Source organism: Parabacteroides sp. AF17-3 (assembly GCF_003635445.1).
Classification (GTDB): domain Bacteria; phylum Bacteroidota; class Bacteroidia; order Bacteroidales; family Tannerellaceae; genus Parabacteroides; species Parabacteroides goldsteinii.
On sequence record NZ_QTMM01000008.1, the window covers coordinates 223,553 to 281,223 of the forward strand.

General features: G+C 43.8%; 41 protein-coding genes, 4 tRNA genes and 1 riboswitch (1 of these 46 cut by a window edge). Of the genes, 41 read left to right on the plus strand and 4 right to left on the minus strand.

The window, feature by feature from the left end; genetic code table 11:
- Positions 1-223 precede the first annotated feature (223 nt).
- The 13 genes from DWW91_RS12870 (at position 224) to DWW91_RS12930 (ending at position 25,400) form a co-directional block, all read left to right on the plus strand.
- Positions 224-3,454, plus strand: a complete 3,231-nt coding sequence (locus DWW91_RS12870; protein WP_122327954.1) for a TonB-dependent receptor — start codon at positions 224-226, stop codon at positions 3,452-3,454.
- A gap of 20 nt (positions 3,455-3,474) precedes the next feature.
- Positions 3,475-5,379 carry a RagB/SusD family nutrient uptake outer membrane protein gene (locus tag DWW91_RS12875; protein WP_122327955.1) on the plus strand — a complete coding sequence of 635 codons (1,905 nt, stop codon included), beginning with the start codon at positions 3,475-3,477 and terminating at the stop codon, positions 5,377-5,379.
- A 30-nt stretch (positions 5,380-5,409) separates the two neighbouring features.
- A complete protein-coding gene (locus DWW91_RS12880) occupies positions 5,410-6,591 on the plus strand; it encodes a DUF4959 domain-containing protein (protein ID WP_122327956.1) in 1,182 nt (393 codons plus the stop codon).
- Positions 6,592-6,622: 31 nt separating this feature from the next.
- Positions 6,623-7,753 (plus strand): DUF4998 domain-containing protein, encoded by a 1,131-nt coding sequence (locus DWW91_RS12885; RefSeq protein WP_122327957.1) that lies wholly within the window; start codon positions 6,623-6,625, stop codon positions 7,751-7,753.
- Between the two features lie 237 nt (positions 7,754-7,990).
- Entirely contained in the window at positions 7,991-10,897 is a 2,907-nt protein-coding gene (locus DWW91_RS12890) for a glycoside hydrolase family 2 TIM barrel-domain containing protein (RefSeq protein ID WP_122327958.1), read from the plus strand.
- Positions 10,898-11,870: 973 nt separating this feature from the next.
- Positions 11,871-14,093 (plus strand): alpha-N-acetylglucosaminidase, encoded by a 2,223-nt coding sequence (locus DWW91_RS12895; RefSeq protein WP_122327959.1) that lies wholly within the window; start codon positions 11,871-11,873, stop codon positions 14,091-14,093.
- Positions 14,074-16,761: a glycoside hydrolase domain-containing protein gene (locus DWW91_RS12900; RefSeq protein ID WP_122327960.1), complete on the plus strand. Its 2,688-nt coding sequence runs from the start codon at positions 14,074-14,076 to the stop codon at positions 16,759-16,761. The genes DWW91_RS12895 and DWW91_RS12900 overlap by 20 nt, the downstream gene beginning before the upstream one ends.
- 139 nt (positions 16,762-16,900) lie before the next feature.
- Positions 16,901-17,767 (plus strand): AraC family transcriptional regulator, encoded by an 867-nt coding sequence (locus DWW91_RS12905; protein WP_007653369.1) that lies wholly within the window; start codon positions 16,901-16,903, stop codon positions 17,765-17,767.
- Positions 17,768-17,909: 142 nt separating this feature from the next.
- Positions 17,910-18,602 (plus strand): RraA family protein, encoded by a 693-nt coding sequence (locus tag DWW91_RS12910; RefSeq protein ID WP_010803519.1) that lies wholly within the window; start codon positions 17,910-17,912, stop codon positions 18,600-18,602.
- Between the two features lie 17 nt (positions 18,603-18,619).
- A complete protein-coding gene (locus DWW91_RS12915) occupies positions 18,620-19,789 on the plus strand; it encodes a mandelate racemase/muconate lactonizing enzyme family protein (RefSeq protein ID WP_046146846.1) in 1,170 nt (389 codons plus the stop codon).
- Between the two features lie 4 nt (positions 19,790-19,793).
- The gene (locus DWW91_RS12920) at positions 19,794-20,588 is read left to right on the plus strand and encodes an SDR family NAD(P)-dependent oxidoreductase (RefSeq protein WP_010803517.1); all 795 of its coding nucleotides are present in this window, start codon (positions 19,794-19,796) and stop codon (positions 20,586-20,588) included.
- A 250-nt stretch (positions 20,589-20,838) separates the two neighbouring features.
- Complete coding sequence (locus tag DWW91_RS12925) at positions 20,839-22,392, plus strand: sodium/sugar symporter (RefSeq protein ID WP_122327961.1); 1,554 nt, start codon at positions 20,839-20,841, stop codon at positions 22,390-22,392.
- Positions 22,393-22,421: 29 nt separating this feature from the next.
- Entirely contained in the window at positions 22,422-25,400 is a 2,979-nt protein-coding gene (locus DWW91_RS12930) for a glycoside hydrolase family 2 TIM barrel-domain containing protein (protein WP_122327962.1), read from the plus strand.
- A 44-nt stretch (positions 25,401-25,444) separates the two neighbouring features.
- Here the strand turns inward: DWW91_RS12930 and DWW91_RS12935 are convergent, their stop codons facing one another.
- Positions 25,445-25,912: a GAF domain-containing protein gene (locus DWW91_RS12935; protein WP_010803514.1), complete on the minus strand. Its 468-nt coding sequence runs from the start codon at positions 25,910-25,912 to the stop codon at positions 25,445-25,447.
- Positions 25,913-25,987: 75 nt separating this feature from the next.
- Here DWW91_RS12935 and DWW91_RS12940 point away from each other — a divergent pair, with 75 nt between their 5' ends.
- The 3 genes from DWW91_RS12940 to DWW91_RS12950 all read left to right on the plus strand — a co-directional run bounded on the left by DWW91_RS12940 (position 25,988) and on the right by DWW91_RS12950 (position 28,976).
- Positions 25,988-27,343, plus strand: coding sequence for an MATE family efflux transporter (locus DWW91_RS12940; RefSeq protein ID WP_122327963.1), 1,356 nt, complete (start codon positions 25,988-25,990; stop codon positions 27,341-27,343).
- Between the two features lie 46 nt (positions 27,344-27,389).
- Positions 27,390-28,031: an AAA family ATPase gene (locus DWW91_RS12945; protein WP_007653382.1), complete on the plus strand. Its 642-nt coding sequence runs from the start codon at positions 27,390-27,392 to the stop codon at positions 28,029-28,031.
- An 18-nt stretch (positions 28,032-28,049) separates the two neighbouring features.
- Positions 28,050-28,145, plus strand: a riboswitch (TPP riboswitch).
- A 60-nt stretch (positions 28,146-28,205) separates the two neighbouring features.
- Positions 28,206-28,976: a sulfide-dependent adenosine diphosphate thiazole synthase gene (locus tag DWW91_RS12950; protein WP_010803511.1), complete on the plus strand. Its 771-nt coding sequence runs from the start codon at positions 28,206-28,208 to the stop codon at positions 28,974-28,976.
- A 93-nt stretch (positions 28,977-29,069) separates the two neighbouring features.
- Here the strand turns inward: DWW91_RS12950 and DWW91_RS12955 are convergent, their stop codons facing one another.
- Positions 29,070-30,032 (minus strand): hypothetical protein, encoded by a 963-nt coding sequence (locus DWW91_RS12955; RefSeq protein ID WP_007653387.1) that lies wholly within the window; start codon positions 30,030-30,032, stop codon positions 29,070-29,072.
- A gap of 528 nt (positions 30,033-30,560) precedes the next feature.
- On the opposite strand from DWW91_RS12955, the gene DWW91_RS12960 reads away from it, so the two are divergent.
- The 15 genes from DWW91_RS12960 to DWW91_RS13035 all read left to right on the plus strand — a co-directional run bounded on the left by DWW91_RS12960 (position 30,561) and on the right by DWW91_RS13035 (position 48,106).
- Positions 30,561-30,950, plus strand: a complete 390-nt coding sequence (locus DWW91_RS12960) for a DUF6769 family protein (RefSeq protein WP_228100026.1) — start codon at positions 30,561-30,563, stop codon at positions 30,948-30,950.
- Positions 30,951-31,043: 93 nt separating this feature from the next.
- A complete protein-coding gene (locus tag DWW91_RS12965) occupies positions 31,044-32,282 on the plus strand; it encodes an efflux RND transporter periplasmic adaptor subunit (RefSeq protein ID WP_010803509.1) in 1,239 nt (412 codons plus the stop codon).
- Between the two features lie 100 nt (positions 32,283-32,382).
- Complete coding sequence (locus tag DWW91_RS12970; RefSeq protein WP_122327964.1) at positions 32,383-35,463, plus strand: efflux RND transporter permease subunit; 3,081 nt, start codon at positions 32,383-32,385, stop codon at positions 35,461-35,463.
- Positions 35,460-36,641 (plus strand): TolC family protein, encoded by a 1,182-nt coding sequence (locus DWW91_RS12975; RefSeq protein ID WP_010803507.1) that lies wholly within the window; start codon positions 35,460-35,462, stop codon positions 36,639-36,641. Before DWW91_RS12970 ends, DWW91_RS12975 begins: the two co-directional genes overlap by 4 nt.
- Before the next feature lie 308 nt (positions 36,642-36,949).
- Positions 36,950-38,386, plus strand: a complete 1,437-nt coding sequence (gene aldA, locus DWW91_RS12985) for an aldehyde dehydrogenase (protein ID WP_122327965.1) — start codon at positions 36,950-36,952, stop codon at positions 38,384-38,386.
- Positions 38,387-38,567: 181 nt separating this feature from the next.
- A complete protein-coding gene (locus DWW91_RS12990; protein ID WP_122327966.1) occupies positions 38,568-40,577 on the plus strand; it encodes an SUMF1/EgtB/PvdO family nonheme iron enzyme in 2,010 nt (669 codons plus the stop codon).
- A 193-nt stretch (positions 40,578-40,770) separates the two neighbouring features.
- Positions 40,771-41,289, plus strand: coding sequence for a methylated-DNA--[protein]-cysteine S-methyltransferase (locus DWW91_RS12995; protein ID WP_007653406.1), 519 nt, complete (start codon positions 40,771-40,773; stop codon positions 41,287-41,289).
- A gap of 107 nt (positions 41,290-41,396) precedes the next feature.
- The gene (locus DWW91_RS13000) at positions 41,397-42,557 is read left to right on the plus strand and encodes a carboxymuconolactone decarboxylase family protein (protein WP_122327967.1); all 1,161 of its coding nucleotides are present in this window, start codon (positions 41,397-41,399) and stop codon (positions 42,555-42,557) included.
- Positions 42,558-42,699: 142 nt separating this feature from the next.
- On the plus strand, positions 42,700-44,055 hold the full coding sequence (locus tag DWW91_RS13005; protein WP_010803502.1) for a dipeptidase: 1,356 nt from the start codon (positions 42,700-42,702) through the stop codon (positions 44,053-44,055).
- Positions 44,052-45,362, plus strand: a complete 1,311-nt coding sequence (locus DWW91_RS13010) for a DEAD/DEAH box helicase (RefSeq protein ID WP_122327968.1) — start codon at positions 44,052-44,054, stop codon at positions 45,360-45,362. Before DWW91_RS13005 ends, DWW91_RS13010 begins: the two co-directional genes overlap by 4 nt.
- The gene (locus tag DWW91_RS13015) at positions 45,359-46,615 is read left to right on the plus strand and encodes an amidohydrolase (RefSeq protein WP_122327969.1); all 1,257 of its coding nucleotides are present in this window, start codon (positions 45,359-45,361) and stop codon (positions 46,613-46,615) included. The genes DWW91_RS13010 and DWW91_RS13015 overlap by 4 nt, the downstream gene beginning before the upstream one ends.
- 233 nt (positions 46,616-46,848) lie before the next feature.
- Positions 46,849-47,676: a purine nucleoside phosphorylase I, inosine and guanosine-specific gene (locus tag DWW91_RS13020; RefSeq protein WP_007653414.1), complete on the plus strand. Its 828-nt coding sequence runs from the start codon at positions 46,849-46,851 to the stop codon at positions 47,674-47,676.
- 135 nt (positions 47,677-47,811) lie between these two features.
- Positions 47,812-47,884: transfer RNA gene (locus DWW91_RS13025), tRNA-Gly, on the plus strand.
- 50 nt (positions 47,885-47,934) lie between these two features.
- Positions 47,935-48,019, plus strand: a tRNA-Leu gene (locus DWW91_RS13030).
- A gap of 3 nt (positions 48,020-48,022) precedes the next feature.
- Positions 48,023-48,106, plus strand: a tRNA-Leu gene (locus DWW91_RS13035).
- A 392-nt stretch (positions 48,107-48,498) separates the two neighbouring features.
- Here DWW91_RS13035 and DWW91_RS13040 read toward each other — a convergent pair.
- Positions 48,499-49,017 carry a TlpA disulfide reductase family protein gene (locus DWW91_RS13040; RefSeq protein ID WP_122327970.1) on the minus strand — a complete coding sequence of 173 codons (519 nt, stop codon included), beginning with the start codon at positions 49,015-49,017 and terminating at the stop codon, positions 48,499-48,501.
- A gap of 682 nt (positions 49,018-49,699) precedes the next feature.
- On the opposite strand from DWW91_RS13040, the gene DWW91_RS13045 reads away from it, so the two are divergent.
- The 10 genes from DWW91_RS13045 to DWW91_RS13095 all read left to right on the plus strand — a co-directional run bounded on the left by DWW91_RS13045 (position 49,700) and on the right by DWW91_RS13095 (position 56,897).
- The gene (locus tag DWW91_RS13045) at positions 49,700-50,665 is read left to right on the plus strand and encodes a helix-turn-helix domain-containing protein (RefSeq protein WP_122327971.1); all 966 of its coding nucleotides are present in this window, start codon (positions 49,700-49,702) and stop codon (positions 50,663-50,665) included.
- A 207-nt stretch (positions 50,666-50,872) separates the two neighbouring features.
- A complete protein-coding gene (locus DWW91_RS13050; protein WP_010803497.1) occupies positions 50,873-51,838 on the plus strand; it encodes a helix-turn-helix domain-containing protein in 966 nt (321 codons plus the stop codon).
- 201 nt (positions 51,839-52,039) lie between these two features.
- Positions 52,040-52,124, plus strand: a tRNA-Ser gene (locus DWW91_RS13055).
- Positions 52,125-52,399: 275 nt separating this feature from the next.
- Entirely contained in the window at positions 52,400-53,632 is a 1,233-nt protein-coding gene (locus DWW91_RS13060; RefSeq protein WP_122327972.1) for a site-specific integrase, read from the plus strand.
- A gap of 76 nt (positions 53,633-53,708) precedes the next feature.
- Entirely contained in the window at positions 53,709-54,251 is a 543-nt protein-coding gene (locus DWW91_RS13065; RefSeq protein WP_005841798.1) for an ORF6N domain-containing protein, read from the plus strand.
- 258 nt (positions 54,252-54,509) lie between these two features.
- The gene (locus tag DWW91_RS13070) at positions 54,510-54,962 is read left to right on the plus strand and encodes a RadC family protein (RefSeq protein ID WP_122327973.1); all 453 of its coding nucleotides are present in this window, start codon (positions 54,510-54,512) and stop codon (positions 54,960-54,962) included.
- Between the two features lie 406 nt (positions 54,963-55,368).
- Positions 55,369-55,902: an antirestriction protein ArdA gene (locus tag DWW91_RS13080; RefSeq protein ID WP_122327988.1), complete on the plus strand. Its 534-nt coding sequence runs from the start codon at positions 55,369-55,371 to the stop codon at positions 55,900-55,902.
- Positions 55,903-55,945: 43 nt separating this feature from the next.
- The gene (locus DWW91_RS13085; RefSeq protein ID WP_122327974.1) at positions 55,946-56,158 is read left to right on the plus strand and encodes a hypothetical protein; all 213 of its coding nucleotides are present in this window, start codon (positions 55,946-55,948) and stop codon (positions 56,156-56,158) included.
- 24 nt (positions 56,159-56,182) lie between these two features.
- Positions 56,183-56,398: a DUF3873 domain-containing protein gene (locus DWW91_RS13090; RefSeq protein WP_009000822.1), complete on the plus strand. Its 216-nt coding sequence runs from the start codon at positions 56,183-56,185 to the stop codon at positions 56,396-56,398.
- 19 nt (positions 56,399-56,417) lie between these two features.
- Positions 56,418-56,897 (plus strand): hypothetical protein, encoded by a 480-nt coding sequence (locus tag DWW91_RS13095; RefSeq protein WP_122327975.1) that lies wholly within the window; start codon positions 56,418-56,420, stop codon positions 56,895-56,897.
- An 88-nt stretch (positions 56,898-56,985) separates the two neighbouring features.
- On the opposite strand, the gene DWW91_RS13100 is transcribed toward DWW91_RS13095, so the two are convergent.
- Positions 56,986-57,671, minus strand: partial view of a hypothetical protein gene (locus DWW91_RS13100; protein ID WP_122327976.1) — the 3' end only. It continues 997 nt past the right edge of the window; 686 of the gene's 1,683 nt are visible here — the last part of the coding sequence; the start codon falls outside the window, past its right edge; it ends in the stop codon at positions 56,986-56,988.

Consider the following 57,671-nt stretch of genomic DNA (forward strand, 5'->3'; position numbering starts at 1 on the left):
TAGTTCTACTAAGACTATGGTTGACTGGTTTTATACAATTTTTGAAACAATATTATAAACCTGAAAGGCAAGTGCCATTCATAAATTTAACTATTATGCAAAACAAACTAAAGAAATGGGTCGTTCCCGACGGGATGGAATTAGTAGTAGGGAAGAGACGGAATGTATTTAAATTGATCAGAAAATCAAATGACATTTTTTATTTATCGTAAAATTATACATTATGAAAACAAAGACACTGTTAGGTCTTTTTGTTCCTCTGTCATTGGTTTGCACACCATCGTTGCTTGCAGCAGATGAGGCGCTAGGCATTGAAAGAGAGAATACTGAAATTAACCTTCATTCTGGTGTAAAAAGTGAAACAAGGCCATTCGTTGGAGGTGTTTTGCAGAGTTCAAAATTTAAAGGTAAGATCTCAGATACCGGAGGTGACCCTTTGCCCGGTGCTACGGTTCAGATTAAGGGGAGTACAAAAGGAGTGATTGCCGATGTAGATGGAAATTTTGAATTTGATGGTCTCAAGGTGAACGATATACTGATCGTTTCCTTTATTGGTATGGAACCCCAGGAAATTACGTATAAGGGGGAAAAGTTTTTAAACATCGTCTTGGAACCGAAAGCAGATGTTTTAGATGAAGTAACGGTTGTCGCTTTTGCAAAACAGAAAAAAGAGAGTGTGGTTTCTGCCATCACAACAGTAAAACCGGCAGAACTCAAAATTCCGAGTAGCAACCTGACCACAGCCTTTGCAGGTCGTGTAGCCGGTTTGATTTCTTACCAGACAAGCGGTGAACCGGGAAAGGATAATGCAAACTTCTTCATCCGAGGTATCACGACATTCGGAGCGGAAGCTAAAAAAGACCCGCTGATTTTGATTGATGGTATCGAATTGGGAACAGAAGACTTGTCTCGTCTGAATACTGACGATATTGCCAGCTTTACGATCATGAAGGATGCCACAGCTACGGCATTATATGGAGCACGTGGTGCCAATGGTGTAATCTCTGTAACAACTAAAGAAGGACGTGAGGGGAAGGTCTCTGTTAATGTTCGTGTGGAAAACTCGTTTTCAACTCCTACCGAGAAGATAAAATTGGCAGATCCGGTCACTTATATGCGTATGCATAATGAAGCGATCAAAACACGTGATCCGATGGGTTTGGCATTGTATACCCAAGAAAAAATAACCATGACCGAACGTGGCCTTTATCCGAATCTGTTCCCAGCCACAGATTGGTATGATACCATGTTCCGTGATTTGACGATGAACCAACGTGCAAATATTAGTGTAAGCGGTGGTGGTAAGGTAGCCCGTTATTATGTAGCGGCCAATATGACACGCGACAACGGTAATATGAAGGTTGACAAGCGTAACAACTTTAACTCAAATATCAATTTGATGAAATATACGATCCGTTCGAACGTGAATGTGAACTTGACAAAGACTACCGAGTTGGTTTTACGTATGAGTGCGGCATTCGATGATTATTCCGGACCAATAGGTGGCGGTAGTACCATGTATAATCATGTGATGCAGGCCAATCCGGTATTATTCAAACCCTATTATGAACCGGACGAGCAGTATTCTTATGCGAACCATATTTTGTTTGGTAACTACGGAGATGCCAATTATATCAATCCCTATGCCCAGTCATTAAGAGGATATAACGAATACAGTAAAAATACCATGCTGACTCAGTTTGTTGTGAATCAGGACCTGGATATGATAACCGAAGGTTTAACGGCCAGCGTACTTGTCAATATGGATCGTTATTCGGAATATACCGTGGATCGTGCATATACTCCTTTCTATTATAGCATCAGCTCTTTCGATATGCAGGATCAGTCTTACAAGTTGAGCCGTTTGAACCCGACAACCGGAACAGAATGGATCAATTATCAACCGGGGCAACGCAAAATCAACAGCAGTGTTTATTTGGAAGCGAAAGCAGAATATACCCGCTTGTTTAATGATAAACATACTGTGAATGCTTTGTTTGTTTACACGATGCGTAATCAGAAATCTGGTATTGCGGATAATCTTCAATTGTCATTACCTTATAGAAATATTGGTTTAGCCGGTCGTATGGCTTACAACTTCGACTCTCGTTATTTCGGGGAATTTACTTTCGGTTACAACGGATCGGAACGTTTTTCGAAGAATAACCGTTGGGGATTCTTCCCTTCCGGTGCATTGGGGTGGATGGTTTCCAATGAAGAGTTTTTCGAACCATTAACCGATGTGTTTTCACAATTTAAACTGAAAGGATCTTACGGTATGGCCGGTCAGGACCAGATCGGTAGTGGAAATGATCGTTTCTACTATCTTTCGGATGTGAACATGGGTGCAGGTTCTTCCGTTCATTGGGGTACTTTGATGGATTATAATCCTGGCGGAGTAAAGTTTAATCGTTATGCCAATGATGAAATCGGTTGGGAAACATCTTATAAGATGAATGTCGGCTTTGAAGCAACAACCATTTTCGGGCTATCTGCTAATGTGGAATATTTTACCGAACGAAGAAAAAACATCCTTTTGAACCGTATCATTCCGGGAACAATGGGTATTGTACCGGATGTAAAAGCCAATTTGGGTAAAGCGAAAGGGCATGGTGTCGATATGGAATTCAATTATGAAAAGAGTTTCAATAAAGATTTATGGATGACCGGACGTGCAACCTTTACATATGCGACCAGCGAAGCTGTAGAATGGGAAGAGCCGGACTACAGCGCTACTCCCTGGTTATCGAAAGTTGGCAAATCATTAGGACAGGAATGGGGATATATAGCCGAACGTTTGTTTATTGACGATGAAGAGGTAAAAAATTCACCGACACAATTCGGAGAATATAAGGCCGGCGATATTAAATACCGGGATGTGAACGGGGATGGAAAAATATCAGAATTAGATAAAGTACCTATCGGTTTCCCGACAACTCCGGAAATCAACTATGGTTTCGGTCTTTCTGCCGGCTATAAAGGAATTGACGCCTCTTTCTTTTTCCAGGGTTCCGGACGCCAGTCGTTCTGGTTGGATCAAAAGAAGGTATCTCCTTTTATCGATGGAAATTCGGGGACAGACCATGACGATGGTATGACCGGGCAAAATCAGGTATTACAAGTTATCGCTGATAATTATTGGTCTGAGAGCAACCGTAATCCGTATGCTTTCTGGCCCAGATTGTCTAGTCAAACCATATCTAACAATAATCAAACCAGTACCTGGTTCATGCAGGACGCGACATTCCTTCGGTTGAAGTCGGTTGAAGTCGGTTATACGCTTCCTAGAGACTTGCTCAAGAAGATCAAAGTACAGAACTTCCGCGTGTATGTCAGTGGAACGAACCTCTTGTGCTGGAGTAAATTCAAGCTATGGGATCCGGAAATGGCTGGTAACGGCTTTGGATATCCGATTCAGCGTGTTTTTAATGTCGGCATTAACTTAGGATTCTAAAACAATAAAAACGAAAGAAAATGAAATCAATATTTAAATATATTTTATGCACCTGTGTGGCTGTCACTGCAACATCCTGCGACTTTTTGGATGTCGTTCCGGACAACATTGCAACGGAAGAGCATGCTTTTGCAGATCGTTATACGGTCGAAAAATATTTGGCAACCTGTTATTCAAAGTTTCCGGCTACAATGAACAGAAATGCAAACCCTGCTATTTTCGGCGCTTTGGAAATGATTTTAAATACGGAATATAATACGGAAAAAGGAATGCAATTCGGATTAGGCCTCGATAGTTCGACGAGTGCCCTTATCAATTATTGGGGTACTGGAGGATTGTATGCAGGGATTCGTGAGTGCAACACTTTTATGAAAGGAATTGTCAACGTTGAAGATCTGGACGAATACGAAAAACAACGTATGATTGCCGAGGTTAAACTGATAAAAGCCTATCTGCACTTCTATTTGTTGTCGTATTACGGTCCTATTTGCCCGCTGCGTGAAAGTCCTCCTGTGACAGAATCGACTCAGGGAGTTCGTGTTTATCGTGAGAAAGTAGACGACTGCTTTCAATACGTTATGGATTTGATCAACGAAGTGATAGATAGTGAAAGTTTACCGTTAGTACTTACCAACCCGTCATCGGAACTAGGTCGTTTTACACAACCGGCAGCTCACATGCTAAAAGCTAAAGTGCTATTGTATTGGGCCAGCCCTTTGTTTAATGGAAACACAGACTATAATAGTTTTCTGGATCATAATGGTGAACCGTTCTTTAATCAGGTTTATGACCCTACCCGTTGGACGGCTGCGGCAGAAGCATGTAAAAAAGCAGTAGAAGTGAGTGAAGCGGCTGGTATCCGTTTGTATCAAACATCAGATTATGTGGCAACAAAACCCTTGTCCGATCAAACGTTGTTGGTACAAACATTAAGAGGTGTGATTAGTCACAGATGGAATCCCGAAGTTATTTGGAGTAATACGGCTTCGATTGTCGACGGTGGTTTCCAAATGGAATGTTTTACTTATTTTGAAACTTCTACTTCATTAAATAATGTATGGCAAAAAATGAGTGTGCCTTTATCGACAGTAGAACGATTTTATTCAAAAAACGGTGTTCCTATTGAAGAAGATAATACGTATGATTATGCCAGTCGTTATAGTTTACGTGTCAGTGATGCGGAACATCGCTATTATATTCAGCGAGGAGAACAAACAGCAGCTTTGAATTTTGACCGTGAACCGCGCTTTTATTCTACTTTAGGATTTGACAGAGGTAAGTGGTATGGAAATTCTTATAAAAACATGCCGGATGATGATGCAGAATGCTTGTATCCTAAAAATCGTTTCGGAGAAGTTTCTTCCGTTGGAAACCCGGGGCACTATAACGCAACCGGTTATTGGCCTAAAAAACTGGTTTCCATCAATAGCTCTTTCCGGGATGCCAACAGTATCACTTGGGAATCTTATCCTTTCCCCGATATGCGTTATGCCGATTTGTTATTAATGTGCGCGGAGGCTTTGAATGAATCGAAAGATGCACCGGATGCCGAAGTGTACAAATATATCGATATGGTACGCGAACGTGCCGGCCTTAAAGGTGTTGTTGAGTCTTGGAGTAAATATTCCAAACAACCGAACAAACCGACCACCAAAGAAGGAATGCGTGATATAATCCGACAGGAACGTAAAATAGAATTAACATGTGAGGGTTCTTATTACTGGGATAGCCATCGTTGGAAAACTGCTTTGGCTGAGCAAAATCGTATCATTGAAGGTTGGAATATCAATGCTTCAGATGTTAAAAACTATTATACGCCAACAGCCATTTACGAGCAATCTTTTGAATTTAAAAACTATTTTGCTCCTATACCTGAGTCAGAAATAGTAAAAAACCCACTGTTACGTCAGAATATGGGATGGTAATTATTAATCTATATTATTTATGACATACATATGAATACCAGATATTTAAAGTTTACATTATTACTTCCGTTTCTTTTTTCTTGTTCAGAAAAAGAGCAGTTACCGATCAGTGAAAGCTTAGGTAAACCGGGAGTTGTTACCAATGTTGTAGTTGAACCCACAGCCGGTGGGGCTGTTGTCTCTTATAAAATTCCCAATACGGAAGATTTATTGGCGGTAAAATGTTTATATACTACGACTAATGGTAAGGAGTATGAAGTGACAGCTTCATATTACGAAGATAAATTGGCAATCCAGGGTTATAATGACACTTCGGAGCATACAGCAACTCTTTATGCAGTGAATCGTGCTCAGGAGTTGTCAGATCCGATAGAAGTGAAGTTTACCCCATTGGAATCAGCTTTGGCTAAAGCTATCAAATCAGTAGCAATTGAGCAAGACTTTGGCGGTGCCCGCTTCAGCTGGAGGAATCCGGAAAAGGCGCCTCTTAACATTGAATTTCTAGCTCCGGATTCCACTGGGGAAATGTCAACCATGAATATTATGATGAGTGATATTGACGAAAATGTTTACAACATCAGAGGTTATGCTCCGGAACCTAAAAATTTCTCCATGATAATAAACGATAATTTTGATAATTATTCCGACACTCTCACTGCAGAAGTTATTCCTTTGTTCGAAGAAAAATTGAACAAAAAGAATATGCGTGTAATGAATTTGGCAAACGATAAAAGTTTGACGAATTGGGAAGGAAAAGACGCTTATATATTAGACGATGACCATAATACTTTTGGATGTTTTATTACAAATGCTTTACCGGGTGCTCCGGCTACTTTCGATTTAGGAACTGTTGCTAAACTGAGTCGATTGGTTGTACACCAACGTATTTATAACTTTGGTGCAAACATTGCTTATGGTCATGGTAATCCAAAAACATTTGAGGTATATGTATGTGACCATGAACCCAGCCAAAGTGGAGATTGGAGCGAATGGACAAAAGTGATGGACTGTGAAATTGTGAAACCTTCCGGATCTCCTGGTTCTACCGTGACGGATTTGGACATGGATGTTGCTAATAACGGACATGAGTTTTCATTTGACGTATCCCTGACTTCGGTACGATATGTCCGTATAGTCTTTATGTCTGCTTTCGGAGGAGCGACCTTCTCGAATATTGCAGATGTTGACTTTTATGGCCAAATCGAAAAATAATGTATAGTATCAACAAATTAACAAGAAAATTATGAAAAGAATATATAGTTTAGCGATACTGGCTGCTTCCATTTTATCTTTCACTTCTTGTGAAGATTTCATGGATATACATGAAGAGTATATAGAAGGTGGTGAGATTATTTATGCTCCTAAACCGGATTCCGTAAGCTTTATTGCAGGTAAAGGACGAGTTTTATTTAATTGTCGTACCTATAATGCCCCGAATGTCCGTTCTATAGATGTATATTGGAATGACGGACTTGACTCTTTGATTATTCCTGTTGAACTGAAGACCGGTTACGATAGTATTTCTGTCATATTGGATAATTTGGAAGAAAAATCTTATACATTCAATATACAGACAACTGATAATTTCGGACATAAATCGTTGTTTATGACAGATTTTGGTACTTCTTATGGGGATACTTACCAAGCAACATTGAATGATCGTCTGATAGAAAGTTTGTCACTGTCGGATCAGGAAGGAACAATCAAGTGGTATTATGCACCTCAATATTTGGTTCGTAGTGAAGTACGTTATGTGAAAAAAGATGGTTCACAAGCAATAGCAAAAGTCCCTTCTACAGATGATTTAGTTCTATTACCGGATGTAAAGTCGGGTTCAACCTTTGAATACAGGTCTTTGTATATTCCGGAAGCAGCAGCGATCGATACATTTGCCACTGCATGGAAAGAATATGAAACACCTTTCCCGACAGAATATAAATATGACTGTAGTTCGTGGAAGGTTTTGTCCGTTTCCGATGTATCGACCTCCGAAGGTGGTGGAATGGATGCATTGATAGACGATGATTTGAGTACCTATTGGCAGTCGGCCTACGAAGGCGGGGATGCACCTCTGCCTCATTGGGCCGTAATAGATATGCAGACACCGAAAATGATTTCCAGGGTTGAATTGTATCGCCGGTCAGGTAACACTGATACCAAAAGTGTTGAGTTATATGTATCCGATCAACCGGATGCCAATACAGGTAACTGGACAAAAATAGGAACTGCCGTGTTTGACGAAGGAGACAGTTCATCAATTACATTACCGGAGACTAGCGGGACAGGCAAGGGACGCTACCTGAAATTATTACTTCCGGATAGTAACCGTGAACCCTATACAAATGTTGCTGAAGTATATGTTTATGGTAAATAGGAAAACGGAATACTAAATACTATCATCCGTCTGAAGAGCCATTTTTCAACTTAATAAATAAGTGAAGAATGGCTCTTTTTGCTTTTTATGCCTGTAGTTCCGTATTTGAAGCATTTCTTATAAATTAGTTCCGAATTAAAGTCTTTTGTTTTATTTATTGTATGGGCCGAAAAGAATAAATGTCGTTAATTTGCCTGTGGAAATTGTATTAATATCATTAAAACACAAAATACGTATATGAATGTAAGGAAACTATTCTACTTGCTGGTTTCGGTTTTATGCCTGCAATCGGTCAGTGCAACAGATTTTACGGTTCCGCGTCTTTCCCCTTTGCCCGTAAAGGTGGAGAAGCAAAAGATCCCTTTGGGAGGGAACTGGCAGTTCAATCCATTTCCGGAAAAAGAATTCTGGAAGCAAGGAAATGTTACCAACTGGAAAAGTATCGAAGTGCCCGGCGAATGGGTAATGCAAGGCTTTGAAGTGGAAAAAGGAAAGGCGGCCGGTTATTTCCGTACGTTTTCCGTCCCTTCTTCCTGGAACGGCCAACGGATCAAACTACGCTGCAACGGTATATATAGCGATAGCCATATTTATATAAATGGTAAGGAAGCCGGAGCCCATCTGGGCGGCTTTACCGCCTTTGAACTGGATGTAACGGAGCTGGTACAGACAGGAAAAGAGAACAGAATTGCTGTGTCGGTGAGATCGGAAAGCCTTGCCGATTCGACTTCCAGCGGTTCCCAGTACGCTGTTCATCCGTTGGGAGGGATAACAAGGGATATGTATCTGTTTACCTTACCGGATGTAAATATGTCGATGTTTCATGTAAATACTTCTTTTGACAGTACTTATATGGATGCCGTACTGAAAACGGATATTGAAATTAGCAATGAATCATCGGTTCCCGCTTCAAACCTTTCCCTTCATTTCTCTTTGGAAGATGCAAACGGAAAAGAGATCGCGTTAAAACAAAATACTAACCCGGTTCAAAAGATAGCAGCAGGTGCGACAGAGAAAGCCTGCCTCTCTTTCAGTATCGCAAAACCGGAGAAATGGGATTCCGAGCATCCTTATTTATATACGTTGACCTGCCGTTTGAAAGACGGAAAGAAGGTGTTGCATGAAACGGTACGCCGGGTAGGTTTCCGCCAGGTGGAAGTTCGCGGCAACCAGATGTATATAAATAATATGCCGGTAAAGCTGCGGGGTGTTTGCCGTCATGAGGTCATGCCGTTGCGCGGACGTTCTGTGAATGACGGCATGTGGCGGAAAGATGTCGAGTTGTTCCGTCGTGGTAATGTGAATTATATCCGTACGTCCCACTATCCGCCCGATGAAGCCTTACTGGAAGCCTGCGATGAACTGGGAATGCTGGTAGAAGTGGAAGCTCCTTTCTGCTGGGCACATAACACGAATGTACCGGAAGAGATGCATGATGCCGTACTGGTGAACCAGCATGTCGAGATGGTAAACCTGAACCGCAGCCATCCTTCCGTTATTATGTGGTCGCTGGGAAATGAATCATTGAAATATGCCGAATATTTCAAAAAGGCGGGAGAAGTCGTGAAGCAGATGGACCCGACACGTCCGCGCATCTTCAGCCAGTGGGGACCGGATGCCGATAACGGCGAACTGGAAGTAACCAATCATCATTATCCCGGACCTACCGGACCGAATAAATACCGCAATAGCAAACGCCCCGTCACATTCGACGAGTTCTGCCACCTGAATGCTTACAACCGCTTGGAACTGGCGGCCGATCCGGGACTTCGTTCGATGTGGGGACCTCTGCTGGACCAGATGTGGAATGATATGTATCATAGCCAGGGTGTTCTGGGCGGTGCGATATGGGCCGGTATCGACGATACCTTCTTCCTGCCGGGTGAAAAGGCGGTCGGTTACGGAACCTGGGGACCGATAGATGGATGGCGGCGTGAGAAACCGGAATATTGGGGAATGAAGAAAGCATTCAGTCCGGTTAAGATCGTACAGAAAGGAAATATGTCGGCCGACGGTATTGTCCGTTTCCATGTGGAGAACCGTCATAATTTCAGTGATCTGTCGGAATGTTCCATCGTGTGGAAAGCCGGGGGAAAGAGCGGCAGGGTAACAACCGATATGGCTCCCCGCTCGGAAGGAGAGTTCGAAATTCAGTTGCCGGAATCTTTACGGAATACGGAAAAGCTGGAACTGACGGTTACCGGTGTCCGTGGTTTTGTGATCGATGAATACAGTTTCCGTATTTTACCGGAACAGATCAAGCCACAGGGACAAGGGCAGTCAGGACAACTCTCTTGTCAGGAAAAAGCCGATGTTATCGAGATTCAGTCGGTAGGAGGTGTGTTTACTGTGGATAAACGCAACGGATTGTTGTCTGCCGGTCAGGGAGGAAATGCCGTATTGCTGCAATCACCTGCTTTGATAGTACTGCCGTTGAATGGAGATGGCGAAGGTGTCCAGATGGTCGGAAAAGACCAGAAGTTCAAGCCATATAACCCAGTCTGCGAAAATTGGATAGCTCAGTCTGTTACCTGCCTGCCGGGTGATGAACTTATTAGTATAAAAGTAAAAGGAATTTATAAAGAAGCCGAAGGCATATTTGAATATCGTTTTCATAAGAACGGAGAAGTCACTTTTGTCTACGACTTCACTATGCTTCAGGATATTTCCCCGAGACAAACAGGGTTGGTATTTACTTTACCTTCTTCTTTTACCCATCTGGACTGGAAGCGGAAAGGCTATTGGAGTGTATATCCGGAAGACCATATAGGAGCATTGACGGGACAAGCTGAAGCATTCGATGCCTCTTTGCCTGTATCCGGACTGGCAGGTCCTTCCAAACAACCTGTAAAATCCTGGTCGTATGACCAGACGGCAGCTGGTTCAAACATGTTCCGTTCTACGAAGGAGAATATTTACTCAGCCCGGCTGAAAGACGGATCAGGACAATCTGTCACAGTGAAATCCGACGGAACGCAGTATGTCCGTGCCTGGATAGAAGGCGATGCAATCCGCTTATTAGTTGCCGATTATAACAATCCGGGGAAGGAAAACTTCCTGATCCCTCATGCCGAGAAAGAATACAAGCCGTTGCGAAAAGGCGATAAAGTACAGGGGAAAGTAACGGTTTCTTTTCATCCGTAAAGACAGATCTAAAATAGCAGAAAAAAAGGTCCGGTGTTTTGAAATGTTAAGACAGGACTTTTGATTACAAAATAAGGGACTTTTGAATGCAAAAGTCCCTTATTTTTTTTCAGAGATATTTATCTTGTTAAAATTGAACATTAGAACGGCTTAGAAAAAAATCAGTGGGGATAGACATATAAGTTAGGCTTCTCCAATTTTCTAGTGACAATTTTTATATAAAAACCTCCTCTCTCAGTGTGTTTTTATTTCTCATCTTTCAGTTTTCAGGTATCTTCTGTCCTTTGATGTTCATGGTTTGTATGCTGAAAAATGTTTTAAGAATGAGAGAAGACTTATCTTACAGGTAAAAAATACCAATAGTTTTCTAAATGGGTAAATATCTGTCTGTCCTCCGATGCCTCTCCGTTTTTTATCGGACAGGTACCCCTCTTTTATCGTATAAGCCTTCGCATTTTTTCTCCTTTCAGCCGGATCCTTTGAATATTAAAGCTGCAAACAGGGATGAAACCTGAAAGATGAGAATAAAGGATGAATAGGTAGCACTATAGTGTTAACCACCTTTACACAGTAGAGCTAATGGTACTGATACTACTATGCTAGCAAGATGACATAGTAGTACTGGCATGATGGCATTACTAAGTCGCCCATATCGGGTGAATACCTATTAATAGATCTATCCCCATGGATTTGTCTGCTATACCCTATAATGTACATACCAATACAATATAGAGTATCGGTATGTACATTATAGGGTATGACCTGCCGGGATATAGGAAAAAAACGTACGCTTTTCTTCCAACGGATAGGCAGGGAATGGCGAACGGATGCCTATCCGTTCTTTTTAACGAACTATTGTAGGATATCAGGGATAGATATGTAGAACGTGTAAAGTAAGTTTATTTGCGTATCCTTATAGGGTAAACGGGCTTTTCTACGTCTAGTAATATAAATAATTATAAAGATTTATACCATGAGAATTGTAAGTAAAGTATTTTTGCTTTTTTGTATTTTATCTCTGATGTCTTGTCAGAAAGATCCGCAGATACAGGCTGCTTATGACTTGATCGAACGTATTACTCCGGGTTATAGTCAGCAGTTTAGTCTGGAACTGATAGAGCCGGAGAATGGGAACGATGTCTATGAAGTGGCCGGGGAGAACGGCAAGGTTGTGTTGCGGGGGAACAATACGGTATCGTTGGCAACAGCTTATAACCAGTATTTGAAATATCATTGTAATGCCCATGTTTCCTGGTTTGGCGATCAGTTGAATTTACCGGCGACATTGCCTGTTCCGGCAGAGACGACACACCGGATAATTAACGGTAAGTATCGTGTCTATTTTAATTATTGTACCTTGAGCTATACCGGTGCCTGGTGGGATTGGGAACGTTGGCAGCGTGAGATCGACTATATGGCTATGAATTCGATCAATACACCTTTGTCGGTTGTCGGTTTGGAAGGTGTTTGGTATAATACACTGCTTCGTTTCGGTTTTACGGATGAGGAAGCGCGTTCTTATCTGGTCGATCCTGCCCATTTTGCCTGGCAGTGGATGCCTAATATCGAAAGTTTTGGCGGACCGCTGCCGAAATCGTGGATCGATTCGCATATTGCTTTGGGTAAACAAGTGGTAAACCGTCAGTTGGAATTAGGCATGACACCGATACAGCAAGGTTTTTCCGGTGTTGTACCTCGTAAGATGATGGAAAAGTTTCCGGAGGCAAAGATACAGAAACAACCGGATTGGTATGGATTTGAAGGTATCTGCCAGTTAGATCCGCTGGATCCGTTGTTTACGGAACTGGGGAAAACTTTTCTGGAAGAGGAACAGAAATTATATGGAACTTACGGACTCTATGCTGCCGATCCTTTCCATGAAAGCAAGCCGCCTGTGGATACCCCTGAATATCTGAATGCTGTAGGTTCTTCCATCCATAAATTGATGAAGACGTTCGATCCGGATGCCTTGTGGGTGATGCAAGCCTGGAGCTTCCGGAAAGATATTGCATCCGTCGTACCGAAACATGACCTGCTCGTATTGAGCCTGAACGGGGCGTTAGGGGGAGAAGATCATTTCTGTAATCATGATTTTGTGGTTGGTAATCTGCATAACTTCGGCGGACGTGTCAATCTTCACGGAGATTTGCCGCTGGTATCATCCAATCAGTTTATGAAAGCGAAACAGAAAACGCCGAATGTGGTAGGTTCCGGTTTATTCATGGAGTCGATCGGACAAAATCCTGTATTTTATGAGTTGGCATTTGAAATGCCGGTTCATCAGGATTCGGTAAAGCTGGAAGAATGGTTGAATAAATATGCGGAACGTCGTTATGGCGCATTTTCGGATGCCGCCAATAAGGCCTGGGAGTTATTGCTGGCGGGTCCTTATCGGGCCGGGACGAATGGGGTCGAGTCCAGTTCGATCATCTGTGCCCGTCCTGCTGTGGATGTGAAGAAGTCGGGGCCGAATGCCGGTTTTAATATTCCTTATGATCCGCAATCATTGATAGAAGCTGAAGTATGTTTATTACAGGATGCGGAACAATTGAAAGGATCCGGACCTTATCGTTTCGATATTGTAGATGTACAACGTCAGATTATGTCAAACCTGGGACAGGAAATACATAAAAAAGCCGCCGAGGCATTTAAGAAAAAGGATAAAGAGGCATTTGCTCTGCACTCCGGACGTTTCCTCGAGTTATTAAAAGATGTAGATATCTTGCTTCGTACCCGTACAGAGTTTAACTTTGACCAGTGGTTGACTGATGCCCGTGCCTGGGGAACGACCGATGAAGAACGCAATTTGTTTGAAAAGAATGCCTCTTCACTGGTGACTATCTGGGGCGGACAGGTCGATGTACGTCAATTTGATTACTCATGGCGTGAATGGACCGGTTTGATCGAGGGATATTATCTGCAACGTTGGAAACAGTTCTATGATATGTTGCAGGGACATCTCGATAACGGAACGATTTATAGGGAGGAAGATGCAAAGATGGATTTAGGCCGTCAGGCTTTCCGTGCGAATGAGTTTTATGATTCGTTGGCTGACTGGGAGTTGGCTTTCGTTGATCGTCCGGGTAAGGCCCGTACTCCGGTAACGGAAGGAGATGAAGTGGCTGTTGCCCGCCGAATGTTGGACAAATACAAACAATTATCAAAAGAATACTACAATGTTGAGAAAACAAATTAAGTACCTGATGGTATGTTCGTTTCTGGCTCTGCCTTGTGTTATGCAGGCGCAGGATGATGTAACGAATGCCTTCGATGACTTGAAAAGACAGGGTACGGTGAATGAGCAGGACTCGGAAATGCGCCGTGTGGCTTCATCGGATGCGGTGAAGAGGTTGATACAGGAAAACCCGGAAGCCGGTTACTTCTGTTTTACAGAAGACCGGGAACACGATATCCGTATGACGGATGCAATCCCTGTGCGTTGGGTGGAACGGTCGGCCGATTCACGTACAAAGTTCCGGGGCGATTGTCTTCCGGGTGAGTTCTATACCTGGCAGGTAGGAATCTTCGCTCCGTATGAAACCTTGTCGGACGTATCTGTTATCTTCTCTGACTGGAAGAATGAAAAGGGGAATAAGATTCCGGCTTCTGCTTTCCGTTGTTTTAACCTGGGAGGGACTGATACGAATGGCCAATCTTTTAAAAAGACGGTGAATGTCTCCAAAGGAAATGTGCAGGCATTATGGATCGGTTCCGATGTACCTGTAACGGCAAGCGGCGTTTATAAAGGAAAAGTTACGATCAAAGCTGCTGATGCCAAACCGGTAGAGATCGCATGTGAATTGACCGTACAAGGTTCTCCCATTGCCAACCACGGGGATAACGATGGATGGAGGAAAACCCGCCTGCGCTGGCTGGATTCTTCCATCGGTAATGCCGATGAACCGACGGCTCCGTATGTCCCGGTTCAATTACAGAAACAAACGATTTCCTGGTTGGGAGGAACGATGGAGCTGTCGAAAGAAGGTCTTCCTCAATCCCTTTCTACCCGTTATGATCAGAGTAACCAGTTGAACGATCAGAGCAATAATCCTGTTCTGGCAGGAGAAATGCGGTTCGTGATAGAAACGGAGAATGGCGAAGAAGTGCTGAAACCCGGTTCCCTGCGGATCACCGGACGGAATAATGCGTCGGTAAACTGGATAGCTACCCGGAAAAACCGTAATTTTGAAGTACAGTGTTCCGGTAAATTCGGTTTCGACGGCCTGGTCGATTATCAGATACAGGTGAAATCCCTGGGAGACGTGAAAGTAAAGGATATCCGCCTGGAAATACCTTATACTTCGTATGCTGCCAAATATATGATGGGATTGGGACATAAAGGTGGTTTCCGTCCGGACTCTGTAATTAACTGGCAATGGAATGTCGACAAACATCAGGATAAGATCTGGATGGGAAATATAAATGCCGGTCTGAATTTCTGCTTCAAAGATGAAAACTATGTCCGCCCGCTGGTGAATATCTATTATGGTTTAGGTAAACTGAACCTGCCTGCTTCGTGGGGAAATGCCAATAAGGGCGGTATCGATATTCTGCCCGATAAAGACGGTACAGTCCTGATGACGGCCTATAGTGGTGAACGTACTATGCAGAAAGGTGATGTTCTTCATTATAATTTCAATATGCTGGTTACTCCGGTGAAACCGCTTAACCTGAAAGAACTGGCGGAAAAACGTTTCTACCATTCCAACAGCGATGTGAGTGCCGGTTATATCCCTGCTGCATTGGAAGCAGGTGCCAATATGATTAATATCCATCATAAGAAAGATGTATATCCGTTCATTAACTATCCTTATTATGATGAAGCAGTTCCGGACCTGAAACGTTTTATCTCGGATGCACACAGCAAGGACCTGGATGTCCGGCTTTATTATACGACCCGTGAGTTGACGGTGAAGATTCCGGAATTATGGGCGTTACGTAGCCTGGGTGGTGAAGTGATCCATGACGGTCCCGGAAAAGATGCCCGTACCCTGATTCACCGGAACGGTCCTCACGAATGGTTGAACAAGAACCTGACGACTCATTTCATTCCGGCCTGGTATAACGCTTTTAAAGAAGGTAAATATGCCGGCGATATGGATATCTCGGTTATTACTACCCCTGATTCCCGCTGGAACAATTACTATCTGGAAGGTTTGGATTGGATGATAAAGAACCTGGGGCTGGATGGTGTTTATATAGATGACAGTGCTCTGGACCATCAGACATTGCAACGTGCCCGTCGTATTATGGATGCCGACGGAAAGCGCCGGCTGATAGATATCCATTCCTGGAACCATATGAACCAGTGGGCCGGTTATGCCAATTCACTGCATTTGTATCTGGAACTGTTACCTTATGTGGACCGCACCTGGATCGGTGAAGGTTTCAGAGCAAATAATACGCTGGATTTCTGGCTGGTGGAAATGTCCGGTATTCCTTTCGGCTTGATGAGTGAAACGCTGGATGCCCGGAACCTATTCAGAGGGATGGTTTACGGAATGCTTCCCCGTTTGCCGTGGAGCGGAAATCCTGTTCCGCTTTGGAAACTTTGGGATGATTTTGGCATGAAGAATGCACAGATGAGAGGTTATTGGGACGAACGTTGTCCGGTGAAAACGGATAATAAGGACATCCCGGCTACCGTTTATGTGAATGGTGATAAAGCGCTGGTGGTACTGGCAAACTGGACGGATATGCCTCAGACGGCTGAAATCACACTGGATGAGGAATTGCTCGGATTCAAACCATCTTCTTATATCTTACCTGAGATTAGAAATACACAATGGGAAGGAAAACTGTCTTCCTTGAAGCAATGTGAGATTATGGGGAGAGGCGGAATGATTATTTTACTGGAAAAATAAAGGAATATATAGGTTAGTTCCGATTTGTATAAGTTAAAGGACCGAAAGATACCATTTCGGTCCTTCTTTTTTCTTCGAAGTGTAAAATCCGGTACTGTCTTTTCTCTATCTTTGCTTCAGAACAAGGGAAAGGAATATCATGGATAACAAGACAACAGAACAGTCTCTTTGGGGACTTTTAGAGGGGATAACGGAGAATCTAAAATATAAACGTTTGGCAGATGTCTTTCGTTTCGTCTCTTTCCAGCCGTTTGAAACATTCGGTCCTCACCAGCATCTGCGCATCGAGATCAACTATGTAAAGAAAGGCAACTGCATCCTTCATCTGGAAAACGAAAGTATCAGTTTCAATGAGAACGAGATGATGATTATCTGTTCGAATGTGGAACATACCTTTGAAGCAGGCTCGGAAGGAACGACACTGATGCAGCTGGAATTTCTACCGGAAATATTTTCCCGTTTCAATCCGCATGCACAGGATGAGACAGGCGAGCTGACTCCCGTAACGATCTTTTCGGAAGAGAACCGCCTGATTAAAATCGTGAATAATGTCCGTATCATGCGGGCTGTCCAACGCATTGTAAACGAGATGAACCTAAAAAATAAATACTATCAATACCTGGTGGTGATGTACTATGCGGAACTGCTGATTCTTATCTATCGTTACATGGATGAATCTTACCTGCCGATTTGTACAAATGAGTCGCTGAAAAAGGCAATTTCCTATATTCGTATGAATTATCAGACCGATATATCCATCAGTGATGTGGCCGGGCAGACCGGAGTAGGCGAACGGTACCTCCGCAAACTGTTTGCACAACACCTGAATCTTTCCCCGCTGGATTATCTGAATCAGATCCGTATTAACAAAGCGATTGAATTGTTGCGCAATACGGAGATGTCGATCAAGGAAATCTGTTTTATCTGCGGGTTCAAATCACCGCAATACTTTTCAAGGGTCTTTAAACAGCAGATGGGGATCACTCCGCGGGAAGTTACCAAGTAGTTTCCGTTTTGTACACATTTTTTTCGTAAAAGGTCCTTCCTGCATACGTTGAGATATGAATTTCGGGCTGACTTTTTGTATACTCCGGCTAACTTTGTGATCAGTAATCATTGAATAATTTATACTGATAAACTATATGGATATGAAAGAATGGAATGATGATAAAGCTCTGTTCTCTTTGATAAAGGAGGAGCTTTATACCGCAGTAATCGGTGACATAATGGATAAGATGGGATATACCCGTCAGTTCCTTCCACCGCAGATTCGTCCGCTTCGGGATGATATGCTGGTGGTGGGACGTGCTATGACCGTGCTGGAGGCTGATGTGCTGGAACATGGCAAAGAGTGCGGAGAAAATCCGTTGCTGAAACGCTCTTTCGGGTTGATGCTCGAAGCGTTGGATGACTTGAAGGAAGATGAAGTATATGTTTGCTCCGGTTCGTCTCCTTGTTATGCTTTGTGGGGAGAGTTGATGAGTGCCCGTGCTATCCAGTGTAAAGCGGCCGGCGCAGTGGTCAATGGATATTCCCGTGATACAAAAGGTATTTTGGCGCTCGACTTTCCCTGTTTTTCTTACGGACCTTATGCACAAGACCAGGCGCCGAGAGGAAAAGTAATTGATTATCGGGTACCTATCGAAATGGATGGCGTGCGAATTAATGATGGCGATATACTGATAGGAGATATCGACGGTGTATGTGTCGTACCCCGCAGCATTGAAGAAGAAGTCTTTACCCGCGCCCTTGAAAAAGCCCGCGGCGAGCGTATGGTATTAAAGAAAATTCAGGAAGGAATGAAAGCACGTGATGCTTTCGATCAGTTTGGTATAATGTAATTAAATCGGAATAGATAATGAAAATCACAGATGTTAAAGTATGGTTGGTACAAGGTATCAAATATAACTGGACGCTACTTAAAATATATACAGACGAAGGCTACACCGGTGTCGGCGAAGCAACCAACTGGCCCGGGAGCCCGATCGTTTTCGAAGCTGCCAAACATGTGGGACAGCGTATTATCGGCCTCGACCCGATGAAAACGGATTTTATCTGGACAAAACTTTATCGTGACCTGAACTGGATCGGCCCGTATGGAGCCAGCCTGTGCGCTATCAGCGGTATCGACATGGCCTTACTGGACCTGAAGGCGAAAGTGTTGGGTGTTCCCTGTTATGAATTACTGGGAGGTGCTTATCGCAAAGATATTCTGTTGTATGCAAACTATTGGTTTACCGGCGGTGGCCATAATGCAAAAGATTATACGGAGCAGGCCCTGAAAGTAAAAGAGGCAGGATTCACCGGATTGAAATTCGACCCGTTTGCACATACCAATTATTTTTATGGAGAAGACCTGGCCTCGAATCTGACTTTGACAGCCGAGCAACAGGACCTGGCTTTCGATGTATCGAAAGCTGTCCGCGACGCGGTTGGACCGGAGTTCGATATTATGATCGAGACGCATGCCATGCTGAACTACCGCGTAGCAGTGAAGATGGCCGAACGGTTGGCAAAGCTGGATATCACCTGGTATGAGGAACCTGCCGGCCCCGAAAGTTCCCAGACTTTGCGGGCTATGCGTGAACGTATCCCTTCGGATGTGGCCATCTGTGTGGGAGAACGCCATTATACCCGTTTCGGTATTCGTTCTTTGTTGGAAAAACATGTCTGTGACGTGATTATGCCGGATATTACCCGTTGCGGAGGCCCTTCGGAAATGAAACGGATGGCTACGATGGCGGAAGCCTATAATGTGCTGATTGCACCTCACAATCCGAATGGGCCGTTATCGACACTGGCTTCTTCGCATGTGTGTGCCGCGATACCGAATTTCTTCCGTCAGGAGTTTATGTTCAACGATGTTCCCTGGAGAGATACGGTGATCGACCATCCGATTGCCGAAATGGTTTACGACGGTCATCTGCATTTGTCCAATCGTCCCGGCTTAGGCGTCGACCTGGTGGAAGAGGAGATGGAGAAACATCCGGGTATTACTACGAACGCTCCCGATAACTTCTATATTTAAGCGTATGAGTTTTACGATAGACTATAAAGATAAAGTGGTGCTTGTTACCGGTGTATCATCCGGCATAGGATTGGGTACGGCTATCGAGTTTGCAAAGGCCGGAGCCCATGTTGCCGGGTGTTCCCGGAAAGCGGCAGGCGATACATGTGCGGTTGCCTTCCGGAAAGCCGTAGAGGCAGAGGGGGTACGGGCCTTATACAGGCAGGCAGATGTGACCTGTCCGGAAGACCTGGAAGCGCTGGTTCGGGAAACGGTCGGCACGTTCGGGCGGATAGATATCCTGGTCTCCAGTGCCGGAGTGAATGTGTTTGAGGGAGCCGAAGGATGTACCGAAGAACGTTGGCAGTATAACCTGGATTTGAATCTGGCTTCCCATTGGCGGTTGTCAAAGTTGTGTAAGCCTTATCTCGAAAAGAGTGGGGAAGGTGTCATCCTGTTGATGACTTCCAACCATGCGTTCGGTACGATACCCGGATGTTTTCCGTATAGCGTTACCAAAACGGCGATAACAGGACTGGTGCGTAACCTGGCAATTGAATGGGGACCAGCCATCCGTACGGTCGGTGTAGCACCCGGTTTTATTGATACGGCGGGCAACGATACCTGGTTTGACTCCTTTCCGGATGCGGAGCAGGAACGCCGGAGAACGATCAACCTGCATCCGGTTAAACGGATCGGCACGGTGGACGAAGTGGGCGCACTTTGTGTCTATCTGGCATCTCCCAAAGCCCGGTTTATCAGTGGAACGACGATTCTGATGGATGGAGGACGTTCGGCCTTGATGCAGGATGAATTTTGACTGATATTGAAATGAAGCATATAATAATCTTCTGCGAAATTGCCTTGCTAATCAGAAAGGCAACTTTGTATATCTTCTATAATTCCTAGCTAATTAGCAAGGCATTTTTGTAGTATGATTATAGTGCCTTTCTGATTAACTAGGCTATTTAGTAGGTAATCTATAATGCCTTTCTAATTAGCGAGGCAATTTCGCAGAGGATTTTGACCATATTTTCAGAAAAAGATATAGAACATTAAATATTGATACCATGAATACTATAGACCTGGTCATTTTTATCGCCTACTGTGCCCTGATCCTGTTTGTCGGCCTGTTTGTCTCCCGGAAGAAAAAAGGAGAAGAACGGGATGCCGGCGATTATTTCCTGGCGGGGCGCGGACTGGCCTGGTGGGCAATCGGTGCTTCGATTATTGCTTCTAATATTTCGGCGGAGCAGTTTGTCGGTATGTCCGGTTCCGGTTATGCAATCGGGTTGGCAATGGCTACTTACGAATGGATTGCGGCGCTGGGACTGATTATCGTCGCCAAATACTTTATTCCGATATTCCTCGAAAAGAAGATATTTACCATGCCCCAGTTTCTGGAGGAACGCTTCGATAAACGGGTCAAGACTGTTATGGCTGTTTTCTGGCTGGCTGTTTTCATCTTTATCAACCTGACTTCCATCCTTTACCTCGGTGCACTGACGATCGAAAAGGTGATGGGTGTCCCTATGATTTGGGGCATTGTCGGACTGGCGGCTTTTGCCGGAATCTATTCCATTTATGGCGGACTGAAGGCGGTGGCGCTGACCGATGTCATCCAGGTGGTATTTCTTATTGGCGGAGGATTGATAACCACTAATATCGCATTGAATATGCTGGGTGGCGGAGAAGGTGTATGGCAGGGAGTCACGAACCTTTATACACAGGCGGAAGATAAATTTCATCTGATTCTCGACAAGTCGCATCCAAGCTATAAGGATTTGCCGGGTATTTCCGTTATTGTCGGCGGACTATGGGTGGCCAACCTCTATTACTGGGGATGTAACCAGTATATCATCCAACGTGCTTTGGCGGCCAAATCGGTAGGAGAGGCGCAGAACGGTATGTTGTTTGCCGGGTTTATCAAACTGCTGGTTCCTTTGTTGGTGGTGATTCCGGGGATTGCAGCCTTTGCCCTGAATGCCCCGTTGGAGAAGTCGGACGAGGCTTATCCGTGGTTGCTCAGCAATCTGCTGCCTGTAGGAGTGAAAGGGATTGCTTTTGCAGCGCTGACAGCGGCTATTGTCAGTTCGCTGGCCTCGATGATGAATAGTATTTCAACTATTTTTACGATGGATATTTATCGCTCTTATTTCAGGAAGGATGCCGGACAGAAGGAGTTGGTTCTGACCGGGAGATGGGCCAGCTTCGGGTCGTTGCTGATTGCGGTATCGATTGCTCCGATGTTGTCGGGGCTGGACCAGGCGTTTCAATATATCCAGGAGTTCACCGGCTTTATCAGTCCGGGGGCATTGGCTATTTTCCTGGCGGGGTTTTTCTATAAGCGGGCAACGGCAAACGGGGCATTGGCTGCGGCTCTCGGTTCGTTTGTGTTTTCTACGCTGATGAAATTCCTTTGTCCCGAATTACCCTGGCTGGACCGTATGGGGATTGTCTTTCTGCTTTGTTGCGGTTTGATCATCCTGTTGGGCAGCAGTAAACAGATGAATGAGGAATATACCACCCATCGTCCCGGTTTGTTCCGTACCAGCCGGCTGTTTAATGTGATGTCATTGATTGTCATTGCTATATTGGTGACGTTTTATTGCCTTTGGTGGTGAATATAGAAATAATTGTAATAACACATAATATGAAAAAGATCTTATTACTTATGGCTTCTTGTTGCTTTATCGGGCATGGGAGTATGGCTGCCGGTTTGCAGGCTTTGCCGATAGATGCATCCTATATCATACCTGCTGAAGTCGGGGGAATGAGTTCGTCCTCCCTGCTGTTAAATGGTGACTGGCAATTCCGTTTCGCCCCGCAGGGTAAATGGAATACCGTTCAGGTTCCGGGAGAACTGGCTATGCAAGGATATGCTATCGAACATGATACGCCTTATCTTTATCGTAAATCATTTACCCTTCCGGCCGATTATAAAGGGAAACGGGTCATTCTTCGTTTCGACGGGGTATATAGCCACGCGGTCCTTTCGGTGAACGGGAAACAGGTGCGTGAACATCATGGCGGTTTTACCCGTTGGGAGACAGATGTGACGGAATTTGTACGGCCGGGAAAAAAGAATGAGATACAGCTTGAAATAACCGATCGCATCGATGATATCTCCTATGCTTCGGGGTATGCCCATCATCCGATTGGCGGTATTCTTCGGGATGTAACGGTTTTCGCCTTGCCGGAAACCTGTTTCTACGATTTTGCGGCGGAGACTCATCTCGATTCGTTATACCGGGATGCCGTGCTGAAAGTATCCTATACCGGCAGGACGGCGGGAAATGCAGAAGTGGTCTACAGCCTGACCGACCCCGCAGGTCGCCAGGTCCCTTTGTCACAAAGTATTTTTGTATTGAAAGAAGACGGAAACAGTAATGAACTCCCCGTCCGCAATCCGTTGAAATGGGATGCCGAACATCCGAACCTCTATACATTAACGGTTACGCTTCGTGAGGAAGGCAAGGAAATCAGCCGCTTCAGTCAGCAAATTGGTTTCCGTGACGTGAAGATTGTAAAGGACCGTATGCTGGTGAACGGCCTTCCCGTTAAGCTGCGCGGAGCCTGCCGCCACGATATCCATCCGACGCTGGGGCGTACCACGACAGCCGAACTGGATAGCCTGGACGCCCTTCGTTTCAAGCAATCGAATATGAACTTCGTGCGTACTTCGCATTATCCGCCCTCCGAACGTTTCCTTCATTTCTGTGATCGTTTTGGTATTTATGTGGAGAGCGAAACGGCCGTCTGCTTTGTCGATACATACCGCCAGAAGAACTATGCTCCCGGCAGGACGCAGGACAGTGCGGAGTTTGCTCCCCGTTATTTGTCACAATGCCGTGAGATGGTGAAGGCATTCCGTTCGCATCCGTCCGTCCTGTTCTGGTCGATTGGAAACGAGAGTGTGTACGGAAAGAATTTCCAGGATTGCTGGGATTGGGTGAAAGCAACGGATACGACACGTCCGGTCATTTTCAGTTATCCCGGTTCGGTGGGCGAGAAGAAGCCGATATATGATATTCTCAGCATGCATTATCAGGATGTGGATGGCAACCTGAATCAATGGGGACGTGCGACGCGTAATTACCAGGGGCATGGCATCCCGGCTTTGTTCGATGAATGGGCGCACCCGGCTTGCTATACCTATAAGACTTTGCAGGATGATCCGAACATCCGTGAGTTCTGGGGAATCTCTATCGATAAGATGTGGAGCGGCCTGTTTGATGCTCCCGGAGGTTTGGGCGGTGCGATTTGGGGATATATCGACGAGACGTTCATGCTGCCCGAACCGAAGATGGGTACTTCTTTCTGGAAAGAATTTGCCCGTACAGCCAAGCCGGAAGATTTCCAGGGCAACTGTGTCGGTTACGGTGAATGGGGAATAGTCGATGTCTGGCGCCGTGAGAAACCGGAGTTCTGGGCAACCAAGAAAGCCTATTCGCCTGTCCGCCTGCTGACGGAACAAGTGGGTGACTATACGACGGGTGAGCGCCTGTTGCTTCCCGTTTACAACCGCTTCGACCATACTGACCTGAATGAAATAAAAGTGCGCTATACATATAAAGGAATAGAGAAAGAGACGCAGACAGCATCCATCGCGCCGCATCAGAAAGGAGTCCTGATTATCCCGGCTGAAAACTGGGAAGAGGGAAGCGAACTTCTTATCCGTTTCTTTACTGCCGGTGGGGATTTAATAGATGCTTCACTTGTGACGCTGGGACAGCCGGCGATTACCTTGCCACAGTCGCACCGTAATGGTCCGCTTCTGGTTGAGGAAAATGCCGATCGTATTGTCGTGAAAGGCGATGGCTTCGAAATACCTTTCTGCAAAGAAACGGGATTAATCTGTAACGCAACGGTCGACGGACGAGTATTTATTGAAAAGGGCCCTTTCCTGAATCTGGATATCAACCTGAATCATCTGACCGGAGCTGAAGTCCGTAAAAGCGCCACCAAGTTCCTGACGGCTGATGCGGATTGGAGAAAACAGAGTATTACGTATATGAAGCAGGGTAAAAATGTACAGGTCATATTGAAGGGCCGTTATAACGATGTCGATACCGATATCCGCCTGTTGATTTCCCCGGAAGGTCGTATGGAAATCAATTACCTGACAAACGGGCAGCCTAATGGTTTCCTGCGTGAAACGGGACTTTCGTTCTATCTTCCCGAAACGATGGAGCAACTCAAATGGAAACGTCGCGGACATTGGAGTTATTATCCGACCGGAGAGTTTGCCGGCAATGAGGGGGAAACTTCTCTCTATAACCCGAATCAGGTGGCATACGGCGAACGTCCGCAGCAACCTTGGCAAATGGATACGCATAATTATTATTACTGGGCCGATGCCGGAGCGAATTGCGATCGTCCGCTTACCCAAATGGCAAAGGGTATGAAGGAGAACATCTATTATTATACGTTGAACGCCGGTAATCCGTCCACCGGCCTGTCGGTTATTTCACCGGATGCCTCCGTTGCCTGCCGCTCCAATAAGCGAGCCGACGGACAACTGATCCTGTATGTCAATAACCGTTGGGATTACCCGGAAATTGCTTGGGGAAACTATTGTAAGACACTCGAAGCTAACCCTTGTTTTGGTAAAATAGAGATCATCTTTTAAACTCGTTTGTAAGAGGTGGTTTTAACCACCTCTTATTTTTTATATCAAAGCAACCCGCATATCCTTTCCAGATAGTTTGCATCGACTTCATCGAAACTATCCGGCTTATCGCTGTCTATATCGAGAACCGCTATGACTTTCCCCTCGCGGATCACCGGAACCACAATCTCTGACCTGGAAGCTGCATTACAGGCTATATGCCCGGGAAACTGCTCTACATCCGGAACAATCAGGGTCTTTGCTTCTTTCCATGCCGTACCGCAAACACCTTTGCCGTGCCGGATGCGGGTACAGGCAATCGGTCCCTGAAAAGGGGCGAGCACCAACATATCTTCTTTTACCACGTAAAAACCTACCCAAAAGAAATCGAATGTCTGTTTCAATGCTGCGGCAACATTCGCCATATTGGCTGTCATATCTGTTTCACCGGCCAGCAACGCTTCTATCTGGGGGAACAACGTTTGGTATTGTTGTTCTTTGTCTCCTTCCGTTATGATTAAATTCTCTGCCATATTTAAATTATTATAGGAAAACAAAGGTAAAAATTAATCGTAAATATCCGTACCTTTGCGCATCAATTGATTTTTATGACAAAACAAAACTCTCCTTTGGTACTGGGTACCGAACGTATCGGAAAACTGCTTACGCAGTATGCTATTCCGGCAATTATAGCCATGACCGCTTCTTCGCTTTATAACATGGCTGATAGTATTTTTATAGGACATGGGGTAGGACCGTTGGCTATTTCGGGTCTGGCTCTGACATTTCCGTTGATGAATCTGGCGGCAGCTTTCGGTTCGCTGGTTGGTGTCGGTGCTTCTACATTAGTTTCGGTAAAGCTGGGACAGAAGGATTATGAAGGGGCCAACCAGGTATTGGGGAATGTGCTTGTCCTGAATGTACTGCTCGGGGTGGCTTTTACCATTGTCTTTTTGCTCTTGCTCGACCCTATTCTTTATTTCTTCGGGGCCAGTGAAAATACGATAGGGTATGCCCGCGATTACATGCAGATTATTTTATATGGGAATGTGATAACCCATATGTATCTGGGATTGAATGCGGTGTTGCGCTCGTCGGGCTTTCCCAAACAGGCTATGTATGCCACCCTGGCTTCTGTGGTGATAAACTGTATCTTGAATCCGATTTTTATCTTTGGTTTTGAGTGGGGAATCAAGGGTTCTGCATGGGCGACAGTCATTTCGCAGGTAATCTCCTTGACGGGACAGATGATTCATTTTTCAAGTCCGAAACAGTTGCTCCATTTTAAGAAAGGGATTTATAAACTGAGGAAAGAGGTGGTGAAGGGTATTCTGTATATCGGGATGTCGCCTTTTTTGATGAATCTTTGTTCCTGTCTGATTGTTATCCTGATCAACCGCGGTCTGAAAGAACATGGGGGAGACATGGCGATTGGTGCTTATGGTATCGTAAACCGCATTATTTTCTTGTTTGTAATGATTATTATGGGCTTCAACCAGGGAATGCAACCTATTGCCGGATATAATTTCGGTGCCCGCTTATATCCCCGTGTAACGGAAGTAACCAAGTTGACGATGAAGTGGGCAATCGGAGTGGCAACGACCGGTTTTCTGCTCTGCCAGTTATTCCCGACCCTGATTGTGAATATGTTTACAACGGATGACGAACTGGTGGAAGCGGCCGTGTTCGGTCTTCATATCGTATTTGCCGTTTTCCCGATAGTCGGCTTTCAGATGGTGGCAACGAACTTCTTCCTTTCGATCGGTATGTCGAAGAAGGCTATATTCCTGTCACTTACCCGGCAAATGTTGTTTCTGATTCCTTGTCTGATTGTCCTTCCCCGCTTCTTCGGTACGCTGGGAGTCTGGATCAGTATGCCGGTTGCCGATACGATCGCAACAGTCGTTACGGCAATCGTACTGGTGAATCAATTCAAGAAGTTTAAACATGAATCACCTAACTAAAAAAAATATTGTATATTTATCGCAGGATAATAAAATCGGTTAGTATATGGATAACAAAATCATATTGACCATCGGTCGGCAGTTTGGCAGTGGTGGTCGTGAAATAGGGAAAAAACTGGCTCAGGCATTGGGCATCGGTTATTATGATAAGGAGTTGATGGCGGTGGCCGCCAAGGAAAGCGGATTGAGCGAAGAGTTTTTTGAAAAGGCGGACGAACGTGCTTCGAGCGGACTGGCGTATGCTTTTACTATGGGATATTCTTATATGGGAATGTTCACTCCTTATAATGACATTCTTTCCAACGACGGACTGTTTAAATTCCAGAGTGACGCAATCCGCAAGTTGGCATCGGAGCAGTCGTGCGTGCTGGTGGGACGTTGTGCCGATTATATCCTGCGCGATGATCCGGATTGTCTTAGTTTTTTTATCCATAATAATATGGAAAACCGTATCCAGCGCATCCTCGAAAGCCAGAATATCACTGTCGAACAAGCAAAGGAACTGATGGGGAAGACCGATAAATCGCGTGCAGCCTACTATAATTATTATACGAATAAAGAATGGGGTGTAGCCTCTTCCTATAATTTTTCTATCGACGTATCCGTATTGGGTGTAGACGAGACTGTCGAGTTCATGAAAGCATTTGTTGAACGGAAAATGAATAAGCGTCCGCCACATTTCGGATAATTTACTATCTTTGTCGTCGACTTATCATAGGGGTGCCTTAATACACAGGCTGAGATTATACCCATAGAACCTGCCCGGGTAATGCCGTGAAGGGAGAATCGGTAGAATTGCTAAATAAAGGAGAGCTTTAACCTCTATGTGCTCTCCGATGTTTAAACTCTAATTATTATTGTAATGGAACAGATCGTTTCAACGGGGATTATTGACTCTTATTTTGCAAAACTGAAGAGCAACTTATCAATTGATGTGGCTATTGTTGGTGGTGGCCCTTCCGGTATCGTAGCAGCTTATTATCTGGCTAAAGCCGGAAAGAAAGTGGCTCTTTTCGACCGTAAACTGGCTCCGGGAGGAGGCATGTGGGGCGGTGCCATGATGTTTAATGATATTGTCGTACAGGAAGAAGCCATGCCGATCGTGAAGGAACTGGGCGTTTCTTATCATGATGCCGGCAATGGTACTTATATTATGGATTCGGTTCATACTACTTCTGCATTGATCTATCAGGCAACAAAAGCCGGTGCTACTATTTTTAACTGCTATTCTGTGGAAGATGTGGTATTCCACAACGATGCAGTAGCCGGTGTGGTAGTTAACTGGGCTCCGGTAATCCGCGAAGGTATGCATGTAGACCCGCTGACTATTATGGCAAAAGCCGTATTGGAAGGAACAGGACACGACTGCGAAGTGGCACGTACTGTTGCCCGCAAAAACGATATCAAACTGAATACCCCGACCGGCGGTGTAATCGGCGAACGTTCATTAAACGTTGAGTTGGGTGAACAGACAACGGTAGAAAATACAAAAGAAATCTATCCGGGACTGTTTGTTTCAGGTATGGCAGCCAACGGTGTAAGCGGTAGCTTCCGTATGGGACCGATTTTCGGTGGTATGCTGATGAGCGGTAAGAAAGCGGCAGAACTGATCTGTGCAAAACTGGATAAATAAGATTATCTGATATACATGAAAAGAAAGGACGGTTATCTTTTTACAGATTTCCGTCCTTTCTTCATATAGTAACATAAAAACTCATGCTTCCTATTACATCTTCTCTACAAGTTCCCGTTGTTTTTTGAAAAACTGTATACGCTGCATTTCTCCGCTTTCGGAGATCATAGTAGAAAACTTACGTAAGGATTGAATCCATTCTTTCAGGTTCTTACACATCTCTTTGTCTCTCGATGTGATCGAGTTGATCGAAAAGATCCGGATCAGGCTTAATTGCAAACTGGATGTTTCCACAAAACTGTATGTGGCTTCGAAGTTTATGTTGGATATATATATATGTATATCCTTGCCTGAGTCAAATTTACCTCTGGAAGCGATTGTCTCCAGGTCGTCCAATAGCCGGAGGAGTTCTTCCTGTAGTTTGGTTACTTCCTCTTCCGTGATTAAATGAATGCTGGCGAAATATTTAATATCGTTCACCAGGTAGTTAAACATCATGCTGTCCCATATATAGTTTGTTGTTTGTATATATGTACTGGCTTCTACGAATGCCTTTTGGGCATGTTTGAGTTCTTCGGATAAATTTAATTCTGAAAAATATTTTACACAATTTACTTTTTCATTCTGGTACATCCATTTAAATAACCGAAACTTAGACAAGCTATCGTATTTCAGATAATAAGTCTGTGGTATCATATTTGAGGCTGTACTTAACTCCGAAGTCGGATCGTCGCGCAGAGACTCAAACAATTCAAGATAGTGGTCAAGGATTTTGTAATACGTTTTGATAGGATCTGAATAATGTAAAAGATTCAGGTCGAACATTGCGTTATTAGTATAGCTTATACCCACGATCTGGTCAAGTGAAACTCCCAGTTTCTTTGAAATGATGGAAGCCTCATTGAGGGTGAAGGGAACCTCGCCGCGTAATCTTCTGTATACGGCCTCTTTTCCTATGTAGAGAATATCCATCAGGGTATTCGCTAAATTAACCCCATCCGGTATCTTCTCTTTCATTACCTCGATCAGATTTGTATTTAATACATCTGTATTCATTTCCAATTCTCCCTTTTAAATAATATATATGTTCAATTATTAAACAATAAACAAAGCGTATTGTTTCGAAAAACGCAACAAATGTAATAAGCACACTCACGGGTTGCGTATTTTCGAAAATGCGGAGGGGGTAAATAGACGAATGAGAAATAGATATGACTGAAAATACCTTATATGCGAAATAAAACTCCCGTATTTGCTTAGTAAATTCGCATATCTCAAAAGAGAGACGGCAATGATGGTTTGAACGGATAGTTATTGCAGTTTATTATTAATACTAAGTGATGTTAATTGAAATAGCATTAGAATGGATGAACTTTATTTTATTTTAGTCTTAGATTTTTTGTTTATAAATTATTGACCTAACCAAACATTTGCTTGTATAATCAGAATGAGTAGACCACTAATGCTAATACCATGAACAACTGTCCGGCTGGGAGGTGACTCTCGGCCGGAATTTTTTTTTGCTATATATCTGATATTTGCCATTGTGTTGCAAAATAAACTTTCTATTTTTGCAGAATAAATATGAAAGCAAAGAAAAACATAATCCGTTACGTAATGTTGATAGCCGGCATCATCATGCTGCTTTCGGTCATTATACCGCATCATCATCATAGTAACGGTCTGCCTTGTTTTAAACCGCTGACTGAACACAGTCACAAGAGTGCTTCTTCTCACGATTGCGGTTGTAACGGGCATAATGTTGCTCTTTTCACCTCTCTGCTGTCACATGCGACGGATGTGGATGCTAGCCATCTGCTTTTCCCTTTGCAAGTTTTATTTGATTATATTAACCCTCCCGAACCGGCTTTTTGCGGACAACCTTTTGAACGCAGTCGAGCCTTTTATATTGAGTCTCTGCACGATAGCTGGATAACGTGTGCAAGTGGACTGCGAGCCCCTCCTGTGTTATAATTGTTACTGATGGTGGCGAACCTTATTCGCTTTTCGGTGTTTTTATCTAAACGCCGAGCTATTTATTACGCATTAATAACACATTATAATACAATGAAAAAGATATATTTATTGTGGGTTTTATGTGCCTACATATTTGCAGGTTGTGGTGGCGGAGCTACTAAATCTGAAGAGCATAATCATGATCATGAAGCACATGAACATGAAGAGGGGCACGATCATGAGCATGAAGGACATGACCATGAACACGAAGGAGACGAGCATGAAGGACACGAACATGGGAATGAAGCTGCCGCCGGCGTACATTCCAATGAAATCATTTTCAAAGAAGAATTAGCGAAAGCAGTCGGTTTACAGACGAAAGTGATGGAACCGGCTCCTTTTACCGATGTGATAAAGACCAGCGGAAGCGTGATGGCTGCACAAGGCGATGAAACGACTGTGGTTGCTACTGTCCCCGGTATCGTTACATTCGGCAGTTTATCTTTTGTGGACGGTACTCCGGTCCGGAAAGGACAGGCTATCCTGAGCCTGGCTTCCAGTAATTTGTCTGAGGGGAATGTGGCAGCCCGTGCCAAATATGCATACGAAAATGCCAAGAAGGAATATGAACGTATGCAACAGCTGGTGGGAGATAAGATCGTTTCTGCCAAGGACTTTGAACAGGCACGTCTGAACTATGAAAATGCAAAGGCCGCTTACGATGCCATTGCCGGTAAACAAACAGAGAACGGTGTATCGGTTGTTTCTCCGATGAACGGATACTTGAAGAACCTTCAGGTGAAAGAAGGCGATTATGTAGCTGTGGGACAACCGTTGGCTACGATTTCTCAGAATAGCCGCCTGGTGCTTCGTGCCGAAGTGTCGGAAAAGTATTATCAATATCTACCGGCTGTACAGTCTGCTAATTTCCGAACTCCTTATGACGACCAGGTGTATGAGCTTTCCGAACTTCACGGACGTTTACTTTCTTACGGAAAGGCTTCGGATGCCAATTCTTTTTATATCCCAGTGACTTTTGAATTTGATAATAAAGGGGCTGTAATTCCCGGTTCGTTTGTTGAAATCTATTTGCTTACCTCTCCGATGCAGGATGTGTTGAGCGTTCCGGTTTCCGCGTTGATAGAAGAGCAAGGCGTTTATTCCGTATTTATCCGTCTGGATGAGGAAGGATACAAAAAGCAGGAAGTGAAACTGGGTGCCAACAATGGTGCTGAAGTCCAGATTCTGTCTGGTCTAAAACCGGGAGATACGGTTGTTACACAAGGTGCTTACCAGGTCAAACTGGCTTCTGCCTCCAATGCTATTCCGGCTCATACTCATAATCATTAATAATGAGCAAATATGCAAATATGCCAATGTGCCAATGGAAATCTCATGGTACTATCTTGATTGGCACATTGGCATATCGGCTAATTAAATAATTATTCTTATGTTGAATAAAATAATATATTACTCGCTGCATAACAGATTGGTTGTCCTGATCTGTGCATTGCTGCTGATGATAGCGGGAACCTATACAGCTTTTCATACAGATGTAGATGTGTTTCCCGACCTGAATGCTCCGACCGTGGTTATCATGACGGAAGCAAATGGTATGGCTCCTGAAGAAGTGGAACGCCTGGTGACTTTCCCGGTAGAAACAGCAGTGAACGGGGCTATGGATGTGCGCCGTGTACGTTCTTCCTCTACCACCGGTTTCTCTGTTGTATGGGTTGAATTTGACTGGGGAACGGATATCTACCGTGCCCGCCAGATTGTTTCGGAAAAGCTGGCAGTCGTTAGTGAAAGCCTTCCCGAGAATGTAGGCAAGCCGACGCTGGGACCGCAATCTTCTATCTTGGGAGAAATGATGATTATCGGTCTGACTGCCGATTCTACTTCTTTGCTCGATTTGCGTACGATTGCCGACTGGACAATCCGTCCGCGTTTGTTGTCGACAGGTGGTGTGGCACAGGTCGCTGTGATTGGTGGCGATATCAAAGAATATCAGATATTGCTTGACCCCGCCCGTATGAAACATTATGGAGTAGGGTTGGATGAAGTCCTGACGGTCTGCCGTAATATGAACCGCAATGCAAATGGCGGCGTCTTGTATGAATATGACAATGAATATATCATCCGTGGCGTTCTTTCCACTCCGAAAGTGGAGGAACTGGCAAAAGGGGTTATCAAGACTGTAGACGGTTTTCCGGTTATGCTGGAAAATGTGGCGACGGTGAAGATAGGAAGCAAAAGTCCTAAACTGGGTACAGCTTCTGAACGCGGCAAACATGCTGTGTTGATAACGGTGACCAAGCAACCGAATACCAGTACAATCGACCTGACAAACAAGCTGGACGGTATCGTTGCCGACCTGCAAAAGAACCTTCCGTCGGATGTGAATGTCTCTACCGATATTTTCCGTCAGAGCCGTTTCATCGACAGTTCTATTAATAATGTAAAGAACAGTTTGTTTGAAGGAAGTTTCTTCGTTGTCATCGTTTTGTTCCTCTTCCTGATGAATATCCGTACGACGGTGATTTCGCTGGTGGCATTGCCTTTGTCATTGCTCGTTTCTATACTGGTTTTGCATTATATGGGGATGACCATTAATACAATGTCTCTGGGCGGTATGGCGATTGCTATCGGTTCGCTGGTGGATGATGCGATTGTCGATGTGGAGAATGTGTATAAACGAATACGGGAGAACCGGATGCTTCCTCCGGAAGAGCGACGCTCGGTATTGGAGGTGGTTTATGACGCTTCCCGTGAAGTGCGTATGCCTATCTTGAATTCCACGTTGATTATTGTGGTAAGTTTCGTACCCCTGTTTTTCCTTCATGGTATGGAAGGACGCATGTTGGTGCCGCTGGGTATTGCGTTTATCGTTGCTTTGTTTGCATCTACCGTTGTTGCACTTACTTTGACGCCGGTATTGTGTAGTTATTTGCTGGGTAATAAGTCGACCGATAAGAAGATAGAAAAAGAGGCATGGGTAGCCCGTAAATTGAAGGAGGTATATGCTTCCGCATTGAAAGTTGCCTTGGCGCATAAGAAGATTGTACTGGGTTCTACAGTAGGTCTGTTCCTTGTGGCGTTGGGTATTTTCTTTACGCTGGGACGCAGTTTCCTTCCTCCTTTCAACGAAGGTTCTTTTACTATTAATGTAAGTTCGCTGCCGGGTATTTCGTTGGATGAATCAGACAGGATGGGACATCGGGCGGAAGAGTTACTGATGCAGGTGCCCGAAATCCAGACGGTGGCCCGTAAGACCGGACGTGCCGAACTGGATGAACATGCATTGGGTGTGAACGTTTCGGAGATAGAGGCCCCGTTCGTATTGAAAGACCGTAGCCGGGAAACTGTGATGAATGATGTCCGTAAGAAGCTGTCGACTATCAGTGGTGCGAATATCGAAATCGGCCAGCCTATCTCTCACCGTATCGATGCGATGCTTTCGGGAACGGAAGCCAATATCGCCATCAAACTGTTCGGTACCGATTTGAACCGTCTCTTTACGATTGGCAACGATATTAAAAACTCTATCCAGAGTATTCCGGGCCTGGTTGACCTGAAAGTAGAACAGCAGATTGAACGTCCGCAGCTGACCATCACGCCGAAACGTGAACTGATGGCTAAATATGGCGTATCTCTTCCTGAGTTTGAAGAATATATTAATGTCATGCTGGGTGGCGAAGTTGTCAGCCAGGTGTATGATGACGGTAAAACATTTGACCTGACAGTAAAGACTTCCGACGAAAGCCGTGCAACGATGGAAGATATCCGTAATCTGATGATAGATGCCGGAGGGAAGAAAATCCCGCTGAGTTATATTGCCGAGGTTCGTTCGGTAACCGGTCCGAATACGATTAACCGTGAAAACGTTCAGCGTAAGTTAGTAATCAGTGCGAACGTATCCGAACGGGATTTGCGCAGTGTTGTAAATGATATTCAGAATAAGATTGGAACATCAATCAAGTTGCCCGAAGGGTATCATATCGAATATGGCGGACAGTTTGAAAGTGAACAGGCTGCCAGCCGCACGCTGTTGCTCACTTCTTTGATGTCTTTGCTGGTAATCTTCCTGTTGCTTTATAATGAGTTCAAGAATGCGAAAGAGAGTGGTGTCATCCTGCTGAACCTGCCGTTGGCTTTGATTGGTGGCGTGTTTATTTTGTGGCTGACTTCCGGCGAAATCAGTATACCGGCTATTATCGGTTTCATTTCGCTGTTTGGTATCGCTACCCGAAACGGTATGTTGCTGATTAGTCATTATGCACAGCTGCGCAGTGAAGGGTTCTCTGTTTACGATACGGTGATACACGGTTCGCTGGACCGTCTGAACCCGATTCTTATGACTGCTTTAAGTTCGGCTTTGGCATTGATACCGTTGGCATTGAACGGAGATTTGCCGGGTAATGAGATACAGAGTCCGATGGCGACTGTCATCCTGGGAGGGTTGCTGACATCTACTTTCTTGAACGGATTTATTATCCCTATTGTTTATCTTTTAATGAATAAGGAAAAATGAAACAATTCATAGTAATTACCTTGTTGGCTTCCGCTGCGCTTTCAGTGAACGGGCAGAATTCTATCGATGCCGTCCTGCGCAGTATCGAAGCCAATAATAAAGAATTGCAGGCAAACAACCAGCTTACCGTTTCTAAGAAATTGGAAGCGAAGCTGGATAATAACCTGCCAGACCCTTCAGTTTCCTATGTACATCAGTACGGCAACCGGGAAGGGATGGGGATACAGGGAGAGTTGGTTGCATCCCAGTCGTTCGACTTCCCTTCGGTATATGTGCAGAAGAATAAACTGGCGAAATCGAAAGCCGCCAGTTTCGACCGCCAGGGGGCAGAGTTTCGTCAGCAAATACTTTTGCAGGCAAAAGAGATTTGCCTTGACCTGGTCCTGCTGAACCAGCAACGGGCATTACTCGACCAACGCAGGCAGAATGCGGAACAACTGGCGGAACTGTATGCCATGCGTTTGGAAACCGGCGATGCGAATATTCTGGAAACAAATAAGATTGACCTGGAGCTGCTGAATGCGAAAACGGAAGCCCGTATGAACGAGTCTGCCCGTATTGCCAAACTTCAGGAACTGGCAACATTGAATGGTGGTATTGCTATCGACTTCACGGACACGACCTATATGTCGGACGGTGATATCCTGTCATTCGAAGAATTATGTGCGGAGGCTGTGACTTCCAATCCTCAGTTGCTTACGTTGAAAAGCGAGCAGGTGGCTGCCCGCCGCCAGTTGAGCGTCAATAAATCGAAGAGTTTACCCAGTTTTGAGTTGGGGTATCGTATGAATACGGCTACCGGCGGAGAACGTTTTAACGGTTTCCTGGTTGGTATCAGCATTCCTTTGTTCTCAAACAGGAATAATGTAAAGCAGGCTAAAGCGCAGGCTCTTTATACCGACCTTCAACTGGAAAGTACGACAACGACCGTGGAAAGTGAATTGCACCAATTGTATAACCAGTCGGTCGCTCTGAAGACTTCTATGGACGAATACAATACGGTTCTGAAAAGCCAAAATAGCCTGGCATTGTTGAATAAGGCTATCCAGACCGGCCAAATCAGTATGATTGAATATTTCGTTGATGTAACGACTTTCTATCAGAGCATGCAGAATTATATGCAGTTGCAGAACGAGTATCAGAAGGTGATGGCGCAATTGTATAAATATAAGTTATAAACTTTCTTATAAAATAAGGAAGGTTCATGTCTTTTTCGGGCATGGACCTTTTTTATTATAGCTTCCCATTGAGCCGTATATTGGTTACTAAACTTATAAAAAGTTATCGTACTGTTTTTTTTCATCATTGTATTTTTTATTATGCAAATAAGTTTTTACTTTTACAAAGTACTTTTTACCAGGAGATTATACAATGTAGCATTGTTTAGGAGACCGATAATCAGACATATCTGTGGATAACAGGTATCAGAATGCCTTAATTCGTATAAAGAATACATATTAGTATTAATTATCAATTTAAAGAGACCATGAAAGATTTAGAAATGTACATCGATGGACAGTTCATCGAGAATCGATCCGGAAAGTGGATCAATGTGTTGAATCCTTCTACGGAAGAAGTTATATCCCGTATGCCTGACGGGACAGTGGATGATGTTCGGGCTGCCATCGATGCGGCGGAGAAGGCGCAAGGAGCATGGGAACGACTGACTTCCATTGAACGTGCACAGTATCTGACCAAAATAGCACAGGGAATTCGAAAAAGGGAAAAAGAACTGACGGATATTATTGTACGTGAAGGAGGCAAGACGCAGGGACTGGCCAATGTGGAAGTTAACTTTACAGCCGATTATATCGATTATATGGCCGGTTGGGCACGCCGTTATGAAGGAGAGATCATACCCAGCGACCGTCCTCATGAGACTATCTTTGTATTTAAGAAACCTATCGGAGTGACAACCGGTATATTGCCGTGGAACTTCCCGTTCTTCCTGGTTGCCCGTAAGGCAGCCCCGGCTATGTTGACAGGAAATACGATTGTGTTGAAACCAAGTCAGTTGACACCGGAGAATGCGTATGTCTTTGCCCGGATCGTGGATGAAGCGGGAGTGCCTAAAGGTGTATTCAATATCGTAAATGGTCGCGGATCGGTTGTCGGGCATGAGATGGCCGCTAATCCGAAAGTCGGAATGGTCAGCCTGACAGGAAGTGTTTCTGCCGGTGTGCAGACGATGGAAGCCGCTTCAGCTAATGTGACGAAGGTATCGCTGGAGTTAGGAGGAAAGGCTCCGGCTATCGTTATGCCGGATGCGGATATGGATCTGACCGTGAAGTCGATCATTGCTTCCCGCGTGATCAATACCGGACAAGTGTGCAACTGTTGTGAACGTGTTTATGTGCATTCCAGTATTAAAGATGTTTTTATTGAAAAGTTGCTGGATGGCTTTGGTAAGGTTAAAGTAGGCAACCCCAACGAGGTCGCAGATTTGGATATGGGACCGCTGATTGATGCCGGTGCCTTGAAATCAGTGGAAGAAAAAGTCGGAAAAGCCGTTAAGCAGGGGGCGACCCTGGCTTATGGAGGCAAACGTATCGGAGCTAAAGGCTACTTCTTTGAACCGACCCTTTTGACTAATTGTACACAGAAGATGGATATTATCCAGGAAGAAACATTCGGTCCCGTTCTCCCGGTTGTAGAGTTTACAGAAGTGGAAGATGCTATTACCTGGGCAAATGACTGCGAATACGGGTTGACCTCTTCCGTCTATACACAGAATCTGGATATGGCGTTTAAGCTGATGCGTTCCTTGAAGTTCGGTGAAACTTATATCAATCGTGAAAACTTTGAAGCCATGCAGGGTTTCCATGCCGGCTGGCGTAAATCGGGTATTGGTGGTGCTGACGGTAAGCATGGCCTGGAAGAATACCTTCAGACTCATGTCGTTTATCTGGAGACGCAGGGTTAATTAAGCTATTACTGAATGCGGATGACGCAGAATACACAGAGTAACGCAGATGTTTTATAAGAAAAGAAATTATAAATCTGCGAGTATCTGTGTTTTCTGCGTCATCTGCGTTCGGTAATATTGAATAGTTTTCCGGATAATATATGTATCTTTATTCCGGAATATGGAAAAACGAATCAAAATGAGAAACGCTGCTATCTTATGTTATTGCCTTTTTGTATTAGGCGCCTTTACTACGAATGCCCAGGAAACGAATAGCCTGGGAATGCAATTTGCCCGGATTCCGGCCGGCTCTTTCCACATGGGAAGCCACGGATGGGGAGAAGATTATGATGAAGCACCGATTCATCCGGTAACGATCACAAACCCTTTTTTGATGGGAACGACCGAAGTGACAAATGCTCAGTACGAGCGTTTTGACCCTTCCCATAAGAACTTACGGGGAAAGTACGGCCTTTCGAAAGAAGATGACGAAGCTGTTATTTATGTGAACTATCACGAGGCGAAAGCATTCTGTGACTGGCTTTCGGAAAAGGAAGGGAAGACGTATCGTCTGCCAACCGAAGCCGAATGGGAATATGCTTGCCGTGCCGGGTCCTACTGGAATTTCTGGATGGACGACGGACTTCATGGCGTGTATCATAAGAACCAGCAAAATGTCTGGGGAACGGATTCTACAATCAGCCTTCAGGTTGGCAAAACTCCTGCCAATCCTTTCGGACTGCACGATATGCACGGAAATGTAGAAGAATGGTGCAGCGATTGGTACGGACCTTACGAAGCATTACCGCAAACAGACCCGGTGGGCCATGCTGACGGATTATATAAAGTGACACGTGGCGGAAGCCATAGCACTCCGGAAAGATTCCTGCGTTCCGCCAACCGTATGGCGATGATACCTGAAGATAAACACTGGCTCACCGGCTTCCGGGTAGTGCAGGCCGATATGCCTAAAACCCAGCCGCTTCCTGTGGCCGGACCGACCCTGCAAGAGCATATATCACAGCAGAAACATAGCTGGGACGCTCCTTTGAAAACACCTTTCTTCGGTGAACCTCTCGTCTATGTGAAAACGCCCGAATGTTCTTCCGGCGTCCCGTTCTACAAGCATAACCATTGCCCTGCCATAACCTGGTGTGATAACGGGGATTTGTTGGCTATCTGGTTTACATGCGACGAAGAATCGGGTAGGGAGATGGTGATTCTGGAAAGCCGCCTGAAGAAAGGCAGTACCGAATGGAGCGAGCCGCACGAGTTCTTCAAGGTGCCTGACCGGAATATGACCGGTTCTTCCCTGCTGAATAATAAGGGTACACTCGTCCATATAAATGGGGTGGAAGCTGCCGGTACCTGGGAAACCCTCGCTATGGTCATGCGGACAAGCACGGATAACGGTGCAACCTGGAGTCGTCCGCGTATCATCGCCCCTGAGCATGCCAGGCGGCATCAGGTGATAGCCGGTTCTTTCCGCACTAAGGAAGGTTGGCTGGTACAAGCCGCCGACGCAACTCCCAGGAGCAATGGCGGCACGGCATTGCATATCAGCAAGGATAACGGTCTGACCTGGGAAGATATGGGCAAAACCAATCCGGGTAAGTTTGAAGCAGGTGCTTCGGGCGGTACTATTGCCGGAATCCATGCCGGAGTAGTGCAACTGTCCGACGGCCGTTTTATGGCATTCGGACGTGGTGACGGCATTGTCGATAAAGACGGTCTGGAACGGATGCCCATGAGCCTGTCGGAAGATAACGGACGCACCTGGACATACAGCGCTTCTGAATTTCCCCCGATTGATGGCGGTCAGCGTCTGGTATTGATGCGTTTACAGGAAGGACCTGTTTTGCTGGTCTCTTTCACGAACCATCCTTTCCGTCTGAAAAATGGATTGAATGGTATGACCTTTAAAGATAAGGATGGCAAGGAATATACCGGTTACGGAATGTATGCCGCCCTTTCCTTCGACGATGGAAAGACATGGCCTGTTAAGAAATTACTGACCGATGGCAAAGAACGTTTTATGGATGGAGGCGCCTGGACCGGTTTCTTTGAAATGGACGGGAGCCATGCGGAACCCCGCGGTTATCTGGCCGGTACGCAATCGCCGGATGGAATGATACATCTGGTAAGTAGTCGTAACCATTACCGTTTCAACCTGCCATGGCTGGTAAAAGATACAGGGTATTCATTTTAAGTGATAAGTTTGATTGTGAATTGATTACAGTTGTATGGCTCGATATATCCGTCGAAGTATTCGTCCAGAACCACTCCCAACTCTTTGGCGAGAGTAACGACCTTTTTTTGTTCGGAAAGTGATAAAGGTAATTTAGATTTGGGTTATTATCTATTTATAAACTCCTTATATTTGCAAAATAAAGAACTAAAGTATGGAAAATATTATTTGGATACAAAACTATCAGTCTCCTTGCGGAGAATTGATACTGGGTTCGCTGGACGGCAAACTTTGTTTGTGCGACTGGATGGATGAGAACCGTAGGGCACTGATTGACCGGCGGCTGCAAAAGGTATTGCATGCCCGCTATGAAACAGGTGAATCCGAAGTGATTGTCCGGGCAGTTGCCCAGCTGGATGAATATTTTGCCGGAAAAAGAACGAAGTTCGACATCCCGTTGCTATTTGCCGGTACTGATTTTCAGAAAACAGTCTGGAATGCGTTATTGAATATCCCTTATGGGAAAACGGTCTCTTATGCTACTTTGTCGCAGGATTTGGGTAAACTGAAAGCTATTCGTGCTGTGGCTGCTGCTAATGGTGCAAATTCCATTTCGATACTTGTTCCTTGCCATCGTGTTATCGGGAGTAACCAAAAGCTGGTTGGATATGCCGGTGGCCTGCCTGCCAAACAGTGGTTGCTCGATTTGGAATCCTCTGGCAGACTCTTCTGATATTTACCAATCTCTCATCTGTAATTTAGGTATATTTATCTGTAATCCGTCTACAATCGAAACGGTCCGGTTTCTTTAGCTTTGCAACATCAGTAAAACAGAAAGATATGAAACGTAAATTGTTAACATTGGTATTCATCGTATCAGGCTTAATGCCTGCTATTGCCCAGAATGTTTCGGACCTTAAAACAGAAAAAGATATGGATAGGATTGAATTATGTAAAAAGAATTATACCACTTTATTCGGTGGCGAAGCCCTGACCGGGCAGGGAACTGACCCGGAAATGATGGATATTCTTCAGAAGTTTATTTTCGGAGAAGTATTCCGCACGGGAGAGCTGGATATAAAGACCCGTGAAATGATAACCTGTGTTACATTAGCAACTATGCAGACTTTGCCCCAGCTGAAGGCACACGCAGGGGCGGCATTGAATGTGGGAGTTACTCCTGTTGAACTTCGTGAAGCTATTTATTCATGCGCTCCGTTTATCGGTTTTCCCAAAACCTTGAACGCGCTGACCGTCATTAACGAAGTATTTAAAGAACGGGACATTTCCTTGCCATTGGAAAAACAAGGCACGGTTACGGAAGAAAACCGTCATGAAAAAGGGGCGGCTGTGCAAGACCGGCTTTATCCCGGCGGTATCAGCCAGGTGATGGAAGATATTCCGGGGGAGATGGGTGACGATGTGGAACGTTTCCTGACAGAATATTGTTTCGGTGATATGTATACCCGTGGCGGACTTGACCTCAAGACACGTGAGTTACTGGGATATTGTGTCCTGACGACATTGGGAGCCGACAGCCAGCTTCGTTCTCATTTTCAGGGAAATCTGAATGCAGGTAACAGTAAGGAGACGGTTGTGGCGGCAGTCATACAATGTCTTCCGTATATCGGTTTCCCGCCGGCAATAAAGGCCTTGAAAATAATAAAGGAAGCATCTGCCGTAAGTCCGGCAAATAACCTGGTCCGCCTCTCCAAAATTACTGTAGACCCGGCACAATTGGATGCATATAATGCTTACCTGAAAGAAGAGATTGAAGCCTCCATGCGCCTGGAATCGGGCGTACTTACTTTATATGCCACGGCCGATAAAAAGCAACCGAATAAAATAACAATCCTTGAAATCTATGCAGACCGGGAGGCTTATGAAAAGCATATCCAAACGCCTCATTTCCAGAAATACAAACAGGGAACTTTATCTATGGTTGAGGAACTGGAACTGACGGATACAACTCCCTTGCTTCCCGGGCTGAAAATAAAATAGGCTTTTATCGCTATACAAAACTGACGTTACATTAACATCTTACTATATTTTATATGACAATAAAATGGGGATTTAAGTAATTTATTCGTAAACTTGTAACCTTAAATAAAAACGTTAAATTTAAAATTAAATCTTCTGTTTTATGTCAGTAAAATCGTATATTGAATCCAATAAAGAACGCTTTCTGGAAGAGTTGTTCAGCTTAATCCGTATTCCCTCCATCAGTGCCAAACAAGAGCATAAACCTGATATGCAGGCTTGTGCCCAGCGCTGGACGGAACTGTTACTATCGTCCGGAGCGGATAAAGCCGTGGTGATGCCGACGGAAGGTAATCCGGTCGTATATGGCGAAAAGATGATTTCGCCCGATGCCAGGACCGTGCTTGTTTATGCCCATTATGATGTAATGCCGGCTGAGCCGTTGAACTTATGGAAAAGCCAGCCGTTTGAACCCGAAATACGCGACGGCCGTATCTGGGCTCGTGGTGCGGACGATGATAAAGGACAGTCTATGATGCAGGTAAAAGGCTTTGAAACAGCCTTGAAACTCGACCTGCTGAAGTGCAATGTGAAGTTTATCTTCGAAGGAGAGGAGGAGATCGGTTCTCCCAGCCTTGAAACCTTCTGCCGTGAACATAAAGACTTATTGAAGGCTGATGTGATTCTGGTATCCGACACCAGCATGGTAAATGCCGAAACACCGTCGTTGACGACCGGCCTGCGGGGTTTGGCTTATTGGGAAATCGAAGTGACTGGCCCGAACCGCGATTTGCATTCCGGCCATTTCGGTGGGGCAGTGGCTAATCCTATTAATGTATTATGTAAACTGATGGCCGATATTATCGATGCCGACGGACGTATCACAATTCCCGGTTTCTATGACGATGTAGAAGAAGTGTCTCCGGCCGAACGCGAAATGATTGCACAAATCCCGTTTGATGAAGCGAAATATAAGGCTGCTATCGGAGTGGATGCCTTGTCCGGTGAAAAAGGTTATTCGACGCTGGAAAGAAACAGTTGCCGTCCGTCGTTCGATATTTGTGGTATCTGGGGCGGTTATACGGAAGAGGGCAGTAAAACAGTGCTTCCGTCCAAAGCCTATGCAAAAGTATCCTGCCGCCTGGTTCCGCATCAGGAACATTCCAAAATATCAAAAATGTTTGAAGATTACATAAACCAGGTGACTCCTGCATCTGTTAAGGTAAAAGTCACGCCGAAACACGGTGGACAGGGTTATGTTTGTCCGATCGACCTTCCGGCTTATCAGGCGGCGGAAAAGGCTTGCACGGTTGCTTTTGGCAAGAAACCGCTGGCAGTACGTCGCGGAGGAAGTATTCCTATCATCTCCACCTTTGAGCAGGTATTAGGTATAAAAACCGTCTTGATGGGTTTCGGACTTGAACAGAATGCTATTCATTCTCCTAATGAAAGTTGCACGCTCGACTTCTTCTATAAAGGGATTGAATCGGTTGCCGAATTTTATAAAGAATATAAATGATACAAAACGAAGTGATAGCCCGTGCTCTGTCGAATACAGGTATCGAGGCATTAAATGAAATGCAGCAGGCCGTGCTTGATGCCGGAACGACGAAGGATATGGTGTTGCTCAGTCCCACGGGGTCGGGTAAAACCCTGGCTTTCCTGCTGCCCTTACTTACTACGTTGACGGATGAGGATAAGAAGATACAAGCGCTTATCATCGCCCCGTCTCGTGAATTGGCTTTACAGATAGAGACGGTATTCCGTTCGCTCGGAGCCGGATATAAGGTGAACTGCTGTTACGGCGGCCATCCTATCCGGACAGAAAAGAAAAGTCTGGAGCATCCGCCAACGGTGCTTATCGGTACGCCCGGACGAATCCTCGACCATCTGGAACGGGGGAATATTAATCTGGATACCGTCCGTACATTGATTCTGGACGAATTCGATAAGTCTCTGGAACTGGGCTTTCAGGATGAGATGAAAGAGATTCTCTCACATCTTCCCGGAGTGCGTCGCAGAGTGTTGACTTCAGCAACCGAAGCGGTGGAAATTCCTCTCTTTACCGGTATTACATCGCCTGTCCGCCTGTCGTTCCTGACCGGAGTGAAAGAGGCGAAAGGTCTGACTCTGCGTATCGTGAAATCGCCGGTTAAGGATAAGCTGGAGACATTGTATAAATTGCTTGGAGAGTTGAAAGGCGAGTCTGCCTTGGTGTTTTGTAACCAGCGTGAATCAGTGGAACGTGTCAGCAATTATCTGACAGAAATGGGAGTGGATAATGAATACTTTCACGGAGGTATGGAACAGCCGGAACGCGAACGGGCGTTGTCGCTTTTCCGTAATGGCAGTGCATCCGTTTTTATCTCTACCGACCTGGCATCCCGTGGACTGGACATTCCGGAAGTAAAGAATGTGATTCATTACCATCTTCCCATCAATGAAGAAGCCTTTATCCACAGAAACGGACGTACGGCCCGTATGAATGCGGAAGGAAATGCCTTTATGATACTGAATGAGATAGAGACTGTTCCCGAATATATTACCCGTGAACCGGATGAATTCTTCCTGCCGGAGAAGGCCAAAAAGCCGCTCCGTTCGGAATGGGTTACATTGACCATTAACCGCGGTAAACGGGATAAGTTGAGTAAGAAGGACGTAGTCGGTTTCCTGTTCCAGAAAGGCGGATTAGACAAAGATGATTTAGGCGTTGTAGAAATCAAGGAAAGTTGCGCCTACGCCGCAGTAAAACGTGATAAGAAAGAGGGTTTGCTGGCGCGTATCCGTGATGAGAAAATAAAAAATATGAAAGCTAAGTTTATATGAAGCTGCTGATTAAAGGGGTAGAACTGAATGGCGTTGCTACCGATATTTATATAGAAAACAAATACATCAAACAGATAGGTCCCGGCCTGTCTGTTGCCGCCGATAAAGTAATTGACGGTAGTCGTAAGGCTGCCATTCCGGGATTTGTCAATACGCATACACATGCGGCTATGACTTTGTTCCGCGGCTTTGGAGACGATATGCCTTTAATGCCCTGGCTGGAAGAAAAGATATGGCCCAATGAAGCGAAACTGACGAAAGAAGATGTTTTCTGGGGAGCTAAACTGGCTTGTCTGGAAATGATAAAAAGCGGAACGACTACTTTCTTCGACATGTATCATAAGTTTCATGCTACGGCAGAGGCTGTTGAAGAGATGGGAATCCGGGCAGTCATTTCCAGTGCCTGTTTCGACCATTTCCAACCAGAGTTGGCGGAGAAAAGTAAACAGACCATTCAGAAGTTGTATAAAGAGATGGACAGATACGATAAACGGATACATTTCTCCGTAGGTCCGCACGCCATCTATACGGTTTCCGGTGAGTTGCTGCAATGGGCGGATACTTTTGCAAAAGAACATAACGTGCCAATCCAACTGCATCTGGCAGAAACGGAAGGGGAAGTGGAGAACTCTGTAAAGCAGTTCGGGGCGACTCCTGTCCGGTATTTATATAAGTTGGGTGTATTGTCTCCCCGTTTGTTGATTTCCCACGGTATCTATGTAGATGCGGATGAAATCCGTATGCTGGCAGACCATGGAGTGAAGGTCGCTCATAATCCGGCCTCCAATATGAAACTGGCTTCTGGCATGCACTTCAAATTTAAGGAAATGCGTGAAGCCGGCATCACTGTCGGTCTGGGTACTGACGGTTGTTCGTCGTCCAATAATCTCGATATGGTGGAAGCGATGAAGCTGGCCTCCTTGTTGGGAAAAGTCTGGCGAAAAGACCCGGAAGCCGTTACAGCCGATGAAATATTCCATTCCGCCACGGAAGCCGGAGCCTCTTTTGCTGGCTTAAAAGCCGGACGGATAGCAGAAGGTTACCTGGCAGACCTTTCTTTGGTAGATTTGAATATGCCGGCATTTACTCCGAATTTCAATTTCATATCCAACCTTGTCTATGCTGCAAACGGTAGCTGCATCGATACCGTTATTTGTGACGGAAAAATCCTGATGCAGGATAAGAAAGTACCGGGTGAAGAGGAGATAATGGAACGCGCGGCACAAATAGCCTACAATTTAATGAAAAGATAACTTTTAAGTTGCCGGTGATTGTTTTATATCATCAGTAGCTTTTCAGGAAAAGTTCATAATGTCTTTTGTAAAAGACGTACGTCTAAAATAATTTACACCTACCTCTAAATCTATTTACACCTAGGTCTAAATGAATTTAGAGGTAGGTATGACAGAAAAGTCTTTATAAAGATACGTTTCTGTCGTAATGGCATTTCAAGGAGATTATTATATTGAAATAAATTTATAATGCTATGAATACAAGTTATACAAACGAACAATATCAGGAGGCAGCGGCATTTATAGCTGCACGCATTACCGGAAATCCGGAAACGGCTATTATTCTCGGTAGCGGATTAGGTTCATTGGCAGACCGGATACAGGATGCCATTGTAATTCCGTATGCAGAGATTCCTCATTTTATGCATTCTACGGCTGCCGGTCATAAAGGTAATTTTATTTGCGGCAAACTGGGAGGTAAGCAAGTTCTGGCTATGCAGGGTCGTTTTCATTATTATGAAGGGTATTCCATGCAACAGGTGACATTTCCCGTTCGTGTGATGAAACTGTTGGGTATAAAGAATCTTTTGGTGTCGAATGCTGCCGGTGGTATCAATAATACGTTTAAAGTCGGTGACCTGATGATTATCCGTGATCATATAAATATGATGCCTAATCCGTTGATAGGTCCGAATAATGAATTGTTCGGTACTCGTTTCCCGGATATGACCCGTGCTTATGACCGTGAGTTTGTCCGTTTGGTGGAAGAGATTGCAGCTTCTCATAATATTCCTTTGAAAAAAGGTGTATATGTTGGCCTGACCGGTCCTTCTTTTGAAACACCCTCCGAATATGCTTTTTATGGCCGGGTAGGAGGTGATGCGATTGGAATGAGTACGGTTCCGGAAGTAATCGTAGCTCGCCATGCAGGATTAAGAGTGTTCGGAATGTCGGTGATTACGAATGAAGGTTATCATTTTGCCGACGATTTTGTGAATGACGGAGCGGATGTAATCGTAGCTGCCAACAAAGCTGCGGTAGTAATGACAACTTTATTCAGTGAACTCGTTTCCCGTATCTGATTTTTTTCGGGATGAAAGTTGCTGTGTTAAAATAAGATAGAAATTTGAACGGGTGAGTAAGGAAAAAATAGTATAAAAAAAGTATCTTCCGGTTTTGGAAAATAAAAAAATACCTCTATCTTTGCACCCGTTATCGCGGAAGTAGCTCAGTTGGTAGAGCATAACCTTGCCAAGGTTAGGGTCGCGGGTTCGAGTCCCGTCTTCCGCTCATAAATAATAAGCGCGGTAAGAGGCCGCCTTTTTTATGTAATGGAAAAGGCCCAGGTGGCGGAATTGGTAGACGCGCACGTTTCAGGTGCGTGTGTCGCAAGGCGTGCAGGTTCGAGTCCTGTTCTGGGCACCATTCGCGCAGATGGTGAAATTGGTAGACACGCTACTTTGAGGGGGTAGTGCCGGTTCCGGTGTGTGAGTTCGAGTCTCATTCTGCGCACATTTCGTAAAGAATAGAAATATAATTGTCCATGTAATTAGTTAAGAGCATATTGCTTGAAGCTTTATATGGACAATTTTTATTTAGTATAAACCACATTTACTGCATAATACGTCTTCTGTAGATGAATCCGTAATGATTTATATAAGAACTGTCATTTTTTAGAGATATAAAGTCAAATTTGTAAAAATAAGGCTGATTCGGATTCGATATATTTGCATATCATGAAATATGGATAACAACCTTTTAAATTTGATCGAAAATGAAAAAAGACCGAGCGACAGATATACCTTCGCTACATTTACCCATTATACCAAAGATTCTCCTTTATTGGAATCCGGTTTGTTAGGTCCTGTACGGATTGTTATGAAAGAATGATGGTGTGCCTTGCTTTATTTCAAACCCTTGATCTTTTGAATTAGTTCTTTTGCTGAAATATCCAAAGACTCAACAGTCATCCAGACGACTTCGTTATCCGGATTGATAATATATATCCGGGGAATCGTATTGTTGGCGAAGAGGGAGAAAACCTCACCGCGGGTATCCAGGTAGAATGGCATTGTGAATTGATTCTCTTTCCAGTAATTGGAAACAACTTCGGCTGTTTCTTTCCGGGAAATCGTTACCAGCAGGAATCTGGGGTCGTCTTTCAGTTCTTTCCAGACCTCTTCTATAACCGGCAGAACCTGTTTGCAATCCGGACAGTAAGTTCCGAAGAATACCAGTAAGGATTGTTTTCCGATGAACTGTTTGGAGCTGAATGTGTTTCCGGCTGTATCTTCGACTGCAAATGTAGGGATCTGGCTGTTGACATTGATATAATTAATAGTTTCGTTCTCGTCATCCTTTATACAGGAAAAGAGAAGGAGAGTCATAGTGACTATAAATGAAAGAATTTTTGTGATATGCATATATTTAATTGTTTTAGTTTACGAAGATAATGAATGTATTTGAATCCCTGAAAGAAAAGGAGCTGCCGTTTTGTAGATTTCACAACCTGTCGTCAGAACGGACAACCCCTTTTAGCAGCATCCCCTTTTACCGCTGCAATTTTCATTTTATTACCGAGAATGTTTTGGTTATTTGTAACTGATTCGGATTCACATTCCTATGTACATTATATGAGGATGCTGTAATCCTGTCTGAGTTCACATCTTGGGACGGTTTAAAGTACAAGTTTTGCCATATTTACAAAAGTAAATGTATGTTTTTTAATTTACTTGTATTTGCCTGATAACAAGTATTATGTTGTAAGCCTGATGTAAAATGGAGAACTGGGTATTTCTCTTTATTTATAAAAGGTGTTATTGGCGTACGACGGAAAGGAACCGACTGTTTTTGTCTTGCCAGATCGCTTATTTCTCTTTTTTTGCCGGTTTATGCTTTTCTGAATGGCAATTGCCGTAAATCGGTACTTGTTTATTTTATTATTTGATTATGTGCGGATTGGATGGATATGTAATGCCTGAAAACATCATAAAAAATGCCGGCTTTATTTCATATCGTCTGGTTTTAGGGAGAATAGATCTTTATATTTGTAATAATAAGCATGAAAGCAGGTAATAACCAGGCTGGCATGGAAAGGATAAAACTATGAAAAGAGATTTATTGTATGATAATATACTAGATGCTATCAGGGGAAAAATACCCAACCGGGGAATACTGACGAATACGCTTGTGGATCTGTTAAATCTGGAGAAAGAAGCAGTATATCGACGGCTGCGCGGTGAAGTGGCATTTTCTTTCTCTGAGATAGCTGTCATTGCGAGTACGCTTGGAATCTCTCTTGATAACCAGGTGGGAGCCCGGTATGTTCATAGCAGGCCTTTCCAGTTGAGGCTGATTGAATATGTTGACTCCGGTGAGATCGATTATGAGATGCTGGAACATTATATTTATATCCATAACCAGGGAAAAGAGGATAAAAAATCGAAAGTCATGGATTGCTCCGGCGTTTTGCCCCAGTCTCTTTATCTGGCATATAAAAATATATCGCGCTTTTTCCTTTTTAAATGGATCTATCAGAATAAGGACCTTGACAGGAAACTTTGTTTTAAAGACGTTTATCCGACTCAAAGTCTGGAAAAGATACAGGAGAGGAGCGTTGCGGCCGCAAAACTTATCAGCCAGACGTTTTATATATGGGATCCGTTGATCTTTTGTTATCTGGCCAATGATATCAATTATTTTATGAGTGTCAATTTGCTGGGAAAAGAGGATTTGCAGTTGCTGAAAAAAGAGCTGTTGCAATTTTTGGATGATATGGAACTGTTGGCAATAAAAGGAAAGTTTGATGATACCGGAAACAGTGTCTATTTTTATATATCGAGTACGAATTTCGATACCAGCTACCGGTGTGTGGAGGTGAAACATTTACGTGTCAGCCTGATAAGAGCCTTCACTCTGAATGCTGTCGTTTCTTTGGACCGTCAGACGTATGAACGGATATCGGGATGGCTCCAGGCTGTGATCCGATCGTCGACAATGATCTCCGTGAGTGGTGCCAGGCAGCGTATTCGCTTTTTTGAGAAACAACGTTCCATTATTAAAGCCTTATAGGTTTTGTGAAAAAGGATATTATAGATTATTAACTGAGAATACGACTTTTATCAGCAACCAAGATTCAATGTTTGTTTGTTTTGTTAGCCTTTTTTGGGTTTTAAAAGATGCTTTACCGGATTGTCCGACAGTTAATTTATGGGTTCCTTATTTATCTTTGCATGAAAACTATAGATCCACTAATATCAAGACTTATAATTCTGTAACATGAAAAAAGAACTTTTGTATGATAATTTGCTAAATGCTATCAAAGAGGAATTTCCTCAAAAAACGAATTTAGTAAATGCGCTTGTTGATTTGTTATGTATTGAGAAGGAAGCTGTTTACCGACGTTTACGGGGAGAGGTCGCTTTTACATTTGCAGAGATCGTCACTATCGCGAATGCATTTGGAATATCATTGGATAACCTGGTCGGTACAGTTACTGCAAAAAGCAGGCCGTTCCAATTGAAATTGGTGGATTTTGTGAATCCGATGGAGACTGATTATGATATGCTGGATCAGTATATCGATATATTAGGTCTGGCACGCGAAGACGATAGGTCCGAACTGATCGATTGTACGAATATCTTGCCTCAGCAGCTTTATATGAAATATAAATATATTTCACGTTTTTATCTTTTCAAGTGGTTATACCAATGCGGAACTCCGGGAAAAACAAAGCGTTTTGAAGAGATAGAGGTCACCGACCGCTTTCTGGGAATACAGTTGGCCGGGGTAGAAGAAGCACGGCATATCCATCATTCATATTACATACTCGATCCGTTGATATTTCATTATCTGGTAAATGATATTAATTATTTTATGAGTATTCATCTGATCGGGAAAGAGGATGTAAAATATCTGAAGAATGAACTGATGGATTTGTTGGATGAAATGGAGAAACTTGCAACACGCGGCTATTTTGAAGAGACCGGTAATAAAGTCTTTATCTATATATCGAGTGTGAATTTTGATACGAGTTATTGGTGCGTCCAGATAAAAAACTACCATATCAGTCTGATAAAAACATTCATCCTCAGTTCGGTCGCCTCCCTGGATGAGGGGACTTACGAGAAGTTGCGGAAATGGTTAAGAGCCCTGATCCGTTCTTCTATCATGATTTCAGTCAGTGGTGAGAGGCAGAGGATCGCATTTTTTAAAGCACAGCGTGAACTGATTCAAAATTTGTGATCTTTTCTATCTATAAAGAGTATCAGAAACTTACCTGTAAAAAAGGTGGTTTTATGTTGGATATCGTAAAAAAAGATATAAAAATAAGCATCCAAAATTTGGAGCGTATAAATCTTTTACCTACTTTTGCACCCGTAAACAAAAAACGTCAACTGCTTTGAAAAGCAACCTCTAAAGAGGTGTTGATAATTTTGATTTATTGGAGAGATGGCAGAGTGGTCGATTGCGGCGGTCTTGAAAACCGTTGAACTGAAAGGTTCCTGGGGTTCGAATCCCTATCTCTCCGCAGAACCTACTGGACAAAAGAGGACAGTAAGAGGACAAAAACCTACAAATCAGCGATTTGTAGGTTTTTTTATTGCCTATAAGTCTTGCTTCCAAGACAACAAAAGGACTTGAAAAGACAGAGTTTCGTTACTAAATCGTTACCCTTTTCCTACCGGACAAAAACGGTAACGATTTGTCCCGAAATGACCGCAGAAAGTCTGAATTTGTCCACCGTCTATCTATCTCATATTTAATAAGTTATTAGTAGTTTTGCAACTTAAAAAATGTGAGGTTATGAAGAGTACATTTAAAGTCCTTTTCTATTTAAAGAAAGGTTCTGAAAAGAAGAACGGCGAGGTTATGATTATGGCAAGAATTACCATTGACGGTAAGTTGTGCCAGTTCAGTACAAAACAAAGCATCCTGCCCGAAAACTGGAATATAGCAGCAGGTAAAGCCAAAGGTAAGGATGCAGGCAGAATAAATGCCTTATTGGAGGATATAAAAGCATCCTTGAATAATATCTACCACGAACAGCAACGGCGTGATAACTATGTGACAGCCGAAAAGGTGAAGAATGAATTTTTGGGACACAGTGAAAAACACGAAACCATTTTAGACCTTTTCAAAAAGCACAATGACGATGTGAAACAGTTGGTCGGCATATCTAAGACGATTGCCACCTATCGTAAATATGAAGTGACCCGCCGCCACCTTGCCGAGTTTATCCAAAGCAAGTACAATATATCGGATATTGCTATCAATGAAATCACTCCGATGTTTATAACAGACTTCGAGTTGTATTTGCGTACTACCTGTAAATGTGGTTATAATACGACTGCCAAGTTCATGCAATTCTTCAAACGCATTATCCTGATAGCCCGTAATAACGGCATCCTGATTGGCGACCCGTTCGCCAATTATAAAATCCGTTTGGAGAAAGTGGATAGAGGGTATTTGACAGAGGACGAAATAAAAATCATCCTTAAAAAGAAGATGGTTTCCGAACGTTTGGAAAACGTCAGGGACTTGTTTATCTTTTCCTGTTTTACTGGTTTGGCTTACATAGATGTTGCCAACCTTACGCAAGATAATATCCGTAAATCCTTTGACGGTAATTTATGGATAATCACCAAACGCCAAAAGACCAACACGGACGTAAATGTTCCCTTGCTGGATATTCCCAAAATGATATTGAAGAAGTATAAGGGCAAGCTGCCGAACGGTAAAATACTTCCGGTAATCAGCAATCAAAAACTTAACGCCTACTTGAAAGAAATAGCGGACGTTTGCGGAGTTAAAAAGAATTTGACATTTCATCTTGCAAGGCATACTTTCGCAACGACAACCACGCTTGCCAAAGGTGTACCCGTTGAAACCGTTAGTAAGATGTTGGGACACACCAACATAGAAACCACACAGATATACGCCCGCATTACCAATAACAAAATCAGTAACGATATGCAGGGGCTTGACAAGAAGTTTGTCGGCATTGAAAAAATATACAAAGAAGTATCAATGAAATAGTTAGTATAGGGGACTTGTCACAAGTTGTGATAAGCCCCTTTATGCTTTTAATTACTCACCATTTAATAATAACATTATGGACTTACAAATCATTCAGAGCAAGATTTATGAAATCAGAGGTTGCCGGGTTATGCTCGATAGCGACCTTGCGGCACTTTATCAGGTGGAAACAAAAGCGTTGAAACAGGCTGTCAAACGTAACATTGAACGTTTCCCAAGTGATTTTATGTTTGAACTGACAAAGGAAGAAGTAGAATGTTTAAGGTCACAAATTGTGACCTTAAAGAATAATCCTGATGAAACGGAAGAAGAAACCAGTTCAAAACGTGGCAAACATACTAAATATTTGCCCTATGTTTTCACGCAGGAGGGGGTAGCCGCCCTGTCCGGTGTGCTACGCAGCCCTATTGCCATACAGGTGAATATTTCCATCATGCGGGCATTTGTAGCCTTACGTCAAATGATAACAGGTTATCAGGAATTACTAAAGCGTATTGAAGAACTGGAAGAAAGCACGGATGCACAATTCAGCGAGGTGTACCAAGCATTGACCCAGTTATTAAGCAAACCCGAACCGAAGCCACGAAAACCGATAGGATATAGAACCTATGACGAATAACGGTTTAAGGTATTCGGTTGTCTAAGGGGTGTCACCAGTGATACCCCTTTTTCAGTTCCCTAAAGTAATGTATCTCAATCACAAATTTTAGCAAAGTTACAGCCCGGCGGGGACAAATACCAAATCCGAGCCGTTCCGGTTTTCTAAAAAATCTCCACACCTACGGGTCGTATTTTTTGAAAAGATATGGTTGAAGTCCCCGCCAAACTGTGGGTGTCCGGCAAAATTTCTTATTGTTTAATTTAAAATTCAGTAGTCATGAAAACAACAGAATTTACCATGCCGGAAATCACTATTTCTTATAAAGACAATGTCAAAGCATCCGAAAGGGTGAAAATACTCTCTTCCGAAACGTCCTATTCTTATCTGAAACCGTTCTATGCGGAATGTATGGAACACCACGAAGAAAGTTATGTAATGTTCCTCAACCGGGCAAACAAGGTTTTAGGCGTTTCCCTTATCTCTAAAGGCGGGATGGCTGAAACAGTAATGGACGTGAAAATCATCCTGCAAACTGCCCTGAAAGTCCACGCTTCGGGGATAATCCTCTCACATAACCACCCATCGGGCAACCTACGTCCGAGCGAGCCGGACAAACAAATCACTTCAAAAATAAAAGAAGCCTGCAAGGTCTTGGATTTACACCTGTTAGACCATATCATCCTGACAGAAGAAAGCTATTACAGTTTTGCAGACGAGGGGCTTATCTAAGCCCTTTTTTTGTTACTGGCAACAAAAACACAATATCCTACTTTTAAAATAAAACCATTTTTCCTATTTCTCTTATTGTAAATCTTCCTCTTAGGCAGTCCCCAGCCGGAGCAGTCATTATCGTATCACATAGGCAAAGGTATTTCCGTGTTCTTCACGGCTTTGCAAGGTCAAGCCCTAAAGGGTTTAAACAAAAATCTTCCTGCTGTACTTCGTCCAGAGAGTATTTTTCTTTAAAATCTTGCAAAGCCTAAACACTACCCTTTAAAGCCTATATGAAACGAAAACGACCGCCCCGACCGGAAACGCATAAAAAAAAGTCAGGTTTACGAGAAATAGGAAAAAAGGTTATGAAACTCAACTCCCTTACCTCTCAAATCCGCATAAATTTAAAAATACAGAAGTCATGGAAGCAGTAACATTATCAGAAGCAAGAGTTTATGTAGGTACTTACAACAAGTATAACAACGGTTCACTTTTCGGCAAATGGTTAGACCTTTCCGACTATTCGGACAAGGACGAATTTTTGGAAGCGTGCCGGGAACTTCACAAGGACGACCAAGACCCGGAATTTATGTTTCAGGACATCGAGAACATACCCGAAGCCCTGATTTCCGAAAGTTGGCTTTCTGATAAGTTCTTTGAGCTTCGGGATGCCATCGAAAAACTAAGTGAAACCGAGCAGGAAGCGTTTTTCGTATGGTGCGACCACCATAACAGCGATATAAGCGAAGAAGATGCGGACGACCTTATTTCTTCTTTTGAGGATGAATATCAGGGAGAATATAAAGACGAGGAAGATTACGCCTATGAAATCGTAGAGGAATGTTACGAACTGCCGGAGTTCGCAAAGACCTACTTTGATTATTCCGCTTTTGCCCGTGACCTGTTTATGACTGATTACTGGATGGATAACGGTTTTGTTTTCCGTTGCGCCTGATTATTAACCGGGTGGAGCAATCCACCCATAACACACCAAGACAATGAAAGTATATAATAAGATAACGACTTTTTTACGATGGTTTATACTTGCTTTTATCATCTATCAGGTAGCCACCAGCACCGCCGGAATGTGGATAGCCCTAATCATAGGCTTTCTTATTCTCCGGTTCGTTCTCCGGTTGTTTATCTCTGCCGTTTACCTGTTTTGTATGGCGATTATTTTCATTGTGCTGCTTTCACTTCTGATTATCTGATAACTCATTTTAAATTATAACAATATGGAAACTTTAAACAAAAACGGGGTAAGCATTACCCAAACACCGGGAGAAGAAAAATATGTAAAATGCTGTTTAGGCGCATTCAGGGGACAGATTTATTTCCAGTATGATTATCGCCATACAGATATGGAACTGTTCAGCACAGTGGCTAAAACACTTGCCGAATGCCGCAAACAGCGGGATGAATGGATAGCGAAAAAAGAAAAGAAACAATAACGATAAAATAAGTACATTTATGAAAACGACAGAAGTAAATAAAAAGATTATCGGCAGACGCTGCAAGTGCATATTTACGGGCTTACTGGTAACGGGTGTTATCGAGGACACCACAGAGGATAAATATACGGTCAGCGTGAAAGTACGTTTCGACACGCCGCACCAGTGGGGTGATGAATTTTATTCCTATGACTGGTCTTTCGGACGTAAGGCGGACGATTCCGGCTCTTTGAAGTATTTGGAACTGTTGCCGGATAAAACAACATTCGATGCAATGATAGTTACTTTCGGCGACCCCATCGACACGCTGGACGGTATTTTTGAGGACGTGAAAACATGGGGTGTCTGTTCCCTGAAAGGCTGGATAGATAGCTACGAAAGCACCCGTTTCACGCCCATAGGCATAGATAAGGCAGTGATAACAAGTGAATATAACATGGAATGTGTAAAAGAGTGGCTGGAACATAACACGCCCATAAAGAACATTATAATCGGTTAATGAAGAACGGCGGCAAATGCCGCCGCTACTTTCTTTCAGTGAGCCGAAGCGGACAAAGAAAGATAGCAAAGAAACCGTTTACTATTCCCTATTTAAAGAAATTACTATATTTAAGAATTTCTTTTGTAAATAAATCTTTCTTATAAAAAGAGTTTTCTACAAATTTCTTAAATGACTGATATTTTGCAGGATAGTCTTTTATAACATCAACAGCAGTAGGATATTTTTTATTTTCTATAGATTTATAATTTTTCCAATATTTATTAATCATATCTTTAATAGAAAACCCTTTTTGTGCAAAAATCCCTTGAAATAACGCAATGGTATCTATGCTTATGATAGTAAGTTCTTTAATATACGGATGTATAATGTTTCTTTTAGAAAGTTCTTCTTTAAACCAATTATTGACAATAGCGTTTACTCCAGTCAGTGAAAATATATTGTTATGTGTAACTATTATTGGATATATGTAGCAATTTCTCCTATTATATTTCTTATCGGGGTATTCTTTATTTAAAATCTTCTCGATATTATTAATTAATTGATTGATAGCCTTATCTCGACTTTTGTTGTTGCTATTTGTTTCTATAAAAAGCTCTCGGAGCTTCTGAATGAATTTGTCTATGTTACACTCTTCTAAAATATCTTTACCTATTAGATTGTCTTTACACTCAAATAGAAATATATACTTCCCATTACGTATATAATAATCAATATCACCATCTTGCAAATTCTCATAATTCAACTGAATATACTTATTTCCAAAAGCATTTG

Bases quoted from the DNA above. Each gene is read 5' to 3' on its own strand.
- DWW91_RS12870 (WP_122327954.1), top strand. From the start codon at position 224: ATGAAAACAAAGACACTGTTAGGTCTTTTTGTTCCTCTGTCATTGGTT.
- DWW91_RS12875 (WP_122327955.1), top strand. From the start codon at position 3,475: ATGAAATCAATATTTAAATATATTTTATGCACCTGTGTGGCTGTCACT.
- DWW91_RS12880 (WP_122327956.1), top strand. From the start codon at position 5,410: ATGAATACCAGATATTTAAAGTTTACATTATTACTTCCGTTTCTTTTT.
- DWW91_RS12885 (WP_122327957.1), top strand. From the start codon at position 6,623: ATGAAAAGAATATATAGTTTAGCGATACTGGCTGCTTCCATTTTATCT.
- DWW91_RS12890 (WP_122327958.1), top strand. From the start codon at position 7,991: ATGAATGTAAGGAAACTATTCTACTTGCTGGTTTCGGTTTTATGCCTG.
- DWW91_RS12895 (WP_122327959.1), top strand. From the start codon at position 11,871: ATGAGAATTGTAAGTAAAGTATTTTTGCTTTTTTGTATTTTATCTCTG.
- DWW91_RS12900 (WP_122327960.1), top strand. From the start codon at position 14,074: ATGTTGAGAAAACAAATTAAGTACCTGATGGTATGTTCGTTTCTGGCT.
- DWW91_RS12905 (WP_007653369.1), top strand. From the start codon at position 16,901: ATGGATAACAAGACAACAGAACAGTCTCTTTGGGGACTTTTAGAGGGG.
- DWW91_RS12910 (WP_010803519.1), top strand. From the start codon at position 17,910: ATGAAAGAATGGAATGATGATAAAGCTCTGTTCTCTTTGATAAAGGAG.
- DWW91_RS12915 (WP_046146846.1), top strand. From the start codon at position 18,620: ATGAAAATCACAGATGTTAAAGTATGGTTGGTACAAGGTATCAAATAT.
- DWW91_RS12920 (WP_010803517.1), top strand. From the start codon at position 19,794: ATGAGTTTTACGATAGACTATAAAGATAAAGTGGTGCTTGTTACCGGT.
- DWW91_RS12925 (WP_122327961.1), top strand. From the start codon at position 20,839: ATGAATACTATAGACCTGGTCATTTTTATCGCCTACTGTGCCCTGATC.
- DWW91_RS12930 (WP_122327962.1), top strand. From the start codon at position 22,422: ATGAAAAAGATCTTATTACTTATGGCTTCTTGTTGCTTTATCGGGCAT.
- DWW91_RS12935 (WP_010803514.1), bottom strand. From the start codon at position 25,912: ATGGCAGAGAATTTAATCATAACGGAAGGAGACAAAGAACAACAATAC.
- DWW91_RS12940 (WP_122327963.1), top strand. From the start codon at position 25,988: ATGACAAAACAAAACTCTCCTTTGGTACTGGGTACCGAACGTATCGGA.
- DWW91_RS12945 (WP_007653382.1), top strand. From the start codon at position 27,390: ATGGATAACAAAATCATATTGACCATCGGTCGGCAGTTTGGCAGTGGT.
- DWW91_RS12950 (WP_010803511.1), top strand. From the start codon at position 28,206: ATGGAACAGATCGTTTCAACGGGGATTATTGACTCTTATTTTGCAAAA.
- DWW91_RS12955 (WP_007653387.1), bottom strand. From the start codon at position 30,032: ATGAATACAGATGTATTAAATACAAATCTGATCGAGGTAATGAAAGAG.
- DWW91_RS12960 (WP_228100026.1), top strand. From the start codon at position 30,561: ATGAAAGCAAAGAAAAACATAATCCGTTACGTAATGTTGATAGCCGGC.
- DWW91_RS12965 (WP_010803509.1), top strand. From the start codon at position 31,044: ATGAAAAAGATATATTTATTGTGGGTTTTATGTGCCTACATATTTGCA.
- DWW91_RS12970 (WP_122327964.1), top strand. From the start codon at position 32,383: ATGTTGAATAAAATAATATATTACTCGCTGCATAACAGATTGGTTGTC.
- DWW91_RS12975 (WP_010803507.1), top strand. From the start codon at position 35,460: ATGAAACAATTCATAGTAATTACCTTGTTGGCTTCCGCTGCGCTTTCA.
- aldA (WP_122327965.1), top strand. From the start codon at position 36,950: ATGAAAGATTTAGAAATGTACATCGATGGACAGTTCATCGAGAATCGA.
- DWW91_RS12990 (WP_122327966.1), top strand. From the start codon at position 38,568: ATGAGAAACGCTGCTATCTTATGTTATTGCCTTTTTGTATTAGGCGCC.
- DWW91_RS12995 (WP_007653406.1), top strand. From the start codon at position 40,771: ATGGAAAATATTATTTGGATACAAAACTATCAGTCTCCTTGCGGAGAA.
- DWW91_RS13000 (WP_122327967.1), top strand. From the start codon at position 41,397: ATGAAACGTAAATTGTTAACATTGGTATTCATCGTATCAGGCTTAATG.
- DWW91_RS13005 (WP_010803502.1), top strand. From the start codon at position 42,700: ATGTCAGTAAAATCGTATATTGAATCCAATAAAGAACGCTTTCTGGAA.
- DWW91_RS13010 (WP_122327968.1), top strand. From the start codon at position 44,052: ATGATACAAAACGAAGTGATAGCCCGTGCTCTGTCGAATACAGGTATC.
- DWW91_RS13015 (WP_122327969.1), top strand. From the start codon at position 45,359: ATGAAGCTGCTGATTAAAGGGGTAGAACTGAATGGCGTTGCTACCGAT.
- DWW91_RS13020 (WP_007653414.1), top strand. From the start codon at position 46,849: ATGAATACAAGTTATACAAACGAACAATATCAGGAGGCAGCGGCATTT.
- DWW91_RS13040 (WP_122327970.1), bottom strand. From the start codon at position 49,017: ATGCATATCACAAAAATTCTTTCATTTATAGTCACTATGACTCTCCTT.
- DWW91_RS13045 (WP_122327971.1), top strand. From the start codon at position 49,700: ATGAAAAGAGATTTATTGTATGATAATATACTAGATGCTATCAGGGGA.
- DWW91_RS13050 (WP_010803497.1), top strand. From the start codon at position 50,873: ATGAAAAAAGAACTTTTGTATGATAATTTGCTAAATGCTATCAAAGAG.
- DWW91_RS13060 (WP_122327972.1), top strand. From the start codon at position 52,400: ATGAAGAGTACATTTAAAGTCCTTTTCTATTTAAAGAAAGGTTCTGAA.
- DWW91_RS13065 (WP_005841798.1), top strand. From the start codon at position 53,709: ATGGACTTACAAATCATTCAGAGCAAGATTTATGAAATCAGAGGTTGC.
- DWW91_RS13070 (WP_122327973.1), top strand. From the start codon at position 54,510: ATGAAAACAACAGAATTTACCATGCCGGAAATCACTATTTCTTATAAA.
- DWW91_RS13080 (WP_122327988.1), top strand. From the start codon at position 55,369: ATGGAAGCAGTAACATTATCAGAAGCAAGAGTTTATGTAGGTACTTAC.
- DWW91_RS13085 (WP_122327974.1), top strand. From the start codon at position 55,946: ATGAAAGTATATAATAAGATAACGACTTTTTTACGATGGTTTATACTT.
- DWW91_RS13090 (WP_009000822.1), top strand. From the start codon at position 56,183: ATGGAAACTTTAAACAAAAACGGGGTAAGCATTACCCAAACACCGGGA.
- DWW91_RS13095 (WP_122327975.1), top strand. From the start codon at position 56,418: ATGAAAACGACAGAAGTAAATAAAAAGATTATCGGCAGACGCTGCAAG.